The organism is Bacillus sp. TE8-1 (assembly GCF_008368855.1).
GTDB lineage: Bacteria > Bacillota > Bacilli > Bacillales > Bacillaceae_G > Bacillus_A > Bacillus_A cereus.
In genome coordinates this window covers 57,672-105,169 of record NZ_QPET01000014.1, presented here as the reverse complement: position 1 = coordinate 105,169, position 47,498 = coordinate 57,672, and the positions used below count along the sequence as shown (strand labels likewise).

Below are 47,498 nucleotides of genomic sequence, written 5' to 3'. Positions count from 1 at the left end.
TGTATTTTGTGCTTTTGATTGTTATCCATAATTGGCATTATATTCGGCATTTGATTGTTATCCATAATTGGCATTATATTCGGCATTTGATTGTTATCCATAATTGGCACGGCATTTGATTGTTATCCATGATTGGCATTATATTCGGTGGCTGGTTGTTATCCATGATTGGCATTTGAATATTTGGCATTTGAATATTTGGCGGTATGACTTGTGGAATAACTACATTTTCTTTCGATACATTTGGCGATACTATATTCCCTACGTTTTCTTTCTTCACTTGTGGTGACACTATATTCCCTACATTTTCTTTTTTCACTTGCGGTGACACTATATTCCCTACATTTTCTTTTTTCACTTGCGGTGACACTATATTCCCTACATTTTCTTTTTTCACTTGCGGTGACACTATATTTCCTACATTTTCTTTCTTCACTTGTGGCGATATTATATTCCCTACATTTTCTTTCTTCACTTGCGGCGACACTATATTCCCTACATTTTCTTTCTTCACTTGCGGCGATACTATATTTCCTACATTTTCTTTCTTCACTTGTGGCGATACTATATTGTTTTTTTTCGTTTGCGGAGAAATGATATTGTTAGGTTTCATTTTACTAATTTGAGGAGCAATTAACTCGCTTCCTTTTTTTATTACATCTGAAATTTTATATTCTTTTTTCGGTTTTATTGGTGGTTGTGGCGGCTGCGGTAATACATTTACCGAAAACTTCGTGTTTTCTTTTTCCGCCGGTTTTTGTTTTTCTATCACAGGTGGTTTTTGAATAACAGACGGTTTTTCAACTGGTTTTTCTTTTTGAATTGGCTGTTCTTTTTGCACCTCTTTTTGCGGTTTCACCTGTATCTCCTTCTGTGGTTTCACCTGTACTTCTTTTTGCGGCTTTACCTGCATCTCCTTCTGCGGTTTTACTTGCACTTCTTTTTGTGTTTGTTGCATAGCTGGCTGCTGTGTAATTGGTGCTGATTGATACGTAACTTCTTCTTCATCTTCTATTCCAAGCGGAGTTGGTGTTGCTGCAAATTCTTTTTGCTGCACTTCTTTTACGTATTGCTTTGGAGGCGCTGAACCTGCTCCAGCCTGTTGTTTCATGTGAACACTCTTGGATGGCACTTTAATTTTCATACCTGGCATAATTAAATCTGGATTACTAAGTTGTGTATTTGTTTTTTTCAACGTGTCAAAATCCACTCCGTACTTTTTCGCAATTTTCCAAAGGGTATCCCCTTTTTGCACGATATGAATTTTCAAATTTTCCCCCTCCTGTATAACTTATCTATAAGTAACAAATCTCATGAAGTAACTCTTTCTAAATAACATTAACTTCTTTTCACTTTTATCACTTCTTCGATTTTCAATATCATTCGAAGCGGAATAAGCATAAAGAACCACAATGATTTCTTCAAAACAATGTATGCCCATTTCGTTCCCGTTATGATTATATGTATGAAAAAAAGCAACGGGAATACCGTTGCTTTACACACGCTCTAACATACGATTTAATGCAAAAACCGCTTCTGTCGTTACTTGTTTATCTACGCTAATAACGTTAATTTCTTCTCCTCTTTCTATCGTTTCAAGTGCCCATAATAAGTGAGGCAGATCAATTCGGTTCATCGTTAAGCACGGACACATAAATGGATTAAGTGAAACAATTTCTTTATCTGGATGTTGCTGAATAATTCGGTTCACTAAATTCATTTCTGTACCAATCGCCCATTTGCTACCAGATGGCGCTGATTCAATCATATCAATAATATATTTCGTTGAGCCTGCATAATCTGAAGCAGCTACAACTTCATAGCAACATTCTGGATGTACAATAATATTCATATCAGGATGATTTTTTCGTACGCTCTCAATGTTCTTCACTGTAAAATTTTGATGAACAGAACAATGCCCTTTCCATAAAATTACTTGAATTTCTTCTATATCCCCATCGTACTCTAATGAATCTGTGTGTGGGTCCCATACTGCCATTTTATCTAACGGGATACCTAAATCGTACGCTGTATTTCTCCCTAAATGTTGGTCTGGTAAAAAGACAAGACGTTCTTTTTGAGTAAACGCCCAAGATACCATTTGCTTTGCATTAGAAGATGTTACTGTTGCTCCTCCGTTACGACCACAAAACGCTTTAATTGCAGCTGTAGAGTTCACATATGTTAACGGAATCATCGTATCTCCAAATAATTTCGTGAGCTCTTTCCATGCTCTTTCTGTTTGTTCAATATCTGCCATATCCGCCATCGAACAACCTGCACGCATATCTGGTAAGATGACAACTTGATCATCTGTCGTTAACATATCTGCTGTTTCCGCCATAAAGTGCACCCCGCAAAACACAATATATTTTGCGTCTTTATTGCTCGCTGCAACTTGCGCAAGCTGAAGTGAATCCCCTGCTGCATCTGAAAATTGTACCACTTCATCTTTTTGATAATGATGCCCTGGAATGAATAACATTTTCCCCATTTTCTCTTTAATTTCACGAACACGCTTTTCCATATCTTCCGTTGACATCGTGTAATAACGCTCTGGTAACATCGTTTCAATTGGCTGTACTTGTTCTAAAATACTCATATACGTTTCTCCCCTCTAAGCCATTTTCCTTATCCTTCAATATTGAAACTAATATCAAGTGCTTTTACTGAATGTGTTAACGCTCCAAGTGAAATATAATCCACCCCTGTTTTTCCGTATTTCGGTAAATCTTCAATTGTGATGCCCCCTGAAGCTTCTGTAACGATAGCACTTGGTACAATTTTTGAAAACTCCCGGATTTCATCTGGCGTGCGATTATCGAACATAATAATATCAGCACCAGCAGCAACAGCCTCTCTCACCTGTTCCTCAGTTTCTGTTTCTACTTCTACTTTCACCATATGTCCTAACTTCTCTTTCACTGATGTAACAGCTTTTGTAATAGAACCAGCAAACGCAATATGATTGTCTTTAATCATGACACCATCATATAAACCGAAGCGATGATTAAATCCACCGCCGCACACGACTGCATGCTTATCAAACATACGTAGTCCTGGCATCGTTTTTCGCGTATCACAAATGCGAGTATGACTGCTATCTAAAGCAAGAACCGCTTTACGCGTCATCGTCGCTATTCCACTCATACGCTGAATAACATTTAATATAACGCGCTCTGCTGTTAATAACGATGCAATTGGACCTTGCACAGTTGCAATGATTTCGCCTTTTTCTACAAGGTCCCCATCTTTTTTATAAAGCTCTACTTCAATTCTCTCATCAATTAATTTAAATCCCGATTCAATTACTAAACGTCCTGCAAAGACCCCTGTATCCTTCGCAAGAAACGTTCCTTTCGAAAGCAAGTTATCTGAAAAAATAAGCTGAGATGTTACATCTCTTTCCCCTATATCTTCTAAAAAAAATCGATTTAATGCTTCTTTAACTTTTATCGTGTTCATAAAGCCCCTCTTCCCCTCATTACACAAGTTGTCGTTTTCTCTTTACTCGAACAATCTCTTTCTTTCCTATATTTCTATCTGGATAATCACTCCGGTAATGCCCGCCAATACTTTCTTCTCTTTGCAAGGCTGACACAACTATAAGCTCACAAACCGTTAACATATTAATAAGCGTTATCTCTTCATTCGTAAGAACATCATGTTGTAATATCATATTTCGAACACCATACTTACTAAGCCATCTCTTCGCATAAGATAAACTTTGCTCTGTTCGCACAATCCCAACATATTTCATCATGCATTTTTGTATTTCTTCTTTCGTCGGTAAATGATTCAGAACGATAAACTTTGCTTCCTTTTCGGCTAGCATGTTCACCTTTTCTTTTGTCTCTCTAGATAAAATGTGTCGTCCGATTCTTTTTCCAAACACAAGACCTTCTAATAATGAATTACTCGCTAATCTATTTGCACCATGAACCCCGTTACAAGCTACTTCACCGACTGCGTATAAGTTCGGAATAGACGTCTCTCCATCACAGTTCGTTTTCACGCCGCCCATGTGAAAATGAGTACCAGGCACGACTGGAATAAGTTTTTTATTTATATCGACTCCATTTGTTTTACATATCGATGACACGGTCGGAAAGCGTTGTTCAAAGTTTTGAATCATTTCGATGTTTAAGTACACTTTTTCACCCGCAAGTAGCTGTTCATGAATAGCCCTTGCGACTACATCACGAGGCGCTAAATCCTGTTCGGAATGTATATCCATCATAAAACGCTGCCCTTTTCCATTTATAAGGACAGCTCCTTCTCCGCGAACAGCTTCGGACACAAGACCAGAACAACGCCCACCCGCGTATAACATCGTCGGATGAAATTGTATAAACTCTAAATCTACAAGCTCTCCGCCTGCACGGTACACCATTGCAAGTCCATCGCCTGTAATCGTCTCATCATTAGAAGTAAAGGCGTATAAACCGCCAATACCGCCTGAAGCTAACACCGTATAATCTGCATTGTAACGTTTCAATTCTCCTTTATTGTTGCGAGTTAAAGCCCCAACACATTTATCTTTTTCTATAATAAAATCGAGCACCATTTCCTGTTCCACTACCGTAACGTATGGAGCTACTTCTTGAATAAGATGCTCTAATAAATTCTTTCCTGTTGCATCGCCACCTGCATGTAAAATACGACGTTTTCGATGCGCTCCTTCTTTTCCAAGATGAGGACCTGTTTCATCTCCATCAAATTTCATTCCATTTTCAATAAGGTTATTAATTTCTTTCGGTCCTTCCTCGACTAAATAACGGACCACTTCTTCATTGTTATAATGACACCCTGCTACTAGCGTATCTTCAAAATGATCATTAGGATTGTCGTATGTAGCTACCGCTGCGGCAATTCCACCTTGAGCTAAATGTGTATTATTATTACGTTTCGTCTCCTTTGTGATAATAATCACATTCTTTTCGTGACAAATCTCTTTTGCAACACGAAGTGCCGCAACGCCACTTCCAATAATTAAGACATCTGCGCTTGGCATAATTGTTGCCTCCTACTTTACACTTTTCAACTGTCTTGACACCTATATTTACATAGTTTTAAAATAATGACAAGAGTTTTTTTATAATTCTTATTTTCACTACCATTTAAAAAGTAAAAGAAATGTAACTCTTACTAGAGAGAGGAACTTACATGATGATATATCTTGACTATGCAGCTACTACACCTATGAGCGAGGAAGCGTTACAAACATATATGAAAGCAGCATCGCAATACTTCGGAAATGAACAAAGTTTACATGATATTGGAGGAACGGCTTCTTCTTTATTACAAGTTTGCCGAAAAACATTTGCGGAAATGATTGGAGGAAAAGAACAAGGAATATTTTTCACAAGTGGTGGATCGGAATCGAACTATCTTGCAATCCAATCACTTCTAAATGCCCGAAATAAGAAGCATATTATTACGACACCTATGGAACATGCATCCATTCGAAGTTATTTTCAATCCCTAAAATCAAAAGGCTATACGATCACTGAAATTCCTGTTGATAAAAATGGACTCATTTGTTTAGTAGATTTAGAGGCAGCTATTACGGAAGATACTGTGCTAGCAAGTATACAGCATGGAAACTCTGAAATCGGAACCGTTCAAAACATTACAGAAATCGGGGCACTTTTAAAAAAATATAATGTTTTATTTCATACGGATTGTGTGCAAACGTTTGGTAAACTGCCTATCCATGTTTTTGAGATGGGGATTGATAGTCTTTCTGTTTCAGCACATAAAATATACGGACCAAAAGGTGTCGGCGCTTGCTACATAAATCCGCAAACTCGCTGGGAACAAGTATTTCCAGGAACTTCTCACGAAAAAGGATTTCGCCCAGGTACAGTGAACGTTCCCGGCATCGCATCTTTTTTAACAGCTGCTGAAAATATATTAAAAACTCAATGGGAAGAAAGTTTACGTTTTAAAGAGTTACGATCCTACTTTTTAGAGCAAATACAAACACTTCCGCTAGAAATTGAAGTAGAAGGTCATTCTACTTCTTGTTTACCACATATTGTTGGGGTTACAATAAAAGGAATAGAAGGTCAATATACTATGCTAGAATGTAATCGCCATGGTATCGCCATTTCCACCGGAAGTGCTTGCCAAGTCGGTAAACAAGAACCTTCGAAAACTATGCTTGCAATTGGAAAAACGTATGAAGAGGCAAAACAATATGTCCGCTTCTCTTTCGGACAACAAACAACGAAAGATCAAATTGATACTACTATTCATGCACTACACACAATTGGAAATCAATTTTATAGAGGTGTTAAATCATAATGAAACAAAATGAACAAAAAAAGATTTTAGGTGAAGAAAGACGACAGCTTATCCTCCAGTGGCTTCTTGCTGCAAATGAACCGTTATCGGGGAATGAACTATCGAAAAAGACGAACGTAAGTAGACAAGTTATCGTGCAAGATATTTCCTTGCTTAAAGCACGAAACGAACCAATTATTGCGACTGCTCAAGGTTATTTATATTTAAAGCCACAAGAGAAGCAACAAACTTTCGAACGCGTAATTGTATGCCAACATAAACCAGCAGAAGTACGTCAGGAACTTACAATGCTTGTTGACCATGGCGTTACGATTAAAGACGTAAAAGTTGAGCATCCTGTATACGGTGACTTAACAGCCTCCATTATGGTAAGCAATCGCTTTGATGTAGAGCAATATTTACAAAAAATCGAAAACACAAATGCTTCCTATCTTTCACAACTAACAGATGGTATTCACTTACATACAATCGAGGCAGATTCTAAAGAAAAATTAGATGCTGCTTGTGAGGCACTGGATAAAGCAGGATTTCTCGTTTATTAATGTAAAGCACAGAGTTTTTATCATTCTCTGTGCTTTTTTAATGCTATAATATTGTAATCAATCGTAAAGGAGATCAAATATGGGAATTGAACTCGTTCACTTTAGCATTGGCAAACCGAAACAAATGAAATATAGCGAAGATAAAGAAATGATTACCGGTATATGTAAAGAACTTACCGAAGAAGCTTTCCTATCAAAAGATGGCTTCCTTGGTGATGATGTGGCAGATTTAAAACACCACGGTGGACCTGATCGCGCAGTTTGTGTGTACTCACACGAGCATTACGCACTATGGGAAAAAGAATTTCAAACAACACTTCCAGCTTCCGCATTTGGCGAAAACATTACCGTAACAAATATGTTAGAGCATGATGTTTGCATCGGAGATACATACAAATTAGGTGAAGCGATTATTCAAGTGACACAAGCGCGCGTACCTTGTAGCACAATTTCAAAACGCCTTGGCATCCCTGGCATACTGCCGCGTATTGTAGCAACTGGATTTACTGGCTACCTATGCCGCGTTCTTCAAGAAGGTACTGTACGTAAAGATTCAAAAATTACATTACTAGAACGTCCATCAAGCAATGTTTCTGTTTTATTCTCTAACGAAATTTATTTTCATAATAGAAAAGATAAAGATGGCATCGAGAAGATTCTTGCTGTTCCAGAACTAGCTGATATTTGGCGTGGTCAATTAGAAGATCGTCTTGCGAAGTTAAAATAAAGAATCCCACCTTCTGCAGGTGGGATTTTATTAATCTATTAAAAAATATATTAGGCAATGAAATGATATTGACGATTAGACAAACACCAACATTCCATCTACATCTTACAACCAATAAGAAGAATAACTCCCCAGCACAGTAACAGAAAAACCGAGTGCTTCAAGTTCCATCGTTACGCCTGGCAATAATACGTCATCGTATGCTTTATCGACATCGATTAAGAAAAAGTAATTTCCAAGACCTGTTTTCATCGGACGCGATTCGATTTTTGATAAGTTTAATTTTCTCCATGCGAAAGCTGATAACACTTGATATAGGGCACCTGCATAATCTGCAGGTAACGTTATCATAAGCGTCGTTTTCTCTCCGCGGTTCTCTCCGTTATTCGGGAGTACTGCTTTCTTTTTCTTATGGAGTACTAAGAAACGTGTGTGATTATTTTTATGCGTATGAATACTACGTCTCACAATTGTTAATCCATATTTTTCTGCAGCCGCTTCATTTGCAATAGCGGCAATTTTCTCTTCAGGATGTTCTTTTACATATTGTGCAGCAGCACTTGTAGATGTCATATCTCGAACAGTTACTCCTTTTAATTCTTCATTTAAAAATTTATGGCACTGTGCAATGGCATGCGGATGAGAATGCACTGCATATACTTCATCCCACACTTCTGCATACTGCGGATGTACAAGTAAATGCTGCTGAATTGGTACTGTAATTTCTCCTACAATGGAAAGCGGCTGCTCATGTACAAGGTAATCAACCGTTATATTCACTGAACCTTCTATTGCATTTTCTAACGGTACAACTGCGAAGTCTACATTTTCATTTGCAGCTGCATCTATACAATCTGGAATCGTTCGATACGGTACATGCTCTGCTTCCGGAAAAAAACGACTCACCGCCATATTTGTAAATGTTGCTTCTGGTCCTAAATATCCTACTCGAATCATCGTCTTTTCCCCTCTTTTTCATTTTCTTACTGTTATACCATACTTTTTTATATTCTTCTATGTAAATTTCGAATATTTAAAAAAGACTAGCATTCGCTAGTCTAAATGTTTCTTATACTCTCTTTGAGCGAAGAAGAAATAAATGATACATGCTGCGATATAAAACAGAATGAACAAACCTACTTTTCTTAATGATCCATCCATAAAAAGCGTATTATGAAACGTATATAATGCAACTGCACTATGCATACTCCCTACTATAATTGGCGCAAAAAATAGCATACATAATTGCCAACGAGAAATTTTCCATACTTCTTCCTTCGTCATTCCAAGTTTAGAGAGTGCACCATACTGCTTTCGGTCCGATGCAATATTATGGAACCATTTAAAATACACGATACTACATGAAGTGAGAAAGAATAATATACTAATAAATGAGCCTACAAATAGAGTAATATCGCCGCCTTCTTTCATATTTACATACAACTCCATATTGCTTCGAAATGCATTATTATTATCTTGTTTTATATGTCTCCGTAAATCTTCATTTAATTTCTTCGTATTTTCTATATTTGATAATGTGTAGCCTCTATATATCATTTTTTCAGAATCAGGAACCTGATTTGCTATACTGTCAAAATCTTCATCATTCATAACGAAGAACAGACCATTAATGTACGAAGGGTGATGGTTAAATTGAACCCCTTCTTTCTGACCGTTAAATACGAATTGATATGGTTGATTCATTACTTGCAATTGAATCTCTTTTTGATTATACACATTCGAATTATTGTATTTATTATAATAAACGAGTGTCACTGTACCTTTTTTAGGACGATACGTTTTCTGTTTTTGTTTCCTTGCTTCTTGGTTATATTCACTTTCTTTTATAAGCGGTACTATTGTTGTTTCTCCCTTATTAGACTGAAAGGATGCATAAACTCCAACAAAACTCATATATTGAAAATCATCATACTCATATTGATGCAGTAATTTTTCAACCGCACCTTCCTCAAAGACTTCATAAGTAGAAATACCTTTTTCTATGTACGAAAACGAGTGTACCCCTCCAGTTCGCCACATATCTTGCATGCTAGAAAAATATAAGAACACCGTACCTGTTGCTGTAACTACAAACGTCGTTGCCATAGACATCAGAAAGAAAAAGCGACCATTTTCCTTCATTCGATGTGACAATTGATTCACTATAAATAAATACGGATATGTATACATAATCTTTTTATTTCGCTTTATCATTTCTAACACTTGGGTAGCTCCATGTGTAAAAGAAAAGTACGTTCCAAAAAAGACAAGTATAGACACAGGGAAAAAGTATATTGCTATCGTAGTCATCGTCACTTGTAGCGCCAACGCATACCCGCCCACTAAACAAGCAAAACCGAATAAACAAAGCCACTTTGATGTTTTCTTCTCTTTTTTATCTGTTCGAAATTCTTTCAATAACCGAATGATTTTTATATTCCATATACGTAAAGCACTTATAAAAGATAACAAAATAAAAACAACCATATATGTAATAAATGTTACACCAATCGCCCTTACGTCAAATATGACAGAGAGTTCTTTCGGAAGCCCCAGTAACATACTAAATACCATAAAAAAGAGTTTTAAAAATATCATACCGAGCACAATACCGAAAATATTCGCGAAGACCCCGATTAAAATTTGTTCGGTCATAATCATTCCTATTACGTTAGATTTCGTTGCTCCCATTAACATATATAACCCTAATTCTTTCTTACGTGCTTCTATGAAAATAGAAGTAGAGTACAAAATAAATATGACGAAAAAAGAAATGATTATAACATTACATATGATAAGTCCCCAACGTACGTTTTGATACCACACCGTCTCTTGCATATACGGATGCACAATGACAGACATATATGCGTAAGAAGCAAATATTGCAAAACAACTACTTAAGAAAAACACTTTATAATTACGCCAATTCCCTTTTATATTTTGCAGCGCTAGTTGCCAAATGTTCATCTATCGTCCTCCTGTAACTTACTACATAGGCAAAAAGCTAGAGGTTCCCCTAGCTTTTTACGTGTTTTAAATATCCTCTTTGCGCGATCATAAAGTAAATGGCAGAAGCTAAAATGTATGCTCCAATTACAAGCGCACCTGATTTCCATAAATCAATATAAAGCATTTTCCCTAACGTATGAAGAGCAACTCCACTATGAATGGAACCGATTAAAATTGGGATAAAGAAGATAACTCCCATTTGTCGAATCGCAATTTTGCGAATTTCTTTATCTGTCATACCGATTCTCTTTAACGATTTAAATTGAATACGATCTTGTTCTTTATCGTTAAACCATTTAAAGTATGTCATACTACAAGCGAAGAAGAAGAACAGTACCGCTACGAAGAAACCGATGAACATTGTAATTGCTCCTGATTCCCTTATATTTTTATAAGCGAGCACTGAGTTGTTTAGTTCCCCTTGTTTATCTGGTGCAATCTCCTTTTTCAAATCTAACACAAGGTCTTCCGTACTTTTCCAGTCTTCTATATAATAACCGTAATATTTCGTCTTTTCTTCATCCGGTACGAGCTTTGCGTATTTCTCAAAATCTTGATCATTTACAATGAGATATTCACTATCATTAAAAACAGAAAATGAAGTTGGGTCATTTAATTGAACAGATTGCTTTTGTCCGTTAATTTTAATTTCATGCGGTTTCGAACGATCTATCTTCATCATATCGTTCGCCATATCCGTTATGACCATCGTTGCACTACCAGGTGCATTATGAACTTCTCTAACTTGCTCTCTTTTTTGTTTACGTACTTCAGCGTTATATTCTTTTTCTGAAACAATCGCCATTGGCATCTCATGTTCACTGTTAAACATCGCGATTTTTTGAGTTCCAGGAAGTTTTACGTACGTTACTTCTCGCGCTTCTTCAAATCCATGTTTTTTTATTAATTCTTTTGCTTTTCCTTCTTTGATGACATTATGCGTATGTATTCCCTTTTCCTCATACGAAATAGCATGCGGGGTACTAGTTGCTGCCTTATAACTCATATCCTCGAAAAATACGTACAGCGTACCAACTGCTGAAGATACAACGGCCGTAATGATAGAAATTACAAATAGAAAACGAGCATTATCTTTCATTTTATAAATAAGATTGCTAAGTACGAACATATTTGGATATGTATAAAAAGATTTTTTTTGTTTTTGTAACGCCTTTAATACAACTGTACTACCTTGTGTAAACAGCAAATAAGTTCCACCTATCGTCAGCCCTACAATCGGTAAAAACAGAATGATAAAATTCATAAATGTGACTTGGAAGCTAAGTACATATGCAACAATAATACATCCTATACCAACTACGCATAACCATGTAAATGCAAAAGGCTCTACTTTTTGTTTTCTTGCTTCTCTTAATAAATCGATAATTTGCAAGCGTCCTACTGTCCAAACGCTAAACAATGATAGGATTAAAAATAGAATAAAGTATACACCTGCTGTAATCAAAACCGCTTTACTATTCCATACGAGTGGAAGTGTTTTATCTATTTTCAATATTACGCTTAATGCTTGGAAGAATAATTTTGAACAAAGCATACCAAGTCCAATACCTATTACAATTGCAATACTACCTAACATCAGTTGCTCTAATATAATCATTCGGCCGAGCTGCGATTTCGTTCCGCCTATTAATGTTAGTAGACCAAACTCTTTTTTTCTTGCTCGTAAAAACGTTGAATTTGCATATAAAATAAAGAGTGCCGAGAAGATGACCACAATATAATTCATCGATTCTAATCCTTTTGTGATCATCTTTCTCATACTAATATTACCGCTTACGACATCTGGATGATAAATAAAAGAAGCATACATGAAAAATACGACAATCGATAAACAACTACTTATAAGAAACGCTTTATAGTTACGCCAATTTCCTTTTACGTTATTAAGCGCGAGCTGGCGAAAGTTCATGATATTCTCCTCCTAGCATTGCAAGTACGTCCAGAATTTCTTGGAAAAAGGCTTGTTTCGTTCTTCCTTTATGTATTTCCGAGAAAATTTCCCCATCGCGTATGAAAAGGATACGTTCACAATAACTAGCCGCTACTGGATCGTGCGTAACCATTGCAATCGTTACTTTCTTTTGCTCGTGTAAATCTTGCAGAGCGCCCATTAGCGATTTCGCTGACTTCGAGTCTAAGTTTCCAGTTGGCTCATCTGCTAAAATTAACGTCGGTTCATGAATGATTGCTCTCGCTGCTGCTGCACGTTGTTGTTGTCCCCCAGATACTTCGTATACTTTTTTATTTAAAATTTCTTCGATGTTTAAAAACTTCGCAATTTCCAGTACTTTCGCATCGATTTCATTTACAGATTTCTTCGCCATTACAAGTGGTAAAATAATATTTTCTTTAATGGATAACGTATCAAGTAAATTAAAATCCTGAAAGATGAACCCTAAATGTGTACGGCGAAACTCCGCTAATTTTGCAGCACGCATTTGATTAATTTCTTCACCATTTACAAGCACATGACCTGAAGTTTGCTTATCAATTGTTGCTAATAAATTTAAAAGCGTCGTTTTCCCGCTTCCTGAAGGACCCATAATCCCTACAAATTCGCCTTCTTCTATTTTAAAATTTATATCATTTAAAGCAGTCGTCGCTACTGAACCTTTTGATTGGTACACCTTCGTTAATCCTTTTACTTCAAGAACACTCATTTCTAATCCCCCTACGTGTTTTCTTCTTACATTTACTATAAGAAAAATAAGAAAAAGAAACGAGTGATTTCCCTTACAAAACGTTTTGTTATCTTACAGTTTTGTCATTTTTCTCATCAATGTATGATATTCTTCATCTTTTGCAAATTGGAACGTGAATGTTGTCCCTTCTCCTTCAGCCGATTGGACATACATTCCATGATGTAAATTATCGCAAATTTCCTTCGTAATATATAAACCCATTCCAGTCGCTTCTCTCGTTTTACGGCCATTTACCCCCGTAAAGAATGGATCAAATATGCGCTTTACATCTTGCTCTGGAATACCGATTCCATTGTCCTTAATATGTAATAACACCTTTTGGTCTTTCTCTTCAATTTGAAATTGAATTTCTTTTTTCTCTGCCGCTGAAATTTTTGTATACTTAATTGCGTTTACAACAATTTGACCTATAGCAATACTTAGCCATTTTCTATCAGAGGCAACCATACAAGTATCTTCTTCAAACATCACTTTCGGAAATACAGACGATTGAATGAAGGATTTCCGATTTTCATTAATAATACCTCGCACGACATCTATAACATTTACTACTTCTACCTTATAATCTTTCGCAAACTGCTCTAGTCTTGCCATATGTAACGCTAAATCTAAACCATTTAGTATACGGTTATTTTCTTCACGAATACTTTCAACTGTTGCTCTTGCCTCACGATGCTCTTTGCCAAACTTTTGCAGCAATAATTCAATAACAGATACTGGTGTTTTCATTTGGTGAATCCATTGGTTCATAAATATCATTTGCTGTTGCTCTTTCGCATGCTGTTTATGAACTTCATTCATATATTGCTGTCTTAATAACGTAAAAGATTCAACGACCATTTCTTGCTCTGATGTATAAGATTCATCAATAAGTAAAGAGTCATGTAATGTATTTCCACCAGTAACATACTTTTCGATCCTCTTTAAAAACACACTCCGTTTTCGGTAATCGTAAATGAGGTATACAGTAAACACAACTGTTCCTAATAAAAGTCCATATAACCACGTACTCCAATCAATGGATTTCTTTTCTAAAAGACTTTGCAACTGCAAAACAAGCCCAAATAAACAAAGGCTAACAATATAAGAAAGTATTAAAGAAAAGCGGTCCATGAGGTAATTTTTAACCTTCATGCCCTTCGCCCCACTCTGTAAGAAGCGCATAACCATATCCACGTTTCGTTACAATTGCATTTTTAATGCCTAGCTCTTCTAGTTTCTTCCTTACACGTTTTACATTTACGGTTAATGTATTATCATCCACAAATGCTACTTCATCCCATAGAGCTTCTAACAGTTCTTCGCGCGTTACATATTGATTCACCTGTTTCATTAAACACTCCAATAAGTAAAACTCATTTTTTGTCAGTTCAGTTTGTTGTCCTTGCCACTCAACAATATGCTGAGACGGGAATAACAACAGTCCATTTACACCTAAACAATCACTCTCAGCAGCAGAGGCATACTCTCCGTAGCCACGGCGAAGCGCACTCTTCACCTTTGCCATTACGATATCTAAATGGAATGGCTTCGTAATATAATCATCGCCGCCATTTTCAATCGCCATTACTTGATCCATTTCCCCTGTTCTTGCAGAAACAAAAATAATCGGCGCATTCGATACAGTACGAATTTGACGACACCAATAAAAACCGTCAAAGTACGGTAAATTAATATCAAGTAACACAAGATGAGGATTTATTTTTACAAACTCATCTTTTATATGACGTAAATCACTTGCTCTAAATGATTGATAGCCATACCTTTCTAAATGCTCCTCTAATATTCCCGCAATTTTCTCATCATCTTCTACAATTAATATTTTATACATGTTCTTTTTCTCCCCATAAAAGAATTCTTCTACATTTACTCCTTTTCCCATTATAAATTGAAAATTTAATTAGTGGGGATTTTTTCCTATACAAATCCGATTTTTACGATATAAAAAAAGACTGCCGTATTTCGGCAGTCTTAATCGATAAATTCAAATTCATATTCAAGAATTTTTACAATATCTCCGTCTTTTGCACCACGTGCACGAAGCGCTTCATCAATACCCATTCCGCGCATTTGACGAGCGAAACGACGTACAGATTCATCACGTGAGAAGTCTGTCATCTTGAATGTTTTCTCGATATCGTAACCAGAGATAACAAACGTGCCATCACTTTCACGTGTAATTTCAAATTTAACACCTTCAGTATCAAATTTGTACATTACACTTGTATCAGACTCATCCGCAACTTCATGTATTGGGAATTCTGGTGTTGTTTCTATTAAGTTCGCTACTTCAAACAGTAAGTCACGAACACCTTGTCTTGTTACAGCTGAGATTGGGAAGATTTTTACTTCGTCTCCCACTTTCTCTTTAAATGCTTGTAAGTTTTCTTCTGCATCTGGCATATCCATTTTGTTTGCAACAACAACTTGCGGACGCTCAGTTAAGCGAAGATTGTATTCTTTCAATTCATTATTAATCGTTACGTAATCTTCATATGGATCACGGCCTTCTAAACCAGACATATCAATAACATGCACGATTACACGTGTACGCTCAATATGACGTAAGAATTGGTGTCCAAGTCCGACGCCAGCATGTGCGCCTTCAATTAGTCCTGGAAGGTCAGCCATAACGAAGCTGCGGTTATCACCAGTTTCAACAACACCAAGATTCGGAACGATTGTTGTGAAGTGATACTCTGCAATTTTCGGACGCGCTGATGATACAACAGATAATAATGTAGATTTACCTACACTTGGGAATCCAACAAGTCCAACGTCTGCTAGTACTTTAAGTTCTAGAATAACATCACGCTCTTGACCTGGTTCCCCGTTCTCAGCGATTTCTGGCGCTGGGTTCGTAGCTGTTGCGAAACGTGAGTTACCACGGCCACCACGGCCACCTTTTGCAATTACAGCAGTTTGTCCATGCGTTACTAAATCGGCAAGAATTTGACCAGTTTTTTCATCTTTTACTACTGTTCCTGGCGGAACCTTTACAAGTAAATCTTCAGATTTACGTCCGTGCTGACCTTTACTCATTCCGTGCTGACCGCGATCAGCTTTGAAATGACGTTGGTAGCGGAAGTCCATTAATGTACGTAAGCCTTCCTCAACTACGAAAACAACATCTGCACCTTTACCTCCGTCGCCACCTGCTGGGCCACCTTTTGGTACATACTTCTCACGACGATACGCAACCATACCATTACCACCGTCGCCGCCTTTTACATATATCTTGACCTGATCTACAAACATTATTTCACCACACTTTTTTCAATTGGTTGTAATATAACTGAGACTTCTTCGTCTCGCACTGTATAAGAAATGGAATACCATTTATTGTTTTGGGTCGCAAGCCAATTCTGTAGTTCTTCTACACTCGTTAGCTTACCACGAAAATCAAAAAAGAAACGAGCATTATCCGCGTCACATTCAATTGTGATACAAACATAATTTTCAACATATACGTCTAAACTATGCTGAAGCATCGAGAAAAATTGATTCGTCCATGTACATACAGTCTCATCTAAGTGAGATAAGTTATGTAATTTCCCTAATACTTCGTACTCCAATAAGCACGGCTGCTGTTTCCAATTATATGTTAAAATCCACTCTGAAAATAAAGGCATTGATAGCCCCATCAGATTGGATTCTTGTCTCGCTTCTTGGACAAAACGATCGATGAGACTATGAATTTCTTCCACTTTTCCAAGGGAAAGGTTTCCTTTCACCATCTGCATACGATTGAGCCAATCATGTCTTGAATGGCGCAATGCATCTATAATTGTCCATTTTTCATTCATTTAGATACCCCTTAATATAGAAAAACTCTAACCTGCACTCAGGTTAGAGTTTTCCGTGAGTTCTTATGCTTCTTGAGCAACAGGATATACGCTCACTTGTTTGCGGTCACGACCAAGACGCTCAAAGCGTACTACGCCGTCAACTTTCGCGTATAAAGTGTCATCGCCACCACGACCAACGTTAACACCTGGATAAATTTTTGTACCGCGTTGACGGTAAAGAATTGAACCACCTGTAACCGTTTGACCATCTGCGCGTTTAGCACCAAGACGTTTTGACTGAGAGTCACGACCGTTCTTTGTACTACCTACACCTTTCTTAGATGCGAAAAACTGAAGATCTAATCTTAACATACGTTACACCTCCTGCACTTTTTCTATTAAACGGATATACTTTCCGTAATCAAGTTCGATCGTCTTAAGCGAAACAACTAATCCTTCTAAAAGCGTTTGTGCTTTTTCTGCTGCATGAACGTCTAAATCATTAGGCAATTCATACGTTAAGAATCCGCCATCACTTCCGAGTTCAATAGTTGCTTGCACATTACAAAGTTCTTCCACTGCATTTATAGAACCAAACACAACCGCTGTAGTTCCAGCACAGACAAGGTCTTGTCCATGTGGCGCATAATCGGCATGTCCAGTCATTTTAAATGATTGGATACTTCCTAATTTCGTGCGACTTATCGTAATTTTAATCATGTTAACCAGAATTAAGCGTTGATAGCTTCAACAACTAGCTTAGTGTAAGGTTGACGATGACCTTGTTTCTTACGATTGTTCTTTTTCGCTTTGTATTTGAAAACGATGATTTTCTTAGCGCGACCTTGTTTTTCAACTTTCGCAGTAACTGTTGCACCTTCTACAACTGGGCTACCAACTTTAACGTTTTCGCCACCAACGAAAAGAACTTTGTCAAAAGTAACAGTTTCACCAGCTTCAACATCTAATTTTTCAATGTAGATTGCTTGACCAGCTTCAACTTTAATTTGTTTTCCACCTGTTTCGATAATTGCGTACATACTTGCACCTCCTCTTAATTACTAAGACTCGCCAAAAACGAGGTAGACATAAATGCCTTTAGGGAACCTGTCTTGTGCGGTTGTAGCATATAGCCGTTTAGGTGCTATAAACTATAACATAAAGATGTTATCATGAATCATAGACGGTTGTCAATAAATGTTCTGCTAACTATTTTTTCCGTTCTACAATTTCTTTTTTACTTCCAAAACGAACGATAGCATACTTTTCGATAATATCATCTTTGAAATAAATTTCAAATGGAATATTTTTTTGTAATCCTTTTTGCAAAAACTGTTTTTGCAGTTCTTTAGGCGCAGCGATTAATACTGCTTCATCTTCTATATTGCCATATGTGATTAGTTCTCTCTCTAACTCATACGCAATTGTTTCATGCGACATCACATAACCCGTCGCTTTGCAAGGTACACACTCTTTTAATAATACGTCCCGTAAAGAATGCTTTTTACGTTTACGTGTCATTTCCAAAATCCCTAGCTCCGTAAAACCGAGCACCCTTGTATATGTTCGGTCATCTTGCATAGCAGCTATGAGACATTCTCTTACCTTTTCTTTATCTTCTCTTTTTTTCATATTAATAAAATCAATTAATATCATACCACCAATATCACGAAGTCTTAATTGGCGTGCAATTTCTTCAGCGGCTAGCTCATTTGTGCGAAGTACTGTATCTTGTAAATTTTGTTTTCCCGTAAACTTGCCCGTATTCACATCAATTACAGTCATCGTCTCCATTTGTTCTACAATTAAATAAGCACCATTTGGAAGCCAAACAATTTTTTGGAGTGCTTTCTCAATCTCACGCTCTATTCCAAAATGGTTAAACATCGAAGACTTTTCATTATAAAAAGATACTTTTTCTTTTCCAACTTTGTCTTCTAATTCCTTTACTATACTTCTTGTATCTACAACTACTTTTTCAATTGTTTCAATTGGGTTCTCTTGAAATACACGATCTAAAAAGGTCGCCGGTCGATGAAGTAATAACGGCACCTTTCCTTGACCCTCTTTTCTTTTTAACTCTTCATACAACTGTTGTAATCCTTGCATTTCAGCTTGTATTTCTTCAATTGCTCCTTTTTCAGAAGCAGAACGGAAAATGTACCCCCCCGTTCCCTCTATTTCAATTTGGAGTAACTGTTGTCTTCTTTTATTATTTTTTATTTTTCGAGAAACAGCGCGCATCTCATCAAACGGCATATAAACGACATATTTCCCGGTAAATTCTATATTCGCTGTCAATTTAGGCCCTTTCGTATCAATTGCCTCTTTCACAACTTGTACGAGTATCGCTTGCCCTTCATGTATACGATAAGAAGATGGTACATCATCGTATGAAAGGTAAGCATGTTTTTCTAAACCGATGTTTACAAAAGCTGCATTCATTCCAGCAATTGTTCTTACGACACGTCCAACATAAATATGCCCAACAATCTCTTGCTCTTCATTACGTTTCCATAAAAACTCAACAATCTTTTTCTTCTCTTCAATTGCAACGCGCTTTTCCGAACCAGCGTAATTCACATATAACGTTTTCAAAATTATTTCCTCACTTTATAATCTTCTTTGCTTTTACAATAATAAAAGGTTAGTGCTATCGTCAACACTAACCGATTAATTCTTCAACTGATGAAGTTGTTCGTTTTTCAGTAAAATATGCATAGAGCAATTCATTTTCATCCAATGTGTAATGCTCTTTATATTTTCCACGGACGATAATAGAATGCTTATATCCTCTACGAAATTTTGTGAAGATCGTATATAAACGATCTTCCGTTTGCACTTCAATAGGTGCAATCTTTTCGATTCCTCTTTTGTTTCCATAATAACGTTCTAATAAAAAACGCATAAATGCATACCGTCTTTGTTTCCACTCTTGATATAATGACACTGCTAAAAATATGAGTAGTACCCACATCATAATATTGTTACTATTCCAAAGTAACTGCCATCCTAATATTACACTAAAAAAAACACATGACAATTGCATCATCTTTTCATGTGCTTGTAAATAAGGGAAACGATATGATAATACATTAAACAATACTTTCCCGCCATCTAACGGCCAAATAGGGAGTAAATTGAATGCTAAAATAATTATATTATTCCACATAAAGAAATAATATAAATCTGCATTCAGCCAACCAGCTTTGAACAACATATAACCTACCAGCATCATCCAAACATGTTGAATCGGTCCTGCAATTACGACAACAAGTTCCTCTTTCAATGACTTATTACCATGTTCCTCAAGCTCGGCAACGCCACCAAACGGCAAAAGCTGAATTCTTTTTATACGCCAATTATAGTGTGCTGCTGCAAAAGCATGCCCAAGTTCATGAATAAGAACAATACAAAATAACAGTAGTAACTCTTTAAAACGCGCAGTAAAAATACCAATGACAATAATAACCCAAAATAATGGATGCACGGAAATTTTCGTTAAAACGTCCCTATATTTAATCAAATGATATCACCTGGATCGGATCAATAAATTTCTCATTCTTTTTTATCGCGAAATAAAACTTTCCATTTTTATCATTTGTATCATTACTCACCGTTCCAATTTTTTGTTTCTTTGAAACGTAATCATATAATTTCACTGACATATCGTTTAAGTTTGCATACCATGACTCCGTACCATCTGCATGTTGAATTTGAACTGTATTTCCAAGTTCCTCTTTCTTGCCTGCAAAAACAACTAACCCTTCATTTACTGACTCCACTTTTGCATTTGTAGCTGTTTGGACAAATACACCTTGGCCATTTTTTTGAAACCCTTGCATTACTTTTCCAGAAGCAGGAATTGCATAATCTTTTTGCTGAATACTTCCTTCTTTTTTCTCGTTCGGCGAATAGAATACAAGCGGTTTTCCAAATTGCTTTTCGTACCATTTCGCTACAGTAGCAAACTGAAATTCCTCTTTCATCACTTTTTCTGTAACAGCTTTAGCCCCATTGAATGAAGAAGGAGCATTCTTATATAAAATAGCAACCGAAAGAACTAATATTGCTGATAATAAAACTTTGAAGAAAAAGACTTCCTTTCGAAATAAGGGATGCATTTCCTTTTCTCCATCTTCAATAAATACTGCTTCACTATCAAAATTCCCTCCGTTAAAATACTGCTCTTCCTCCATCCTTTCTTGCTCGGCCTTCCTTTTTGCAATCCGCTTTTTAATTTCTTCTACGCGTCTATTCTTCATACTGTCTCCTTTCTTTCGTTAAGCTAATTTCATTTAGAAACAGTTGTATACAGTTTGTACATATGTATGAGCTAAGAAAGAAAGATATTCGTGTGAAGAAAAAAGAAAGCACCTCGCATATGTGCGAAGTGCTCTTAACGGATTCCAAAGAAGTTTTTCACCTTTGCAAATACCGATACCTTTTCTTGTTCAAATGCTTGTAATGGTACATTCTCACCTAACAAGCGTCTTGCAATATTACGATAAGCCAACGCTGCTTTTCCGCTTGGTTGCAACGCCACAGGTTCACCTGTATTTGTAGCTCGAATAACTTCATCGTCATCTTCGACAACACCAAGAAGCTCGATTGACAATGTACGTACAATTTCATCAACATCTAACATATCCTGTTCATGAAGCATATGACTACGTACACGGTTAATAACAAGTTTGGGTGGTTCAATATCCTCTTTTTCTAAAAGCCCAATAATACGATCCGCATCGCGCATTGAGGATACTTCTGGAGTCGTAACAACGATTGCTTTATCCGCACCAGCTACCGCATTTTTAAATCCCTGCTCAATCCCCGCAGGACAATCAATTAATATGTAATCATAATCTTGACGTAATACTTGTATTAATTCATCCATTTGTTCAGGTGTTACCGCTGATTTATCACTCGTTTGTGCTGCAGGTAATAAATAAAGATCATCAAAACGTTTGTCTTTAATAAGAGCCTGAGGTAAACGGCAACGCCCTTCAACGACATCAACAAGATCAAATACAATACGATTTTCCAGCCCCATTACTACGTCTAAATTTCGAAGACCGATATCTGTGTCAATTAAGCACACTTTCTTTCCAGATAACGCTAGGGCCGTACCAATGTTCGCAGATGTAGTAGTTTTACCTACTCCGCCTTTTCCAGATGTAATTACTATTGCCTCTCCCACAGCTATACAATTCCCCTTTCTAACTTTGTTAAATTAGGTCTAAGATGAGTGAGAAGTTGCAGGCGATCGACAACAATGTGATTGTTCTCATTAATATACGCACATTCTGCCGCCTCCGCTCCGTCTTCTTTCTCTTCCGGAGCCCGCATTGCCACATCACTAATTCGAAGTTGCATCGGGTTCATAACAGATGCAGCGATTACAGCATCCGAATCCCCATAATACCCAGCATGTGCAATTCCTCTTAATGATCCTACGACAAAAATATTCCCCCCAGCGATAACCGTTCCGCCTGGATTAACATCTCCAATTAACAACAAATTTCCTTTTACATGTAAAACTTGTCCAGAGCGAACAATTTTGGAAATAGGGACAATTTCTGTTTCTTCTTTCCAAGCTATTGCTTCTGCTTTAGTGATAACATCACTTTCAATTGAATCCACAACAAGATTCTTTTTATTACGAATTAACGTACGAATCTCTTCTTGTTGGACTTCTGTTAAATAACGATTTCCTACTTTCACATGCACTTCAATTAAAGAGCGCCCATCACCATCGTAGTAATGTGTAGAAAGTTTTTCGTCTAATTCCATCAATAATTCTGAGAATGAACAACAATCATCTAAATGAAGCGTTATCCCATCTTTTGTCCCTTTTATCGTTACATTTTGTTGCTTTTTTTCTTCCACTAAAGTTCACCCCACCGATTCAATTCGACATAAAATTAGAAAATCCTTTTTTCTTTTTCTTCCATCGCTTTTGAAAGACGCACTATATATCGTCTCAGTGGGAAACAAACTATCAATAAGAAAATAGCATTTAACAATAAAGTAGAAAGGAGACGATCTGTGAAAAAGACATACGCTGGCATATGAGTACGTCCTAATAAAGTTAAGAATCCATACACATAATACTCTAGTGCTACAACGCTAGCTAATATGATAGAAACAACAATAAATAAATTCAATTGTAGTACTTTCATCACACTATATACTAAATAAGCTAAAATCGGATAAGCAAAAATATATATCCCGACAAGTTCTGTGTATACGGTATCAAATAAGAAGCCAAATAATAGTCCGTAATAAATCCCTTGGACCGGACTATAATACACTGTAATAAAACATAAGACGATTATAAAGAAATGCGGTGCTGCTATGCTGTCTTTCCAAAACACATCCGTTGGAACAACAGTAGCAAACATATTTTCAAATAGAAACACAAAAAGGAGCAAAAGAGGAAGAGCTGCTCTTTTTAATATCTTCATCATCTCTTCTTCTCCTCCTATTCTAATGGCGCTGAAGGTGTTGCACGTTTAGCAACCGTAATATGCTCTACGTCATTTAAATCAGCGGCAGGTTTTACATAAGCTGTTTTTGTTAAGCCATATGCATCCGGCTGAACTTCAACGATTTTTCCAATTACAAGACCTTTCGGGAAAATATCACCCAGTCCAGATGTTACAACTAGTTGATCTTTCTCTACCGGTGCATCAGAGCCAATCTTTGTGAAAAGAAGTAATTGCTTTTCTTTGTCATAACCTTCAATCAATCCAAAGATTTTCTCTTGCCCTTGTACAATAGCAGAAACGCGATTTGTTCGGCTCATAGAACTTAGTAATTCTACTGATGATGTAAATTGAGATACACTTTTCACTCTTCCAACTAACCCTTGTGAAGTTACTACAGCCATATCTTTTTTAATTCCTTGCTGTGCCCCTTTATCAATTCCAATTAAATCGTACCATTTATCTGGATTACGAGAAACAACAGTAGCTGGAATTTCAGTATACCCGCTATTTAACTCTTTTTTACCAGTTAGCTCTTGTAACTTCTTGTTATCATCTTCTAATTGTTTTACTTTCCCTGATAGACCTGCATAATTATCTAATTTTGCTTTTAATTCTTTATTCTCTTCATACGTGCGCTTTACATCCTCTACATTTTCGAAGAATCCAGCTACGTATTTCGCTGGCTTTTGGAATACACGTTCTACAACACCGACAGTATCTTTAACAAACTGCTCTGGCCATGTTAAACTGTTCCGTTCTTTCAATGAGATTCCAATCAATGCCACGAGAAGAATAATACTAACCAACAAAACAATTAATCTTTTGTTTAAGAAAAACTGTGGCACGTTCACACCCTCTTAATTTCACTGATTTTTATTTTGCAATATTATCGAGCAGCAGTTTTGAAAAGATCGATATTGTCTAATGCTTTACCTGTTCCAATTGCTACGCAATCTAATGGATCTTCTGCAACAAGAACTGGCATTTTCGTTTCTTCACTAATTACTTTATCTAAATTACGTAGTAATGCCCCGCCACCTGTTAATACGATACCGCGGTCCATAATATCAGCCGCTAATTCAGGTGGAGTTTTTTCTAACGTATTTTTAACTGATTCTACAATCGCATCTACTGTATCTTTTAATGCATCTGCAATTTCTTCTGGCTGAATTAGTACTGTTTTTGGTAAACCACTTACTAAATCACGACCGCGAATTTCCATAGGCTCGATACCTTCTGGCTCGCCTGCAGAACCAATTTCTAATTTTAATGCTTCAGCTGTTCTTTCACCGATCATTAAGTTATAGCTTTTCTTAATGTACTGAATGATTGAATCGTCCATATCATCACCAGCAACACGGACTGACTGGCTTGTTACAATACCACCTAGAGAAATAATTGCAACTTCTGTTGTACCGCCACCGATATCAACAACCATACTACCAGTTGGTTCCCAAACAGGTAAGTTTGCACCAATTGCTGCTGCAAATGGCTCTTCGATAGGATAAGCATCACGAGCACCCGCTTGACGAGTCGCATCGATTACTGCACGTCTTTCTACAGCTGTAATACCAGATGGTACACATACCATTACATACGGCTTACGTGAGAAGAAACCGTTTGATTTTTGAGCTTGTTGAATGTAATATTTCATCATTGTTGCAGTTGTTTCATAATCAGCAATTACACCGTCTTTCATCGGGCGAAGTGCCACAACGTTCCCTGGTGTACGACCAATCATTTGTTTTGCATCGCTACCTACAGCAACGATTTGTTTCGTATCAGTTTGTAATGCAACTACTGAAGGTTCACGTAAAACTACACCTTTTCCTTTTACATATACAAGCGTGTTCGCAGTTCCTAAGTCTATTCCAAGATCGCGAGTAAATCCACCAAATCCAAACATATTATTTATCTTCCTTTCTTGTTTTCACGGACTCATTTTTTCTTACTTTATATTATAAAAACAGTACGTTTTTTATATCTTTATCCTTTTTGTAGATAAATTTCTACAAAAAACTCATAAATCACATTATAAAACAAAATAAGTAAAAAGCATAGTCTTAAATATGACCTTTTTCCTTTAAACTCACGAATTTATGGTCACCTATTATAATATGATCAAGCACTTCAATTCCGATAATCTGGCCGCATTCTACTAAGCGTTTTGTTACTGCAATATCTTCACGGCTCGGCGTGGGATCTCCTGAGGGATGGTTATGAAGACATATGATAGAGGCTGCTGCACGACGGAAGGCTTCTTTAAAAACTTCCCTCGGGTGTACAATTGACGTGTTTAAACTTCCAATAAAGATCGTTTGCCTATGTATAACTTGATTTTTTGTATTTAAATATAAACAAACAAAATGCTCTTGTTGTAAAAAACGCATTTCTTCCATCATGTATTTCGCACAATCTTCTGGACTTCGAATACTATATCTATTTTGATATTCTAAACGTACCATTCTTCTGCCTAGTTCAAAGGCTGCCATAAGTTGCGATGCCTTTGAAATCCCAATACCATGTATACTAATTAGCTCTTCTAATGTTGCATCTTTCAACATACGTAAGCCATCAAATTGATGTAAAATTTTATCTGACAACTTTAAAACTGTTTCTTCTTTAGAACCTGTTCTGAGTAACACTGCGAGAAGCTCTCGATTTGATAAACTTCCAGCACCTTCTAACAATAAACGCTCCCGTGGCTGTTCTTCTCTTACAACATCACGAATACCGTTCATCTCTCCACCCCTTTATTTGTTCTCTCAAAGAAAACCCCATGCAATTTTACGCATGGGTTACATCAATATCAAATTGTTTTAATTCCCGAACGAGACGTGCAATTGGTAAGCCAACTACACTATAGTAGTCCCCTTGAATATTTTGAACGAAAATAGATCCTTTACCTTGAATCCCATAACTACCGGCTTTATCAAGAGGTTCTTTCGACGCGACGTATGTATCAATTTCCTCTTCTGTTAACTCCCAAAATGTAACTTCTGTACGCTCATAAAAAGTAACCGTTTTTTCTTTTGCTATAATCGCAACACCTGTATACACTTCATGTGTTTTCCCTGATAGTAATTGTAACATCTCTTTCGCCTCATCCTCATTAGAAGGCTTACCAAGAATACGCGACTCATATGTAACAATTGTATCTGCACCTAACACAATGTGATCACTATTATTTTCTGCCACCGCTGATGCTTTTTGCAAGGCAAGCGACATTACAATATCAGAAGGCGATGAATATGCACCAATTGTTTCCTCTACTTCACTTACAACGATTTCAAATGGCACACTAGCTAACTCAAGCAATTCCTTCCTCCGAGGTGACCCTGAAGCTAAAATTATTTTTCTCATATTTTCTCCTTCCTTTCTCACATGAAGCAGAACAATTTATATTAATCGTATCAAAGGAATAGTTTGCCCACAAATGAAAGAAATATTAATTTCTCTAACTAAAATAACACTTCTTTATTGCATACGATTATATTCCTGTCATAGAGAAAGCACTTTGCTCTAAATTCAAAAGAAAAGAAAGAAGTACATGTACTTCTTTCTTACTCATTTTATTATCCTATCATTTCACTTTCTACGAAACAATTTTTTCATACGAGAGTAAACCATCAATAATAACTTGATTTAATTTCGCCAAAGATTCCTTATCCATCTTCCCATCTTTTACTGTTTGTACAGCTACCGACGTATACATATACAGTTTCTTTGCTTCTTCTTGTTTCATACTTTTCCCTTCTTTTTCAACCTTTTTCCATTCTTTTTCAATTGCTTCTATATCTTTTGCGCTGCTTTTTCCACCAACTTGTACGCTAGAAGCATATTTTGCTAAATGAGTGTATAATGGCTGCACTTTTGTTAAAAATGTCCCTACTTCTTTATCATCTTTCAGCAATGCTTTATCTGTTATATCCCAGTTCTTTTTTAAAACGGAGACACCATCATTTTTATACTTAGTCATTAATTGATTTATAGACTGTTCATCGCTAGCAATACCAACAACTATTGCATACTTATCACCGCTCGGTCTCAAAGCACCAATGCCCCCATTGCCTTTCCATTCTTCAAGAGCTGCCTGTCCCTTTTCTTCAGAAGAATAAAGCCCCCCTTGAACAAAAAATAATTTCATCGGATCCAATGACGTTCCTGCCTGTGCTTTTTGTTTTTCTTCTTTCGGTGCTGGTGTTTGTTCTGCCGTTCCACCCACCTTTGATTCTCCATTTCCAGTCGGCCTTGAAGCTGTCACTTCACTTCCTCCTGTCGTTCCTTGTCCAGTAAGTAAATGAAGCATCCCCATTCCAAACGCCGTACCGATAATGATTGCAGTTGCAACGATTACAATTAATGTATTACTCCACTTCTTTCGGTATTTTTCCACAGACATTGATTTCGCTTTTTGAAACGGAACAACATTTTTCGGTCGTTCACTTTCTACTACCATCCATTCAAATTCATCTTTCTTTTTTTCCTCATACTTCGCTTCTGTTCCATTCACTTTCACTGAGATCGTTCGTGATTGCTTGTCCATACACTCACACCTCACCTCTTATCGTTGTCCGCATCATATCATATTCATTTCATAAAAAAACGAGATATTTGTCAGAGGAATTCGCCAAATAACCCTATATATTTATCTTATATGTATGCATTTGACTTCATTTGTAGAACAAAAAAACTAGATAGCAAAGACTATCTAGTTTTTCTCGCGAATATATTTTCGTACTTCAGAAATGAAATAAAGAGAACCTGTTATGATAAAAACATCATTTTCTGCTATCATTTCAACTTTTGTATCAATTGCCTCTTTCCAATTTTCAAAAACTAATTTTGATTCTTTCTGTGAATATGATGCAAGCTTATCAGCAGAAATAGCACGATCAAAGGCGAATGTTGTAAAAATAATTTCATCTGCAATGGTTTCTAATTGACCTACCATGTTATGTAATTGTTTATCACCAAGGGCAGTAAATAACACTATTACATTTTTATCTTTGTAATGCGCTTCTACTGTTTTCACAAGGCTTTCGATACCTTCTGGATTATGAGCACCATCTATAATAATATCTGGATTACTTTGCAGTTTTTCAAAGCGTCCCACCCAATACGCTTCCTGTAATCCAGTTCTTATTTCTTCTTCCTCAATTAAAAATGATAAGTATGTTTTTACATACATGACTGCCATAAGCGCAAGTGCTGCGTTTCCTACTTGGTGGCTGCCTTTCATTGTGATTCGCACATCTTCAAAAGAGGCGAAAGGACAAGTGAAATCGAACTGTTCTCCATCTTCACTAGACTGTTTATGTAATGCTGTAAAATGGTTGTCCATCTCGTATAAGTTTGCATGATTTTCCTTTGCAACATTTTGAATAACTTGCAAAGCTTCTTCATCTTGTACACCAGTAATTACCGGCACGCCAGACTTAATAATCCCCGCCTTTTCATATGCAATTTCTCCTAGTGTATTTCCTAAAATATGCATATGATCGTGACCGATATTCGTAATAATCGTGAGAACAGGGTGTATAACATTGGTAGAATCAAAACGTCCCCCAAGCCCTGTTTCAAATAAAACAACATCACAGAAATTGAATTTGCCGAAATAGCAAATCGCCATAACAGTAATAATTTCAAACTCTGTCGCTTCCCCTAAATCCGTTTCATCTAGTTTTTCCACGACTGGTTTTACCAGCTTTACAAGTTCAGTAATCTCTTCGTTTGCAATTGGTGTTCCATTCACACTAATGCGTTCATTAAATGATTCGATGTAAGGAGAGGTAAACGTTCCTACCTTATATTTCGCGCCTTCTAACATGTAACGCATATATGTTAACGTTGAACCTTTTCCATTTGTACCAGCAAGATGAACACATTTTATATGACGCTCTGGATTTCCAAGTTCTTCTAACATCCATCTCATTCTTTCTAATCCTGGCTTAATTCCAAATTTCAATCGGCTATGGATCCACCCTATCGCTTCTTCGTATGTATGTATCACGTATGTTTTTCCCCTTTCAAAAGACAACTTTCATAGTTCTATTATACGCAAAGAAAAGAGACTCACCAATATAGTGAGTCTCTAAAAACATTTTTACTTTTCAAGATCTGCTAGACGTTGACGAACTGCTTCGCGTTTTTCTAGGTAATCTTGCTCTTTCGCACGCTCTCCTTCAATAACCGCTGCAGGAGCTTTCGCTACGAAACCTTGGTTAGAAAGTTTCTTCTGTACACGTTCTACTTCTTTATCGAACTTCTCAAGTTCTTTCTCAAGACGAGCTCTCTCTTCATCAAGATTGATAAGATCAGCTAACGGTAAGAATAACTCTGCACCTGATACGATTGCAATCATTGCCTTTTCTGGCGCTTGTAAGTCTGTTTGAATTGTTAACTCGCTTGGGTTACAGAAACGCTCAATGTAAGAGCTGTTTTTCGTAAGTTGAGCAAGTACAGCCTCATCTTTTGCTTTAATTTGCATTTGAACTTTTTTGCTCATTGGCGTATTTACTTCTGCACGGATGTTACGAACAGAGCGAATGATATCAACTAGAAGGTGCATTTCTGCCGCAGCCTCCGTATCTTGTAAATCTTCGCGAACTGTTGGCCACGCAGCTACTGTAATAGACTCGCCTTCATGCGGTAAATGTTGCCAAATTTTCTCTGTTACGAATGGCATGAATGGGTGTAATAGACGCATTGTTTGATCTAATACGTAAGCTAAAATAGAACGAGTTGTTTTCTTAGCTGCTTCATCTTCACCGTATAGTGGAAGTTTCGCCATTTCAATATACCAATCACAGAAATCGTCCCAAATGAAGTTGTATAATGAACGACCAGCTTCACCGAACTCATATTTATCCATGTTACGTGTTACGCTTTCGATTGTTTCGTTTAAGCGAGTTAAGATCCACTTATCCGCAACTGATTTTTCACCAGTTAAATCGATTTCTTCATACTTCATATCATCCATGTTCATTAATACGAAACGTGATGCGTTCCAAATTTTATTAATGAAGTTCCAAGTAGATTCTACTTTTTCCATGCTGAAACGTAAATCTTGACCTGGTGCACTTCCTGTTGATAAGAAGAAACGCATTGCATCTGCACCGTACTTCTCGATAACACCCATTGGGTCAATACCGTTACCAAGAGATTTACTCATTTTACGACCTTGCTCGTCACGAACTAAACCGTGAATTAATACATCTTTAAATGGACGCTCGCCTGTAAACTCTAAACCTTGGAAAATCATACGAGATACCCAGAAGAAGATGATATCATAACCCGTTACTAGTGCATCTGTTGAATAGTAACGTTTGAAGTCTGCTGAATCTTCATTTGGCCAACCAAGTGTTGAGAATGGCCATAACGCTGAACTGAACCATGTATCAAGTACATCGTTATCTTGATTCCAGTTTTCAATATCTACTGGTGCTTCTGTACCTACGTATACTTCACCAGTTTCTTTATGGTACCAAGCTGGAATACGGTGTCCCCACCATAATTGACGAGAAATACACCAGTCATGAATATTTTCCATCCAACGTAAATATGTGTTTTCAAAACGCTCTGGTACGAACGTTACTTTTTCTTCTTCTTTTTGTTGAAGCGCTACTGCTTTTTCAGCAAGTGGAGCCATTTTTACGAACCACTGTGTTGATAAATAAGGCTCAACAACTGCACCGCTACGCTCACTATGACCTACTGAATGCATATGTGGCTCGATTTCTACTAATACGCCAGCTTCTTGTAAGTCTTTTACTAATTCTTTACGACATTCGAAACGATCCATACCGTTATACTTACCAGCTTTTTCGTTCATTGTTCCATCTTCGTTCATTACTAAAATGCGTGGTAAGTCATGACGGTTACCTACTTCAAAGTCATTCGGGTCATGAGCTGGTGTAATTTTTACAACGCCCGTTCCGAAATCTTTTTCTACGTACTCATCAGCAATAATCGGAATCTCACGGCCTACGATTGGAAGTGTAACTGTTTTTCCGATTAAATGTTTGTAACGATCGTCTTCTGGATGAACTGCTACTGCTGTATCACCAAGCATCGTTTCTGGACGAGTTGTCGCAAGACGAATATGACCAGAACCATCTGTTAACGGATAGTTCATATGGTAGAATGCACCTTGAACTTCTTTATGAATTACTTCAATATCAGAAAGAGCTGTACGTGTTGCTGGATCCCAGTTGATGATATATTCACCACGGTAAATTAAGCCTTTTTCGTATAATTGAACGAATACTTTATTAACCGCATCTGATAAACCTTTGTCTAATGTGAAACGTTCACGAGAATAGTCTAGTCCTAAACCAACTTTCCCCCATTGTTGACGAATGTGAGAAGCGTACTCTTCTTTCCACTCCCAAGCTTTTTCAAGGAATTTTTCACGGCCAAGATCGTAACGTGAAATACCTTCTTCACGAAGTTTTCCTTCTACTTTCGCTTGTGTTGCGATACCAGCATGGTCCATTCCTGGAAGCCATAGTACATCGTATCCTTGCATACGCTTCGTACGAGTTAAAATATCTTGAAGAGTTGTATCCCAAGCATGACCTAAGTGTAACTTACCAGTTACGTTCGGAGGTGGAATTACAATTGTATACGGTTGTTTCTTCTCGTCTCCTGTTGCTTCAAAATATTTGCCTTCAAGCCACCATTGATAAAGGCCTTCTTCAACGGACATATGATCATATTTAGTTGGTAAATTCTTTTCCGTGTTTGACATTATTTTCCCTCCTTAAAATAAAAAATGTCCCTCATCCAAAAAGGACGAGGGACATCGCGGTACCACCTTTATTTACAAACAAATTCATAATTTGCTTATACTCTTAATTTGATAACGGACAAATCCGTCTTTTCCTAATAAGAACTATTCTGTTCAGAAAAGATGCTCCAGGGCTACCTTCTAACATAACTATCTAGAGAATCTCCCAGCTAATGATTCTCCTCTCTGAAGACGTTTCATGTTATACTCTTCCCCTTCAAGGCATTTATATGATTGTTAATTATTATATACAATAGTGTAAAAAACGAAACCTTATTCGTCAAGATAAATTTAAAACTACAGCTTTTCGTGCCAAAAAGAAGATAAGTAGAATCCTCTACTTATCTTCTTTACCACGCTATTTGTGGGCAGTAAGACCTCCACCTCAAAACTCAGCTGAAGCAAAGAAGTTAGATGGGAGCCCTGCTGCCCGTAAACGCCCAATTGGTGAAGGCTAATCATCAGCGGGGAATGTTTACTTTATCCGTTCCCTTGCTGGGCAGCTTGTAATTGTGACAGGAAATATTCTATATTGCTAACGAGCCAATGCGATTGTTGCAAACTCTTTACTCCGCGCAGTTCATTTTCCTCGTTGCGATTATCTCTTCTTTTCTTATAAGACTGGATTTGCCGAATAAATTGTGATGGATACGTCATATACGCAAACATAAGTAGTTGCTCTTCTTTCGTAAAAGGGAAATTTTTTTGATACATTTGAAACCATTCAAACCGATCACTTCTTGCGATTGGATATGTGTTTAAAGACCGTGAATAAAAACCTACTATATCTTGCACAGGCGTTGCAAACTTCGATTTTTCTAAACTAATAAAATAGCCATTCCGCTCATAGTCAAATAAAAAATGATTCAGTGACACATTACCATGCACAAAAGTAATACGCGTTTTCTCTTTTTCTTTCATCGCATCGTTCCACTCATTTAATTGCTTCGTTGCAAATTCACGCGCTCTCATTACATGATGATAGTACGTACAATATTGCAATTCAAACGGGGACATATACCATTTTGATTCAGATTCTACGAGAAACTCTTCTAACATCTCACCATCATTTTCCCAACGATCGGATATACTTGTATAATGTTTTTCTAAATCTTCTTCCGTATACGTTTCTTCCTTCACAGTTTTTTGATGCAACGTTCCAAGTGTCTGAAACATTTTATGGTATTGATCATTGTCCTCACCGTTTCCTTCTGCACGTTCTAACCAAGGCATTAAATAATAATTATACGTCCCGTCACTTAAAATATAACTTCCATCCGTCGCATGATATATAGGTACATAATTTGAAAAACCTTTCTCCTTCAAATATTGAATATGATGCAGAAAGTTATTCCGCTCTAACTTTCTGCCTTCTATTTTCTTGAGTGCATATGGACCTTGATTCGTATAAATTTTCATTACATTTCCGTGCTCTTCCATATGCTGCGTATCCAATCTATATTGCCTCACGATAGGTTCATAGTGATTTCGCAACTCAATATCCATACGAATAACCCTTTCTATTCAAAACATAGCCTCTAAGAAAGGAAGTGAGTGAAAACACTCACTTCCTTATTTCGCCTTTACCCTTGAAACGGGAATATAAATAATTTGCCCCGTATTTAAAAATATATCTTCTGTTTGATTGACACGGTATAAATTTTGTACAGACGTTTCATAACGGTCTGCAATAGATTCAATTGTATCCCCTTCTTGCACGAAATACATTCTTAACTTTGTAAATTCTTCTTCCGGTTCTTTCGTAAATAGTTTTGTTAAATAAAGCGCATTTTCATCTCGCTGTGAGTACTCTTCTTCTTGTTCTTCCTGCTTTTTCGCTTTTTCTTTCTTGAAATCTTTTCGTCCGAACAGTTCAAATTGCGGCGTTGTTTCTTGCTCCTCTTCACGTTCCACAAATTCATGTTCTTCTATTTTCTCTTCTTCTAATTCCTGCTCTTTTCTTTCCTCTAATTGGAACGGTTCAAACGCGTAATCTTCCCACTCATCTGATTCCTTATATGCTGGTTCTTCTACATGCGGCGCCGGTCTATTTTCATCCTCTTGCGCTGAATCTTCTTCTAACTCAGCATATACCGTTTCTTCCTCTTCAACTTCATCCTCGCTTCTCTCTTCATCACACAAACCGGTAATAGATATATCCGCTAATAATTGTAAGCAACCATTTTCCTTTAATTCATAATCAAATTCCTCGATTGATACATATAGCTCTTCAATTACTTTCACTCGATTTCTCGGAATTGATATTTCAAGTGGAAAGGAATGAACAAGTTCATTAACCCCATCTTCTCTTGTTTTTACATAATCAATTGACTTTGCTGGCGATAGTTCTCTTAATGAATACGCGGAATCATCTTTTCGTGCAACATACTCTCCCGTTAAATCTAATTGTCCTCTCACGATTACTTCATGATCAAGCTCTTCTATCTCAACGTCTGGATCTAACGAAATTGACAAAAGTTCTTCGACTTCCTGTCCTTTTTGGAACCACACAGATTCTTTTAATGAAAATCGTAATGAATGATCTGTAGCCACTTCTTTTCCCCCTCCCAAACTATATGTCATTACAGATTTATGTGTGGGAAGCTTACTTTATGAATAAAAAAAATCGCTCCCCTTATGGAGAGCGATTTTCTCTAATACACTACGCTTTTAATTTTGACATTGCAATTTCAGCTGCTGCAATCGTCGCTTCAATATCTGCATCACTATGTGCTGTCGATAAGAATAAACCTTCGAATTGAGATGGTGGTAAGAATACACCTTGTTCTACCATTTCACGATAGTAAGCCGCAAAGAATTCTAAGTTTGAAGATTTTGCTGCATCGTAATTAATAACGGGTTCATCTGTAAAGAAAATACCAATCATAGAGCCTGCACGGTTAATATGATGCGGAATGCCATGTTTTTCAGCTGCTTTACGTAATCCAGCTTCTAACATTTCAGCTTTACGCTCAAATTCTACATATGATTCTGGCGTTAACTGTACTAACGTTTCATAACCTGCCGCCATTGCAAGTGGGTTACCTGATAAAGTACCAGCTTGGTAAATCGGTCCGCTTGGCGCAACTTGGCGCATAATTTCCGCTTTACCACCGTATGCTCCTACCGGTAAACCACCACCGATTACTTTACCTAGGCATGTTAAATCAGGCGTTACGCCATAATAACCTTGGCCACAATTATAAGCTACTCGGAACCCTGTCATTACTTCATCAAAAATAAGCAATGCACCGTTTTCTTCTGTTACTTCACGAAGACCTTCTAAAAATCCAGGCTGCGGAGGAACAACCCCCATATTTCCTGCTACTGGTTCTACAATTACACAAGCAATATCATCACCGAATTGTTCAAACGCGTATTTTACGCTTTCTAAATCGTTATAAGCTACTGTAATCGTATTTTTCGCTACACCTTCTGGTACACCAGGACTATCTGGTAAACCTAAAGTCGCCACACCAGAACCAGCTTTAATTAATAACGAATCACCATGACCGTGGTAACAACCAATAAATTTCAAGATTTTATTACGACCTGTATAACCACGAGCTAAACGTAGTGCACTCATTGTTGCTTCCGTTCCAGAGTTAACCATACGCACAATCTCAATTGATGGGACGCGCTCAATAACAAGTTTTGCTAATTTATTTTCAATTTCTGTTGGTGCACCGAAGCTTGTACCTCTTTCAGCAACAGATTTTAACGCTTCTACAACACGATCATTTGCATGACCATGAATTAAAGGACCCCATGATAATACGTAGTCGATGTATTCATTCCCATCGATATCATATACTTTAGAGCCTTTTCCACGCTCCATAAACAACGGATTCATCCCAACAGACTTAAAGGCACGAACCGGGCTATTTACGCCACCAGGCATTAAGTCTTGCGCCTCTTCAAACGCTGCAATTGACTTATCAAACTTTTTCATTATTTAGCGCCTCCTTCTTGTAACCATCTTGCTGCATCTTTTGCATGATACGTAATAATTAAATCTGCCCCTGCACGTTTCATACTAATTAATTTTTCAAGAACAACTTCTTTTTCATTAATCCAACCATTTTGCGCTGCCGCTTTAATCATCGAATATTCACCACTTACATTATAAGCGACAACTGGTAAATTAAAGTTATTTTTCACATCACGAACGATATCTAAGTAAGAAAGAGCTGGTTTTACGATTAAGAAATCTGCACCTTCCATTACATCTGATTCTGCTTCACGGAATGCTTCCATACGGTTTGCCGGATCCATTTGATATGTTTTACGGTCACCAAATTGCGGTGCACCGTGCGCAGCATCACGGAATGGTCCATAAAATGCTGATGAATATTTCACAGCGTACGACATAACTGGCACGTGTCCAAAACCATTTTCGTCTAATGCATGACGAATTGCTGTTACGAAGCCGTCCATCATGTTTGATGGCGCAATAATATCCGCTCCTGCTTTCGCTTGACTTACAGCTGTTTTCGCAAGAACTGCAAGAGACTCGTCATTTAAAATAATCCCATCTTCAATTACACCGCAATGACCATGGCTTGTAAATTGACATAAACATGTGTCTGCAACTACTACTAGCTCAGGGAAATCACCTTTAATTTGCTGAATAGCACGTTGTACAATTCCATGATCACAATATGCTGATGATCCAACTTCATCCTTTTCAGCAGGTAAACCAAATACAATAACAGAACGAATACCTAAATCAACAACTTCTTGCATTTCAGCTTGCAATAAATCTAAAGACATTTGATATACGCCCGGCATAGAAGGAACTTCATTACGAACATTTTCACCTTCTAATACAAAAATAGGGTAAATAAAATCTTCCGTATGTAAAAACGTTTCACGCACAAGTGCACGCATGCCCCCGCTTTGTCTTAAACGACGATGACGATTAAATTGTAAAGAGTTCATAGATTTCTATCCCCATTCTTTCATTTTATAGATTCACAAACATATTGTAGTAATGCTTCTACAGTGTACTCTTTCGGCACAATAACAGACGGAAAATAAAGACTTGCCTCTTTTTCCGTAATAGGTCCTATACAAGCAATTGTACATTTTTTTGTCCATTCTCTCCAGTTTGTACCCTCAAGTAAACGAACAAAACTAGTAACAGTTGAAGGGCTCGTAAATGTAATAATGTCTACTTTCCCTAACTTCAATGCTGCTATAAGTTCTTGCTTTTTTTCTATATTCACTTTCGTACCGTATACGATTAGCTCATCTAGAGAAACACCAATTTCCCGAAGTGCAACCGGAATTACCTCTCTTGCTAAATTCCCTTTCGGAAATAAAATACGTTCGTTTCCACTTAATTCTTTTAGAAACTCTTCTGCAAATGCTTCTGCAACAAATGAAGTCGGAACAAAATGAACTTGATAGCCCCTTTTTTCTAACTCTAATTTTGTTTTCACACCTACCGCAGCGATTTTAATGGTTAGCGGTAGTTTCTTTTTTAAACTATCTAGAAAAAAAGCTACACCATTTCTGCTCGTAAAAATAACCCAGTCGTATGAATGTAGCTGCTCTTCAATATGTTGAATTTGCCTATGAGACATACCTTCCATACGCAAAAGCGGAATTTCCAATGGAATTCCGCTCTTTTCTTTCACTGCTACACTCATTTGTTTCGCTTGATGCTGGGCACGTGTAATCAATACCGTTTTTCCAGCGAGAGCGTTCATATTTATTGTTGCTCCTTATTTGCAGCAAGAATGAGTTCTTTGGCGCCTTGTTTAATTAAACGGTCCGCGGCCTCTAACCCTACTTCCTCAGGATTAGTACCCACTACTGTCTCTTTTAATAAAACGGAGCCATCCATAGAGCCGACAAGAGCTGTTAATTCGATTGCATCGTTTTCTGTAAGGGTTGCATATCCAGCAATTGGAACTTGGCATCCACCTTCAAGTTTATGAAGAAATACTCGCTCCGCTGCCACTGTTCTTTCTGTTATCGTATCATTAATATGCGCTAACAACTGCAATAAATCCTTATCATCCTCACGACACTCAATCGCTAATGCACCTTGTCCTACAGCAGGTACACATAACGTATCATCTAAATGTTCTGTAATAACATCATTATCCCAGCCCATTCTTTGTAATCCAGCTGTCGCTAAAATAATCGCATCGTAATCTTCTTCTTTTAATTTACGTAAACGTGTATCGATATTCCCGCGAATCCACTTCACTTGTAAATCTGGTCTCGCAGCGAGTAGCTGTGCACTACGTCTTAAACTACTCGTACCTAGAATAGCACCTTCCGCTAACTCTTTAAACGATGCTCCATTTTTTGAGATAAAAGCATCACGAGGGTCAACACGCTTTGGTGTACAGCCAATCATTAAACCTTCTGGAAGTACGGCTGGCATATCTTTCATACTATGTACAGCCATATCGATTTCTTTCGTAAGTAACGCATGCTCAATTTCTTTAACGAACAAGCCTTTTCCGCCTACTTTTGAAAGAGTAACATCTAAAATAACATCACCTTTTGTGACAATTTCTTTCACTTCAAATTCATATGGTAGACCTAGGGCTTTTAACTGATCAATAAACCAGTTTGTTTGCGTTAATGCTAGTTTACTCTTTCGTGATCCTACAATAATTTTGCGCATAATTCTCTCTCCTCATTATAAATACCAAAAGTGGAAATTGGACAAACTGCTTAATAGAAAAATGTTTACTAGCATTACGAGAAACGATCCGATATTCCACTGTACAATTTTCTTACCTTGCAACACATCTGCCGCTCGTAAATATAAACCTGTGCAATACACAAATAGAACGACAAAAGATCCGATTACTTTCGTATCATACCAATGGAAATTATCCAATTTTGTATATCCCCATATACATCCTAATAAAATTGCTAGTAAGAAAAATGGAACAGAAAATAAATTTAATCCGTAAGACATAGATTCTAGCTTCGGTAAATTCCCTAACCTTCTTAATCTCGCATTCCATTTTTTCTTTTTTAATAGGCGATATTGCAATAAATACATAATAGAAAAAATGAACGATACAGTAAACGTTGCGTAAGAAATAATTGCCATACCGACATGCACGTATACAAGTTCTGAAACTAATTGTTCCGCAAGTACTGGCGACATCTTTCCGAGCGGTGTAAAAATAGAAAAAGCGCTTACGCCAAATGCTACAACATTTGTAAAAAAGACTAAAAAGTCAATTCTCATAAATCGATTAATAACTAACGACATCGTAATCAATAACCAAACATAAAAATAAATCCCTGATAATAAAGTTAAAATAGGATTCGTTTCTGAATCTGTAGCTCTAAGCAACATAAAAATAGACTGCAGGACCCATACAATCGCAAGTAACCAAAAAGCAAATCGGTTCGCCTTTCGGTTACTTTGGAAATAATCTATAAAATATAAACTAATGCTACAAGCATATAAAATAATTGCAATATGATAAATAATACTGTTATTTAAAAAACTCATCCGATCATCCTTCCAAATTATAAAGATGGAACGGATGGTGTCCACACTCTTTTATGTTCTACTTCTTCCGCACGACTCTCTACTTCTTCCGTTTCTAAATCAAAAATCTTTGCAAATAACGCTAATTTTTCGCTCGCTCCCTCTTCAGCAGCTATTTCTTTCGCTACTAAAATTGGGTCTTTTAATAATTGATTAATAATACTTTTCGTATGCTTACTAATAACTTTTTTCTCACGATCACTAAGGTTTGGTATTTTTCGCTCTAGGCTTACCATCGTTTCACTTTGGATTGCAAGTGCCTTATCACGAAGAGCTGATATTAATGGAACAACACCAAGTGTACTTAACCACGTTTTAAATAGAACAATTTCCTCTTCAATCATAAATTGAATTTTCTCTGCCTCTTTCAAACGCTCAGCACGGTTTGCCTCCACTACTCCTTGTAAATCATCAATATCATACAAGAAAGAACCTTCTAGCTCATCAATCGCTGGATCAATATCACGCGGCACTGCAATGTCAACCATAAATAATGGACGACCAGAGCGCATTTTCTCCACCTTTGTCATCATCTCTTTCGTAATGACATACTCAGATGCACCAGTTGAACTAATTAAAATATCTGCTTCTAATAATGCACATTGTAATTCGCTTAACGATTTTGCATGTCCCATATATTTCTCAGCCATTACTTCTGCTTTCGAAAGCGTCCTATTCATAACTGTTACTTTACGAGCACCACTTCCATATAAGTTTTGTAGTGCAAGTTCGCCCATTTTACCAGCACCAAGAATAAGCACATGACAATCTGTTAACTCGCCAAATATTTTCTTTCCAAGCTCAACAGCAGCATAACTAACAGACATCGCACTTTCACCAATTGTTGTTTCTGAGTGGGCACGTTTTGCTAATGTAATGACTTGCTTAAACAATTCATTAAAAATTGTGCCTGTTGCTTTAACTTGTTGCGCTTCTAAAAAGCTATCTTTTATTTGACCTAAAATCTGCGTTTCTCCGACTACCATTGAATCTAAACCGCACGTTACGCGGAATAAATGATCTATTGCGCCATCTTGTTCAAAAATAGTTAAATATGGCGCGACTTCTTCTATTTCAAGCTGAAACCAATCAGCTAAAAACTTCTTAATATAATACCGTCCCGTGTGTAATTGATCGACAACAGCATAAATCTCAGTGCGATTACAAGTTGATACAATGACATTCTCTAACACGCTCTTTTGATTTTGTAATGTAGTCATCGCTCGCTCTAGTTCTGCTGCCTGAAATGTGAGTTTCTCACGAAATTCTACAGGGGCTGTTCGATAATTTACACTAACAACAAGAATATGCACGCAGCATGTCCCCCTTCACCCGTTTTATCACTTTATCTACTATCATAATACAACTTTCCTCTTATGAATCTGACAATCGTGTGAACAACCGATTATTTTTTAATTATTCTCCGTATGTAATACAGGAGATTCAGTAACACTAATAAAAAAATTTCTACTTTATAATGATTATAAATTAATAACTCTATTTGTACGTTACCAAAAAAAGCCCTCATAATCAAGTGATGGAAACTATTCCATATAAATTATAACATCATCTTCCCTATCTTCTTTCATCATGAAGGAAAATATGTATGATTGTTCCAAAATGTAACAAAGACTTTCTCAATACAATGTATTTGACATTGTGTTTCTTTTTCGTTATATTGGTTTTACAAAATTAAATTGTGCACAACTTAATTAGAAGGGAGTTATTTATGACAGAAGACTCTTTGCATCTAGATAACCAACTTTGTTTTTCTATTTACGCCTGCTCTAGAGAGGTTACTCGTTTTTATCGACCTTATTTAGAAGAAATGGGTATTACGTATCCCCAGTACATTACTTTACTCGTACTATGGGAGCAAGATGGACTAACAGTAAAAGAAATTGGAGAACGTCTATTTTTAGATTCTGGTACGTTAACACCTATGTTAAAACGTATGGAATCATTAAAACTTGTAAAACGTGTTCGTTCCAAAGAAGACGAGCGAAAAGTTTGTATTGAATTAACAGAACAGGGCAAAGATTTAAAGGAAAAGGCTTGTTCATTACCGACAACGATGGCTACAAACTTAGGAATTACAGAGCAAGAATATCGCTCTTTATTAATTCAACTAAATAAACTGATTGACACAATGAAAACAATTAATGATGGAAAAGGGGAATAAATATGGATAAATTATATACTGCTTCAGTAACAGCAACAGGTGGAAGAAATGGGAAAGTAGTTTCAGATGATGGCATATTAAATCTTGATGTAAAAATGCCGAAAGCACTAGGTGGTGCAGGCGGAGAAGCAACAAATCCAGAACAACTATTTGCAGCTGGTTATGCAGCTTGTTTCGATAGTGCATTACAACTTGTCATTCGTACAAAACGTGTGAAAGTAGAAAGTACAGAAGTAACTGCTCACGTTTCTATCGGAAAAGATACAGATGGTGGTTTCGGCCTATCTGCTGTACTTGATGTACATGTGGCTGGCGTTTCACATAGCGAAGCACAAGAACTTGTGGAAGCGGCTCACGGTGTATGTCCTTACTCGAAAGCAACACGAGGAAATATTGAAGTTACATTAAACGTACGCTAAAAAATTTAGCAAAACAAAAACGCGCGACATTCGTCACGCGTTTTTTGTTTTTGTAAATTTATGAATTGCTTTCCACGCTTCTTCTTTTCCAAGTCCTGTTTCAGAAGAGAATAGAACAATTTCATCGCCAATTTCAACAGCAAGCGTTTCTTTTACAACTTTTAAATGCTTTTGCCATTTCCCTTTCGGAATTTTATCGGCTTTCGTCGCAATAATAATTGTTGGGATTTCATAATGCTTTAAGAAATCATACATCATCACGTCATCACTTGTTGGTTGGTGACGTAAATCAACTACTAATACAGCTGCGTCTAATTGTTCACGCGTTGTAAAGTACGTTTCAATCATTTTCCCCCATGCAGCGCGCTCCGATTTAGATACTTTCGCATATCCATAACCTGGAACGTCAACAAAGTGCATCATCTCATTGATTAAGAAAAAGTTCAGCGTTTGCGTTTTTCCTGGTTTAGAAGAAATACGTACTAACTTTTTACGATTTAAAATTTTATTAATAAAGGAAGACTTCCCCACATTTGAACGACCTGCTAATGCAATTTCTGGTAAATCACTGTCTGGATATTGTTCTGGTTTAACAGCACTAATTACAATATCTGCTTTTGTTACTTTCATTGTTTCACTCCTACTAATGCGTGCTCCAATACTTCATCTAAATGAGATGCAAGCACAAACGTAAGGTTTTCTTTTACGCTCTCTGGAATATCATCTAAATCTTTCTCGTTTTCTGCTGGCAAAATAATTTTTGTTAAGCCTGCGCGGTGAGCACTTAATGTTTTTTCTTTTAAACCACCAATTGGTAATACACGACCACGAAGTGTAATTTCACCTGTCATACCCACTTCTTTACTTACAGGAATACCTGTTAGCGCAGAAATAAGTGCCGTTGCCATCGTAATACCTGCTGACGGTCCGTCTTTTGGAACCGCTCCTTCTGGAACGTGAATATGAATATCATTTTTCTCATGGAAATTCGGATCGATCTGAAGCTCTTCTGCACGAGAACGTATATAACTAAACGCAGCTTGTGCTGATTCTTTCATAACATCCCCAAGTTTCCCTGTTAAAATTAGTTTCCCTTTTCCTGGCGCTACAGAAACTTCAATGGCAAGTGTATCGCCGCCTGCTGCTGTGTAAGCTAGACCTGTTGCCATACCAACTTGGTCTGTTTTTTCAGCTTGCCCATAACGGAATATGTGTTTACCAAGTAAATCAACAATCTTTTTCTCTGTCACAACGATACGTTTACGTTCTGCTGTAACGATAATCTTCGCTACTTTACGGCAAACTTTTGCAATTTGGCGCTCTAGCGTACGAACACCAGCCTCACGTGTATAATAACGAATAATCTCAAGCAGCGCTTCATCACGCACTTGTAAATTACCTTTTCGTAAGCCATGTTCTTTTAATTGTTTCGGCAATAAATGCTCACGAGCAATGTGTACTTTTTCAAGTTCTGTATAGCCAGCAATCGAAATGATTTCCATACGGTCAAGTAATGGACCTGGAATACTTGAAAGTGTATTAGCAGTTGCTACAAACATAACTTTTGATAGATCATATGGCTCTTCAATGTAATGATCACTGAAGTTATGGTTTTGTTCTGGATCTAATACTTCAAGTAATGCCGCTGATGGATCTCCACGGAAATCGTTAGACATTTTATCAATCTCATCTAATAAGAAGACTGGATTAACTGTTTTCGCCTTTTTCATACCTTGAATAATGCGTCCTGGCATTGCTCCAACATATGTACGGCGGTGACCACGAATTTCAGATTCATCACGCACACCACCAAGAGATACACGGACGAAGTTACGATTCAATGATGTTGCAATTGAACGCGCTAACGAAGTTTTGCCGACCCCAGGAGGGCCTACTAAACAAAGGATAGGTCCTTTTAATGAATTCGTTAACTTCTGTACAGCTAAATATTCAAGTACACGCTCTTTCACTTTTTCAAGACCGTAATGATCGTTATTTAAAATCTCTTCCGAATGAGCAAGATCAATTATATCTTCTGTTGCCTCTGTCCACGGAAGCGCTAATAACCAATCAATATAATTGCGAATAACACCACTCTCCGCAGAACTTGCTGGTAACTTTTCATAACGATCTAATTCTTTCAGCGCAGCCTTCATTGTTTCTTCCGGCATTCCTGACTGTTCAATTTTCTCACGAAGTTCTTCTACTTCTCCGCCCTTGCCTTCTTTGTCGCCAAGTTCAGTTTGAATCGCCTTCATTTGCTCACGTAAGAAATATTCTTTTTGCGTGCGCTCCATGGAACGTTTCACTTTTTGCCCAATTTTCTTTTCTAGGCTAAGTAACTCTTGTTCATCTTGAATAATTGAAATAAGTGTTTGTAATCGTTCTTTTACAGATACAATCTCTAGAATCTCTTGTTTCTGCTTCGTTTTAATCGGCAAGTGAGAAGCAATTAAATCAGCTAATCTCCCTGGTTCTTCCACATCAGCTACCGTTGCAAATGTTTCATTTGAAACTTTTTTCGAGACTTTAATATATTGTTCGAAATGCTCCAGTAACGTACGCATAAAAGCTTTCTCTTCTAAATCATCTTCTACTTCTTCAGTTACCGTTTTAATAGACACTTGTACTACATTTTCTTCTTCGATAAACTCTATTACTTCTGCTCTATGTAAACCTTCCACAAGGACACGAAGCGTACCGTTCGGCAATTTTAACATTTGCTTCACTTTCGCCACCGTACCTACACTATATATGTCATCTTCTTTCGGATCATCGATATTCATTTCTTTTTGCATTGCTAAAAAGATGATATTTTCATCCATTGCCGCCTGCTCTAGTGCTTGTATCGATTTATCACGTCCTACATCAAGATGCAAAACCATCGTTGGATATACGAGAACGCCTCTTAATGGTAGGAGGGGCACGATTCTTTCGTTCGTATTCATACTAGACATAGCACCTCCATAATAAATTAAACTCCTGTTCAACTATTTTATATTACAATACACCTAGATGCAATTGCTGAGATTCCGCGCAATTGTAAATAGCTTGTTTTTCTACCTCACGAAAAGAAAAAAGACTCCGATTAAGCATACAAACTTAAACGAAGTCTGGCAAATTTTATTATTGTTTATTTTTACATAGATTGTGCATCTGTTTCGTCTACGTGAGTATGTACATCTAGCTCTCTATGCATATTTTCTTGCATAAACGTTAACTCAAATACTTCTTTTAACTTACGGACAGGAATAATTTCAATTCCCTTGATCGTATACAAAAATGGTTGCATATTTTCAGCAGGAATAATGACTTTCTTAGCTCCCGCTTTTTTCGCAGCTTTTATTTTTGCGTACACGCCACCAATAGGTTTTACTTCTCCGTGTATACTTATTTCCCCTGTCATCGCTACTTCATTATTTACATACGTGCGGTGCACCGCAGAATATACACCTGTTGCCATAGCGATTCCTGCAGAAGGTCCATCAATTGGGATACCACCTGGAAAATTAATATGTATATCATATCCTTCTGGCAACACATCTAAAGAACGAAGTACTGTTAATACATTATCAACAGAGCCTTTCGCCATACTTTTACGACGAATCGATTTCGTTTGACTACCAATACTTTCTTCTTCCACAATTCCGGTAACATTTACCGATCCTTTATCTTTCGCCTTGATTGCTGTTACTTCAATTTCTAATAACGCACCTGTATTTGGTCCGTATACAGCAAGACCATTTACAAGACCAATCCTTGGAATCGGATAAATGTGCTTTTCATATTTCGGTGTAAGCTGACTTGAGTGAACAACCCACTCTATATCTTCATCCTTAATGAAAGAACGTTCTTCATTTATCGCCATACCAGCAGAGATTTGCACGAGATTAATCGCTTCTCGTCCATTCCTTGCATACATCCCGATCATTTCAATACCATTTTCACCTATTTGCATTTCCACTTTTTCCGCGGCATTTTTCGCTACTTTTTGAATTTCTTCCGTATCTAATTCACGGAAAAATACTTCTAAGCAACGTGACCGAATAGCAGGAGGAATTTCCTCTGGCGAACGTGTCGTTGCTCCAACTAAGCGAAAATCTGCCGGTAAGCCTTTTTGGAAAATATCATGTATATATGTTGGGATCATCGTATTTTCTTCACTATAGTACGCACTTTCTAAAAATACTTTTCGATCTTCTAACACCTTTAACATTTTATTCATTTGAATCGGATGGAGCTCGCCAATCTCATCAATAAACAAAATACCACCATGTGCATCTGTTACAGCACCTTTTTTCGGTTGCGGAATACCTGCTTGCCCCATCGCCCCAGCACCTTGATAAATCGGATCATGCACCGAACCTATTAAAGGGTCTGCGATACCACGTTCATCAAACCGAGCTGTTGTCGCATCAAGTTCAATAAATGTTGCATTCGTACGAAATGGAGATTTAGGATTTCGTTTCGCTTCTTCTAATACAAGACGTGCTGCCGCTGTTTTCCCAACACCTGGCGGGCCATATATGATTACATGTTGCGGATTCGGACCACAAAGAGCCGCTTTTAACGACTTAATTCCGTCCTCTTGCCCTACAATATCTAAAAAGGTTGTAGGACGCACCTTTTCTGCTAGCGGTTCTGTTAAAGAAATCTCACGCATTTTACGAAGCTGTTCTAATTCTTTTTTCGATTCTCGATCAATTGAAACTTTTTGTGTTCGTTGATTTCGAAGTAAATGCCAGAAATACAATCCGACAATTACACCAAAAACAAGTTGAACAACTAAAAATATATTTGTCCAGCTCATTATTTATTTCCTCCCGCAATATTTTATCTCTTAGTATTTCCGCGGAGGAACGTAGCTAAACATAAAGAAAAACAGCAATTATAAAAATTGCTGTTTCCCTTTCTCATTATGCAGATGTTTTTGTATCAAGTACAGTACCGTCTTGTAACACCAATTTTGGCGGCTCATTATCAGCT

44 protein-coding genes, 1 pseudogene and 2 other annotated features (1 of these 47 only partly in view) are annotated in these 47,498 nt (G+C 37.1%); of the genes and pseudogenes, 5 read left to right on the top strand and 40 right to left on the bottom strand.

The genetic code is table 11. The features are described from left to right. Positions 1 to 1,113 precede the first annotated feature (1,113 nt). The 4 genes and pseudogenes from safA to nadB form a co-directional block, all read right to left on the bottom strand. Positions 1,114 to 1,270: pseudogene (gene safA / locus DN404_RS31325) on the bottom strand (SafA/ExsA family spore coat assembly protein); the annotation flags it as partial. Between the two features lie 225 nt (positions 1,271 to 1,495). After that, complete coding sequence (gene nadA, locus DN404_RS12285) at positions 1,496 to 2,602, bottom strand: quinolinate synthase NadA (protein WP_006927543.1); 1,107 nt, start codon at positions 2,600 to 2,602, stop codon at positions 1,496 to 1,498. 29 nt (positions 2,603 to 2,631) lie between these two features. Next, positions 2,632 to 3,465, bottom strand: a complete 834-nt coding sequence (gene nadC, locus DN404_RS12280; RefSeq protein ID WP_149215099.1) for a carboxylating nicotinate-nucleotide diphosphorylase — start codon at positions 3,463 to 3,465, stop codon at positions 2,632 to 2,634. A gap of 19 nt (positions 3,466 to 3,484) precedes the next feature. Then, positions 3,485 to 5,014 (bottom strand): L-aspartate oxidase, encoded by a 1,530-nt coding sequence (gene nadB, locus DN404_RS12275; protein ID WP_001138531.1) that lies wholly within the window; start codon positions 5,012 to 5,014, stop codon positions 3,485 to 3,487. A gap of 152 nt (positions 5,015 to 5,166) precedes the next feature. Between nadB and DN404_RS12270 the strand changes: the two genes are divergently transcribed. The 3 genes from DN404_RS12270 to DN404_RS12260 all read left to right on the top strand — a co-directional run bounded on the left by DN404_RS12270 (position 5,167) and on the right by DN404_RS12260 (position 7,578). Next, positions 5,167 to 6,309, top strand: a complete 1,143-nt coding sequence (locus DN404_RS12270; RefSeq protein ID WP_000973766.1) for an IscS subfamily cysteine desulfurase — start codon at positions 5,167 to 5,169, stop codon at positions 6,307 to 6,309. Beyond that, entirely contained in the window at positions 6,309 to 6,851 is a 543-nt protein-coding gene (locus DN404_RS12265) for a transcription repressor NadR (protein WP_000812275.1), read from the top strand. The genes DN404_RS12270 and DN404_RS12265 overlap by 1 nt, the downstream gene beginning before the upstream one ends. Positions 6,852 to 6,930: 79 nt before the next feature. Beyond that, positions 6,931 to 7,578, top strand: coding sequence for an MOSC domain-containing protein (locus DN404_RS12260; protein ID WP_000510698.1), 648 nt, complete (start codon positions 6,931 to 6,933; stop codon positions 7,576 to 7,578). Positions 7,579 to 7,683: 105 nt separating this feature from the next. Here the strand turns inward: DN404_RS12260 and pheA are convergent, their stop codons facing one another. The 32 genes from pheA to hemA all read right to left on the bottom strand — a co-directional run bounded on the left by pheA (position 7,684) and on the right by hemA (position 41,224). Next, on the bottom strand, positions 7,684 to 8,535 hold the full coding sequence (gene pheA / locus DN404_RS12255; protein ID WP_000621701.1) for a prephenate dehydratase: 852 nt from the start codon (positions 8,533 to 8,535) through the stop codon (positions 7,684 to 7,686). 96 nt (positions 8,536 to 8,631) lie between these two features. Beyond that, positions 8,632 to 10,545, bottom strand: a complete 1,914-nt coding sequence (locus DN404_RS12250) for an ABC transporter permease (RefSeq protein WP_149215098.1) — start codon at positions 10,543 to 10,545, stop codon at positions 8,632 to 8,634. 49 nt (positions 10,546 to 10,594) lie between these two features. Beyond that, entirely contained in the window at positions 10,595 to 12,517 is a 1,923-nt protein-coding gene (locus tag DN404_RS12245; protein ID WP_149215097.1) for an ABC transporter permease, read from the bottom strand. Beyond that, on the bottom strand, positions 12,492 to 13,268 hold the full coding sequence (locus DN404_RS12240; RefSeq protein WP_000114529.1) for an ABC transporter ATP-binding protein: 777 nt from the start codon (positions 13,266 to 13,268) through the stop codon (positions 12,492 to 12,494). Before DN404_RS12240 ends, DN404_RS12245 begins: the two co-directional genes overlap by 26 nt. A 93-nt stretch (positions 13,269 to 13,361) precedes the next feature. Next, positions 13,362 to 14,444, bottom strand: a complete 1,083-nt coding sequence (locus DN404_RS12235; RefSeq protein WP_000865400.1) for a HAMP domain-containing histidine kinase — start codon at positions 14,442 to 14,444, stop codon at positions 13,362 to 13,364. After that, the gene (locus DN404_RS12230) at positions 14,434 to 15,141 is read right to left on the bottom strand and encodes a response regulator transcription factor (protein ID WP_002082113.1); all 708 of its coding nucleotides are present in this window, start codon (positions 15,139 to 15,141) and stop codon (positions 14,434 to 14,436) included. The genes DN404_RS12235 and DN404_RS12230 overlap by 11 nt, the downstream gene beginning before the upstream one ends. A 140-nt stretch (positions 15,142 to 15,281) precedes the next feature. Then, positions 15,282 to 16,568, bottom strand: coding sequence for a GTPase ObgE (gene obgE, locus DN404_RS12225; RefSeq protein ID WP_000497128.1), 1,287 nt, complete (start codon positions 16,566 to 16,568; stop codon positions 15,282 to 15,284). Then, positions 16,568 to 17,116, bottom strand: coding sequence for a sporulation initiation phosphotransferase B (locus DN404_RS12220; protein WP_001003584.1), 549 nt, complete (start codon positions 17,114 to 17,116; stop codon positions 16,568 to 16,570). The genes obgE and DN404_RS12220 overlap by 1 nt, the downstream gene beginning before the upstream one ends. A gap of 63 nt (positions 17,117 to 17,179) precedes the next feature. Next, positions 17,180 to 17,470: a 50S ribosomal protein L27 gene (gene rpmA / locus DN404_RS12215; protein WP_000944958.1), complete on the bottom strand. Its 291-nt coding sequence runs from the start codon at positions 17,468 to 17,470 to the stop codon at positions 17,180 to 17,182. Positions 17,471 to 17,473: 3 nt separating this feature from the next. Beyond that, on the bottom strand, positions 17,474 to 17,818 hold the full coding sequence (locus DN404_RS12210; RefSeq protein ID WP_001973720.1) for a ribosomal-processing cysteine protease Prp: 345 nt from the start codon (positions 17,816 to 17,818) through the stop codon (positions 17,474 to 17,476). An 11-nt stretch (positions 17,819 to 17,829) separates the two neighbouring features. Then, positions 17,830 to 18,138, bottom strand: a complete 309-nt coding sequence (rplU, locus tag DN404_RS12205) for a 50S ribosomal protein L21 (RefSeq protein WP_000270907.1) — start codon at positions 18,136 to 18,138, stop codon at positions 17,830 to 17,832. Positions 18,139 to 18,152: 14 nt separating this feature from the next. Next, positions 18,153 to 18,230, bottom strand: a sequence feature (ribosomal protein L21 leader region). A gap of 77 nt (positions 18,231 to 18,307) precedes the next feature. Then, complete coding sequence (locus DN404_RS12200; RefSeq protein WP_000855491.1) at positions 18,308 to 19,696, bottom strand: Rne/Rng family ribonuclease; 1,389 nt, start codon at positions 19,694 to 19,696, stop codon at positions 18,308 to 18,310. Between the two features lie 67 nt (positions 19,697 to 19,763). Beyond that, entirely contained in the window at positions 19,764 to 20,624 is an 861-nt protein-coding gene (gene spoIVFB / locus DN404_RS12195) for a stage IV sporulation intramembrane metalloprotease SpoIVFB (protein WP_000599058.1), read from the bottom strand. Further along, a complete protein-coding gene (spoIVFA, locus tag DN404_RS12190) occupies positions 20,617 to 21,363 on the bottom strand; it encodes a stage IV sporulation protein SpoIVFA (RefSeq protein WP_000797471.1) in 747 nt (248 codons plus the stop codon). Before spoIVFA ends, spoIVFB begins: the two co-directional genes overlap by 8 nt. 134 nt (positions 21,364 to 21,497) lie before the next feature. Continuing rightward, a complete protein-coding gene (minD, locus tag DN404_RS12185) occupies positions 21,498 to 22,295 on the bottom strand; it encodes a septum site-determining protein MinD (RefSeq protein ID WP_000503309.1) in 798 nt (265 codons plus the stop codon). A 2-nt stretch (positions 22,296 to 22,297) separates the two neighbouring features. Further along, a complete protein-coding gene (minC, locus tag DN404_RS12180) occupies positions 22,298 to 22,984 on the bottom strand; it encodes a septum site-determining protein MinC (RefSeq protein ID WP_000391521.1) in 687 nt (228 codons plus the stop codon). A gap of 35 nt (positions 22,985 to 23,019) precedes the next feature. Beyond that, positions 23,020 to 23,565 (bottom strand): rod shape-determining protein MreD, encoded by a 546-nt coding sequence (gene mreD / locus DN404_RS12175; RefSeq protein ID WP_000975766.1) that lies wholly within the window; start codon positions 23,563 to 23,565, stop codon positions 23,020 to 23,022. Between the two features lie 14 nt (positions 23,566 to 23,579). Next, entirely contained in the window at positions 23,580 to 24,431 is an 852-nt protein-coding gene (gene mreC / locus DN404_RS12170) for a rod shape-determining protein MreC (RefSeq protein ID WP_001135488.1), read from the bottom strand. A gap of 41 nt (positions 24,432 to 24,472) precedes the next feature. Then, complete coding sequence (gene mreB / locus DN404_RS12165) at positions 24,473 to 25,492, bottom strand: cell shape-determining protein MreB (protein ID WP_000466736.1); 1,020 nt, start codon at positions 25,490 to 25,492, stop codon at positions 24,473 to 24,475. Positions 25,493 to 25,649: 157 nt separating this feature from the next. Further along, positions 25,650 to 26,327, bottom strand: coding sequence for a RadC family protein (radC, locus tag DN404_RS12160; RefSeq protein ID WP_001013390.1), 678 nt, complete (start codon positions 26,325 to 26,327; stop codon positions 25,650 to 25,652). 46 nt (positions 26,328 to 26,373) lie between these two features. Further along, positions 26,374 to 26,949 (bottom strand): Maf family protein, encoded by a 576-nt coding sequence (locus tag DN404_RS12155; protein ID WP_001226291.1) that lies wholly within the window; start codon positions 26,947 to 26,949, stop codon positions 26,374 to 26,376. 232 nt (positions 26,950 to 27,181) lie between these two features. Further along, positions 27,182 to 28,132: a hypothetical protein gene (locus DN404_RS12150; RefSeq protein ID WP_000361007.1), complete on the bottom strand. Its 951-nt coding sequence runs from the start codon at positions 28,130 to 28,132 to the stop codon at positions 27,182 to 27,184. A gap of 165 nt (positions 28,133 to 28,297) precedes the next feature. Beyond that, the gene (locus DN404_RS12145) at positions 28,298 to 29,599 is read right to left on the bottom strand and encodes a bifunctional folylpolyglutamate synthase/dihydrofolate synthase (RefSeq protein ID WP_000582071.1); all 1,302 of its coding nucleotides are present in this window, start codon (positions 29,597 to 29,599) and stop codon (positions 28,298 to 28,300) included. 93 nt (positions 29,600 to 29,692) lie between these two features. Next, a complete protein-coding gene (locus tag DN404_RS12140; protein ID WP_149215096.1) occupies positions 29,693 to 32,338 on the bottom strand; it encodes a valine--tRNA ligase in 2,646 nt (881 codons plus the stop codon). A gap of 37 nt (positions 32,339 to 32,375) precedes the next feature. Further along, positions 32,376 to 32,607 (bottom strand) — a binding site (T-box leader). A gap of 250 nt (positions 32,608 to 32,857) precedes the next feature. Next, complete coding sequence (gene ysxE / locus DN404_RS12135) at positions 32,858 to 33,883, bottom strand: spore coat protein YsxE (protein WP_000350658.1); 1,026 nt, start codon at positions 33,881 to 33,883, stop codon at positions 32,858 to 32,860. 66 nt (positions 33,884 to 33,949) lie between these two features. Continuing rightward, complete coding sequence (gene spoVID, locus DN404_RS12130; protein WP_149215095.1) at positions 33,950 to 34,960, bottom strand: stage VI sporulation protein D; 1,011 nt, start codon at positions 34,958 to 34,960, stop codon at positions 33,950 to 33,952. A 79-nt stretch (positions 34,961 to 35,039) separates the two neighbouring features. After that, positions 35,040 to 36,329, bottom strand: a complete 1,290-nt coding sequence (hemL, locus tag DN404_RS12125; RefSeq protein ID WP_000712937.1) for a glutamate-1-semialdehyde 2,1-aminomutase — start codon at positions 36,327 to 36,329, stop codon at positions 35,040 to 35,042. Beyond that, positions 36,329 to 37,318 carry a porphobilinogen synthase gene (gene hemB / locus DN404_RS12120; protein WP_001087065.1) on the bottom strand — a complete coding sequence of 330 codons (990 nt, stop codon included), beginning with the start codon at positions 37,316 to 37,318 and terminating at the stop codon, positions 36,329 to 36,331. The genes hemL and hemB overlap by 1 nt, the downstream gene beginning before the upstream one ends. A 20-nt stretch (positions 37,319 to 37,338) precedes the next feature. Next, positions 37,339 to 38,091, bottom strand: a complete 753-nt coding sequence (gene hemD / locus DN404_RS12115) for a uroporphyrinogen-III synthase (protein WP_016123406.1) — start codon at positions 38,089 to 38,091, stop codon at positions 37,339 to 37,341. A gap of 2 nt (positions 38,092 to 38,093) precedes the next feature. Then, entirely contained in the window at positions 38,094 to 39,023 is a 930-nt protein-coding gene (gene hemC, locus DN404_RS12110; protein WP_001226407.1) for a hydroxymethylbilane synthase, read from the bottom strand. A gap of 15 nt (positions 39,024 to 39,038) precedes the next feature. After that, positions 39,039 to 39,872 carry a cytochrome c biogenesis protein gene (locus DN404_RS12105; protein WP_000008991.1) on the bottom strand — a complete coding sequence of 278 codons (834 nt, stop codon included), beginning with the start codon at positions 39,870 to 39,872 and terminating at the stop codon, positions 39,039 to 39,041. 17 nt (positions 39,873 to 39,889) lie between these two features. Continuing rightward, a complete protein-coding gene (gene hemA, locus DN404_RS12100; RefSeq protein ID WP_000547868.1) occupies positions 39,890 to 41,224 on the bottom strand; it encodes a glutamyl-tRNA reductase in 1,335 nt (444 codons plus the stop codon). 416 nt (positions 41,225 to 41,640) lie between these two features. Between hemA and DN404_RS12095 the strand changes: the two genes are divergently transcribed. Both DN404_RS12095 and DN404_RS12090 read left to right on the top strand, forming a co-directional pair. Then, a complete protein-coding gene (locus DN404_RS12095) occupies positions 41,641 to 42,093 on the top strand; it encodes a MarR family winged helix-turn-helix transcriptional regulator (protein WP_000133916.1) in 453 nt (150 codons plus the stop codon). Positions 42,094 to 42,095: 2 nt separating this feature from the next. Then, positions 42,096 to 42,512 carry an organic hydroperoxide resistance protein gene (locus DN404_RS12090; protein WP_000359781.1) on the top strand — a complete coding sequence of 139 codons (417 nt, stop codon included), beginning with the start codon at positions 42,096 to 42,098 and terminating at the stop codon, positions 42,510 to 42,512. 33 nt (positions 42,513 to 42,545) lie between these two features. Here the strand turns inward: DN404_RS12090 and ysxC are convergent, their stop codons facing one another. The 4 genes from ysxC to clpX form a co-directional block, all read right to left on the bottom strand. Continuing rightward, complete coding sequence (gene ysxC / locus DN404_RS12085) at positions 42,546 to 43,142, bottom strand: ribosome biogenesis GTP-binding protein YsxC (protein ID WP_000869116.1); 597 nt, start codon at positions 43,140 to 43,142, stop codon at positions 42,546 to 42,548. Further along, positions 43,139 to 45,469 carry an endopeptidase La gene (lon, locus tag DN404_RS12080; protein WP_000097285.1) on the bottom strand — a complete coding sequence of 777 codons (2,331 nt, stop codon included), beginning with the start codon at positions 45,467 to 45,469 and terminating at the stop codon, positions 43,139 to 43,141. The genes ysxC and lon overlap by 4 nt, the downstream gene beginning before the upstream one ends. 182 nt (positions 45,470 to 45,651) lie before the next feature. Further along, positions 45,652 to 47,322 carry an ATP-dependent protease LonB gene (gene lonB, locus DN404_RS12075; RefSeq protein WP_000119170.1) on the bottom strand — a complete coding sequence of 557 codons (1,671 nt, stop codon included), beginning with the start codon at positions 47,320 to 47,322 and terminating at the stop codon, positions 45,652 to 45,654. 106 nt (positions 47,323 to 47,428) lie between these two features. After that, positions 47,429 to 47,498, bottom strand: the final stretch of a protein-coding gene (gene clpX, locus DN404_RS12070) for an ATP-dependent protease ATP-binding subunit ClpX (RefSeq protein ID WP_000472289.1). The gene runs 1,190 nt beyond the window's last position; only the last 70 of its 1,260 coding nucleotides appear in the window; the start codon falls outside the window, past its right edge — the gene reads right to left on this strand; the stop codon is at positions 47,429 to 47,431.

Excerpts from the sequence above, each read along its gene's own strand:
- DN404_RS12150 (WP_000361007.1), bottom strand. The coding sequence starts at position 28,132 with ATGGACAAGCAATCACGAACGATCTCAGTGAAAGTGAATGGAACAGAA.
- ysxC (WP_000869116.1), bottom strand. The coding sequence starts at position 43,142 with ATGAAAGTAACAAAAGCAGATATTGTAATTAGTGCTGTTAAACCAGAA.
- DN404_RS12095 (WP_000133916.1), top strand. The coding sequence starts at position 41,641 with ATGACAGAAGACTCTTTGCATCTAGATAACCAACTTTGTTTTTCTATT.
- DN404_RS12265 (WP_000812275.1), top strand. The coding sequence starts at position 6,309 with ATGAAACAAAATGAACAAAAAAAGATTTTAGGTGAAGAAAGACGACAG.
- rplU (WP_000270907.1), bottom strand. The coding sequence starts at position 18,138 with ATGTACGCAATTATCGAAACAGGTGGAAAACAAATTAAAGTTGAAGCT.
- DN404_RS12240 (WP_000114529.1), bottom strand. The coding sequence starts at position 13,268 with ATGAGTGTTCTTGAAGTAAAAGGATTAACGAAGGTGTACCAATCAAAA.
- nadC (WP_149215099.1), bottom strand. The coding sequence starts at position 3,465 with ATGAACACGATAAAAGTTAAAGAAGCATTAAATCGATTTTTTTTAGAA.
- mreB (WP_000466736.1), bottom strand. The coding sequence starts at position 25,492 with ATGTTTGGATTTGGTGGATTTACTCGCGATCTTGGAATAGACTTAGGA.
- DN404_RS12250 (WP_149215098.1), bottom strand. The coding sequence starts at position 10,545 with ATGAACATTTGGCAACTAGCGCTGCAAAATATAAAAGGGAATTGGCGT.
- DN404_RS12230 (WP_002082113.1), bottom strand. The coding sequence starts at position 15,141 with ATGTATAAAATATTAATTGTAGAAGATGATGAGAAAATTGCGGGAATA.
- pheA (WP_000621701.1), bottom strand. The coding sequence starts at position 8,535 with ATGATTCGAGTAGGATATTTAGGACCAGAAGCAACATTTACAAATATG.
- nadB (WP_001138531.1), bottom strand. The coding sequence starts at position 5,014 with ATGCCAAGCGCAGATGTCTTAATTATTGGAAGTGGCGTTGCGGCACTT.
- DN404_RS12220 (WP_001003584.1), bottom strand. The coding sequence starts at position 17,116 with ATGAATGAAAAATGGACAATTATAGATGCATTGCGCCATTCAAGACAT.
- DN404_RS12140 (WP_149215096.1), bottom strand. The coding sequence starts at position 32,338 with ATGTCAAACACGGAAAAGAATTTACCAACTAAATATGATCATATGTCC.
- DN404_RS12260 (WP_000510698.1), top strand. The coding sequence starts at position 6,931 with ATGGGAATTGAACTCGTTCACTTTAGCATTGGCAAACCGAAACAAATG.
- radC (WP_001013390.1), bottom strand. The coding sequence starts at position 26,327 with ATGAACGGTATTCGTGATGTTGTAAGAGAAGAACAGCCACGGGAGCGT.
- mreD (WP_000975766.1), bottom strand. The coding sequence starts at position 23,565 with ATGATGAAGATATTAAAAAGAGCAGCTCTTCCTCTTTTGCTCCTTTTT.
- nadA (WP_006927543.1), bottom strand. The coding sequence starts at position 2,602 with ATGAGTATTTTAGAACAAGTACAGCCAATTGAAACGATGTTACCAGAG.
- rpmA (WP_000944958.1), bottom strand. The coding sequence starts at position 17,470 with ATGTTAAGATTAGATCTTCAGTTTTTCGCATCTAAGAAAGGTGTAGGT.
- hemC (WP_001226407.1), bottom strand. The coding sequence starts at position 39,023 with ATGCGCAAAATTATTGTAGGATCACGAAAGAGTAAACTAGCATTAACG.
- DN404_RS12090 (WP_000359781.1), top strand. The coding sequence starts at position 42,096 with ATGGATAAATTATATACTGCTTCAGTAACAGCAACAGGTGGAAGAAAT.
- DN404_RS12155 (WP_001226291.1), bottom strand. The coding sequence starts at position 26,949 with ATGAGAAAAATAATTTTAGCTTCAGGGTCACCTCGGAGGAAGGAATTG.
- DN404_RS12235 (WP_000865400.1), bottom strand. The coding sequence starts at position 14,444 with ATGAAGGTTAAAAATTACCTCATGGACCGCTTTTCTTTAATACTTTCT.
- ysxE (WP_000350658.1), bottom strand. The coding sequence starts at position 33,883 with ATGGATATTGAGTTGCGAAATCACTATGAACCTATCGTGAGGCAATAT.
- spoVID (WP_149215095.1), bottom strand. The coding sequence starts at position 34,960 with ATGACATATAGTTTGGGAGGGGGAAAAGAAGTGGCTACAGATCATTCA.
- hemL (WP_000712937.1), bottom strand. The coding sequence starts at position 36,329 with ATGAAAAAGTTTGATAAGTCAATTGCAGCGTTTGAAGAGGCGCAAGAC.
- DN404_RS12270 (WP_000973766.1), top strand. The coding sequence starts at position 5,167 with ATGATGATATATCTTGACTATGCAGCTACTACACCTATGAGCGAGGAA.
- lon (WP_000097285.1), bottom strand. The coding sequence starts at position 45,469 with ATGTCTAGTATGAATACGAACGAAAGAATCGTGCCCCTCCTACCATTA.
- hemB (WP_001087065.1), bottom strand. The coding sequence starts at position 37,318 with ATGAACTCTTTACAATTTAATCGTCATCGTCGTTTAAGACAAAGCGGG.
- spoIVFA (WP_000797471.1), bottom strand. The coding sequence starts at position 21,363 with ATGAAGAATAGACGCGTAGAAGAAATTAAAAAGCGGATTGCAAAAAGG.
- obgE (WP_000497128.1), bottom strand. The coding sequence starts at position 16,568 with ATGTTTGTAGATCAGGTCAAGATATATGTAAAAGGCGGCGACGGTGGT.
- DN404_RS12105 (WP_000008991.1), bottom strand. The coding sequence starts at position 39,872 with ATGAGTTTTTTAAATAACAGTATTATTTATCATATTGCAATTATTTTA.
- DN404_RS12210 (WP_001973720.1), bottom strand. The coding sequence starts at position 17,818 with ATGATTAAAATTACGATAAGTCGCACGAAATTAGGAAGTATCCAATCA.
- DN404_RS12245 (WP_149215097.1), bottom strand. The coding sequence starts at position 12,517 with ATGAACTTTCGCCAGCTCGCGCTTAATAACGTAAAAGGAAATTGGCGT.
- hemD (WP_016123406.1), bottom strand. The coding sequence starts at position 38,091 with ATGAACGCTCTCGCTGGAAAAACGGTATTGATTACACGTGCCCAGCAT.
- lonB (WP_000119170.1), bottom strand. The coding sequence starts at position 47,322 with ATGAGCTGGACAAATATATTTTTAGTTGTTCAACTTGTTTTTGGTGTA.